This window comes from Agromyces sp. NPDC058126 (assembly GCF_042884595.1).
Classification (GTDB): Bacteria; Actinomycetota; Actinomycetes; order Actinomycetales; family Microbacteriaceae; genus Agromyces.
Map to the genome: position 1 here is coordinate 167406 of NZ_JBHVTS010000006.1, position 55218 is coordinate 222623.

The 55218-nt window shown below is 73.6% G+C and carries 54 protein-coding genes (2 of these 54 running past the window's edge); 22 read left to right on the forward strand and 32 right to left on the reverse strand.

Features of this window, described 5'->3' with window-relative positions:
- Together ACFVTR_RS17560 and ACFVTR_RS17565 are read right to left on the reverse strand one after the other, a co-directional pair.
- A protein-coding gene (locus ACFVTR_RS17560) for a helix-turn-helix domain-containing protein (protein ID WP_387039401.1) crosses the window boundary here: on the reverse strand, positions 1 to 272 show its 5' end (the start). Its footprint begins 307 nt before the window's first position; the window shows 272 of its 579 coding nt (coding positions 1–272); its start codon is at positions 270 to 272; the stop codon falls past the left edge of the window.
- A gap of 42 nt (positions 273 to 314) precedes the next feature.
- Positions 315 to 860 carry a YbhB/YbcL family Raf kinase inhibitor-like protein gene (locus tag ACFVTR_RS17565; protein WP_387039403.1) on the reverse strand — a complete coding sequence of 182 codons (546 nt, stop codon included), beginning with the start codon at positions 858 to 860 and terminating at the stop codon, positions 315 to 317.
- A gap of 81 nt (positions 861 to 941) precedes the next feature.
- Between ACFVTR_RS17565 and ACFVTR_RS17570 the strand changes: the two genes are divergently transcribed.
- Positions 942 to 1844 carry a rhodanese-related sulfurtransferase gene (locus ACFVTR_RS17570; RefSeq protein WP_387039405.1) on the forward strand — a complete coding sequence of 301 codons (903 nt, stop codon included), beginning with the start codon at positions 942 to 944 and terminating at the stop codon, positions 1842 to 1844.
- Positions 1845 to 1850: 6 nt separating this feature from the next.
- Here ACFVTR_RS17570 and ACFVTR_RS17575 read toward each other — a convergent pair whose 3' ends face one another.
- The gene (locus tag ACFVTR_RS17575; RefSeq protein ID WP_387039407.1) at positions 1851 to 2417 is read right to left on the reverse strand and encodes a TetR/AcrR family transcriptional regulator; all 567 of its coding nucleotides are present in this window, start codon (positions 2415 to 2417) and stop codon (positions 1851 to 1853) included.
- A 107-nt stretch (positions 2418 to 2524) separates the two neighbouring features.
- Here ACFVTR_RS17575 and ACFVTR_RS17580 point away from each other — a divergent pair, with 107 nt between their 5' ends.
- Entirely contained in the window at positions 2525 to 3781 is a 1257-nt protein-coding gene (locus tag ACFVTR_RS17580) for an FAD-dependent monooxygenase (RefSeq protein WP_387039409.1), read from the forward strand.
- Positions 3782 to 3800: 19 nt separating this feature from the next.
- On the opposite strand, the gene ACFVTR_RS17585 is transcribed toward ACFVTR_RS17580, so the two are convergent.
- Together ACFVTR_RS17585 and ACFVTR_RS17590 are read right to left on the reverse strand one after the other, a co-directional pair.
- Positions 3801 to 4313 (reverse strand): hypothetical protein, encoded by a 513-nt coding sequence (locus tag ACFVTR_RS17585; RefSeq protein WP_387039411.1) that lies wholly within the window; start codon positions 4311 to 4313, stop codon positions 3801 to 3803.
- Positions 4310 to 5185: an LssY C-terminal domain-containing protein gene (locus ACFVTR_RS17590; RefSeq protein ID WP_387039413.1), complete on the reverse strand. Its 876-nt coding sequence runs from the start codon at positions 5183 to 5185 to the stop codon at positions 4310 to 4312. The genes ACFVTR_RS17585 and ACFVTR_RS17590 overlap by 4 nt, the downstream gene beginning before the upstream one ends.
- A gap of 142 nt (positions 5186 to 5327) precedes the next feature.
- Here ACFVTR_RS17590 and ACFVTR_RS17595 point away from each other — a divergent pair, with 142 nt between their 5' ends.
- From ACFVTR_RS17595 to ACFVTR_RS17615, 5 genes are read left to right on the forward strand one after another with little or no spacing between them, the layout of a single operon-like run.
- A complete protein-coding gene (locus ACFVTR_RS17595; protein ID WP_387039415.1) occupies positions 5328 to 6320 on the forward strand; it encodes a siderophore ABC transporter substrate-binding protein in 993 nt (330 codons plus the stop codon).
- 6 nt (positions 6321 to 6326) lie between these two features.
- Positions 6327 to 7337, forward strand: a complete 1011-nt coding sequence (locus ACFVTR_RS17600; protein WP_387039417.1) for an ABC transporter permease — start codon at positions 6327 to 6329, stop codon at positions 7335 to 7337.
- On the forward strand, positions 7330 to 8346 hold the full coding sequence (locus ACFVTR_RS17605) for an iron chelate uptake ABC transporter family permease subunit (RefSeq protein WP_387039419.1): 1017 nt from the start codon (positions 7330 to 7332) through the stop codon (positions 8344 to 8346). The genes ACFVTR_RS17600 and ACFVTR_RS17605 overlap by 8 nt, the downstream gene beginning before the upstream one ends.
- Before the next feature lie 26 nt (positions 8347 to 8372).
- Positions 8373 to 9209, forward strand: a complete 837-nt coding sequence (locus tag ACFVTR_RS17610) for an ABC transporter ATP-binding protein (protein WP_387039512.1) — start codon at positions 8373 to 8375, stop codon at positions 9207 to 9209.
- Positions 9206 to 9979: a siderophore-interacting protein gene (locus tag ACFVTR_RS17615; protein ID WP_387039420.1), complete on the forward strand. Its 774-nt coding sequence runs from the start codon at positions 9206 to 9208 to the stop codon at positions 9977 to 9979. Before ACFVTR_RS17610 ends, ACFVTR_RS17615 begins: the two co-directional genes overlap by 4 nt.
- 26 nt (positions 9980 to 10005) lie before the next feature.
- Here the strand turns inward: ACFVTR_RS17615 and ACFVTR_RS17620 are convergent, their stop codons facing one another.
- Complete coding sequence (locus tag ACFVTR_RS17620) at positions 10006 to 10206, reverse strand: hypothetical protein (protein ID WP_387039422.1); 201 nt, start codon at positions 10204 to 10206, stop codon at positions 10006 to 10008.
- Positions 10207 to 10324: 118 nt separating this feature from the next.
- Positions 10325 to 10762, reverse strand: a complete 438-nt coding sequence (locus ACFVTR_RS17625) for an ASCH domain-containing protein (RefSeq protein WP_387039424.1) — start codon at positions 10760 to 10762, stop codon at positions 10325 to 10327.
- Positions 10763 to 10823: 61 nt separating this feature from the next.
- On the opposite strand from ACFVTR_RS17625, the gene ACFVTR_RS17630 reads away from it, so the two are divergent.
- The 4 genes from ACFVTR_RS17630 (at position 10824) to ACFVTR_RS17645 (ending at position 14785) form a co-directional block, all read left to right on the forward strand.
- A complete protein-coding gene (locus ACFVTR_RS17630) occupies positions 10824 to 11594 on the forward strand; it encodes an isocitrate lyase/phosphoenolpyruvate mutase family protein (RefSeq protein ID WP_387039426.1) in 771 nt (256 codons plus the stop codon).
- A 168-nt stretch (positions 11595 to 11762) separates the two neighbouring features.
- A complete protein-coding gene (locus tag ACFVTR_RS17635; protein ID WP_387039427.1) occupies positions 11763 to 12791 on the forward strand; it encodes an ABC transporter ATP-binding protein in 1029 nt (342 codons plus the stop codon).
- Positions 12788 to 13615: an ABC transporter permease gene (locus tag ACFVTR_RS17640; RefSeq protein ID WP_387039429.1), complete on the forward strand. Its 828-nt coding sequence runs from the start codon at positions 12788 to 12790 to the stop codon at positions 13613 to 13615. The genes ACFVTR_RS17635 and ACFVTR_RS17640 overlap by 4 nt, the downstream gene beginning before the upstream one ends.
- Positions 13616 to 14785, forward strand: a complete 1170-nt coding sequence (locus ACFVTR_RS17645; RefSeq protein ID WP_387039431.1) for a winged helix DNA-binding domain-containing protein — start codon at positions 13616 to 13618, stop codon at positions 14783 to 14785.
- 6 nt (positions 14786 to 14791) lie between these two features.
- Here the strand turns inward: ACFVTR_RS17645 and ACFVTR_RS17650 are convergent, their stop codons facing one another.
- From ACFVTR_RS17650 to hemB, 11 genes are all read right to left on the reverse strand, one after another.
- Positions 14792 to 15379, reverse strand: coding sequence for a hypothetical protein (locus tag ACFVTR_RS17650; RefSeq protein ID WP_387039433.1), 588 nt, complete (start codon positions 15377 to 15379; stop codon positions 14792 to 14794).
- Complete coding sequence (locus tag ACFVTR_RS17655; RefSeq protein ID WP_387039434.1) at positions 15376 to 16218, reverse strand: PP2C family protein-serine/threonine phosphatase; 843 nt, start codon at positions 16216 to 16218, stop codon at positions 15376 to 15378. Before ACFVTR_RS17655 ends, ACFVTR_RS17650 begins: the two co-directional genes overlap by 4 nt.
- Positions 16218 to 17684 carry a DUF5684 domain-containing protein gene (locus ACFVTR_RS17660; RefSeq protein WP_387039436.1) on the reverse strand — a complete coding sequence of 489 codons (1467 nt, stop codon included), beginning with the start codon at positions 17682 to 17684 and terminating at the stop codon, positions 16218 to 16220. The genes ACFVTR_RS17655 and ACFVTR_RS17660 overlap by 1 nt, the downstream gene beginning before the upstream one ends.
- Positions 17681 to 20206: a transglutaminase domain-containing protein gene (locus ACFVTR_RS17665; RefSeq protein ID WP_387039438.1), complete on the reverse strand. Its 2526-nt coding sequence runs from the start codon at positions 20204 to 20206 to the stop codon at positions 17681 to 17683. Before ACFVTR_RS17665 ends, ACFVTR_RS17660 begins: the two co-directional genes overlap by 4 nt.
- Entirely contained in the window at positions 20203 to 21591 is a 1389-nt protein-coding gene (locus tag ACFVTR_RS17670; RefSeq protein ID WP_387039441.1) for a DUF58 domain-containing protein, read from the reverse strand. Before ACFVTR_RS17670 ends, ACFVTR_RS17665 begins: the two co-directional genes overlap by 4 nt.
- Positions 21588 to 22553: an AAA family ATPase gene (locus ACFVTR_RS17675; protein WP_376942343.1), complete on the reverse strand. Its 966-nt coding sequence runs from the start codon at positions 22551 to 22553 to the stop codon at positions 21588 to 21590. The genes ACFVTR_RS17670 and ACFVTR_RS17675 overlap by 4 nt, the downstream gene beginning before the upstream one ends.
- 70 nt (positions 22554 to 22623) lie before the next feature.
- Positions 22624 to 28605 carry an Ig-like domain-containing protein gene (locus ACFVTR_RS17680; protein ID WP_387039443.1) on the reverse strand — a complete coding sequence of 1994 codons (5982 nt, stop codon included), beginning with the start codon at positions 28603 to 28605 and terminating at the stop codon, positions 22624 to 22626.
- Positions 28605 to 29744, reverse strand: coding sequence for a serine/threonine-protein kinase (locus ACFVTR_RS17685; protein WP_387039445.1), 1140 nt, complete (start codon positions 29742 to 29744; stop codon positions 28605 to 28607). The genes ACFVTR_RS17680 and ACFVTR_RS17685 overlap by 1 nt, the downstream gene beginning before the upstream one ends.
- Before the next feature lie 191 nt (positions 29745 to 29935).
- Positions 29936 to 30316 carry a hypothetical protein gene (locus ACFVTR_RS17690; protein ID WP_387039447.1) on the reverse strand — a complete coding sequence of 127 codons (381 nt, stop codon included), beginning with the start codon at positions 30314 to 30316 and terminating at the stop codon, positions 29936 to 29938.
- Positions 30317 to 30361: 45 nt separating this feature from the next.
- Positions 30362 to 31693 carry a glutamate-1-semialdehyde 2,1-aminomutase gene (gene hemL / locus ACFVTR_RS17695; protein WP_387039449.1) on the reverse strand — a complete coding sequence of 444 codons (1332 nt, stop codon included), beginning with the start codon at positions 31691 to 31693 and terminating at the stop codon, positions 30362 to 30364.
- A complete protein-coding gene (hemB, locus tag ACFVTR_RS17700; RefSeq protein WP_387039451.1) occupies positions 31690 to 32688 on the reverse strand; it encodes a porphobilinogen synthase in 999 nt (332 codons plus the stop codon). The genes hemL and hemB overlap by 4 nt, the downstream gene beginning before the upstream one ends.
- Before the next feature lie 87 nt (positions 32689 to 32775).
- On the opposite strand from hemB, the gene ACFVTR_RS17705 reads away from it, so the two are divergent.
- The gene (locus ACFVTR_RS17705; protein WP_387039453.1) at positions 32776 to 33744 is read left to right on the forward strand and encodes a phosphotransferase family protein; all 969 of its coding nucleotides are present in this window, start codon (positions 32776 to 32778) and stop codon (positions 33742 to 33744) included.
- A gap of 13 nt (positions 33745 to 33757) precedes the next feature.
- Here the strand turns inward: ACFVTR_RS17705 and ACFVTR_RS17710 are convergent, their stop codons facing one another.
- From ACFVTR_RS17710 to hemQ, 4 genes are read right to left on the reverse strand one after another with little or no spacing between them, the layout of a single operon-like run.
- On the reverse strand, positions 33758 to 34558 hold the full coding sequence (locus tag ACFVTR_RS17710) for a uroporphyrinogen-III synthase (protein WP_387039514.1): 801 nt from the start codon (positions 34556 to 34558) through the stop codon (positions 33758 to 33760).
- A 14-nt stretch (positions 34559 to 34572) separates the two neighbouring features.
- Positions 34573 to 35523: a hydroxymethylbilane synthase gene (gene hemC / locus ACFVTR_RS17715; RefSeq protein WP_376942357.1), complete on the reverse strand. Its 951-nt coding sequence runs from the start codon at positions 35521 to 35523 to the stop codon at positions 34573 to 34575.
- Positions 35520 to 36608 carry a ferrochelatase gene (locus tag ACFVTR_RS17720; protein WP_387039455.1) on the reverse strand — a complete coding sequence of 363 codons (1089 nt, stop codon included), beginning with the start codon at positions 36606 to 36608 and terminating at the stop codon, positions 35520 to 35522. The genes hemC and ACFVTR_RS17720 overlap by 4 nt, the downstream gene beginning before the upstream one ends.
- Positions 36608 to 37360, reverse strand: a complete 753-nt coding sequence (gene hemQ / locus ACFVTR_RS17725) for a hydrogen peroxide-dependent heme synthase (RefSeq protein WP_376942361.1) — start codon at positions 37358 to 37360, stop codon at positions 36608 to 36610. Before hemQ ends, ACFVTR_RS17720 begins: the two co-directional genes overlap by 1 nt.
- Positions 37361 to 37475: 115 nt before the next feature.
- On the opposite strand from hemQ, the gene ACFVTR_RS17730 reads away from it, so the two are divergent.
- Complete coding sequence (locus ACFVTR_RS17730) at positions 37476 to 37919, forward strand: pyrimidine dimer DNA glycosylase/endonuclease V (protein ID WP_387039456.1); 444 nt, start codon at positions 37476 to 37478, stop codon at positions 37917 to 37919.
- A 21-nt stretch (positions 37920 to 37940) separates the two neighbouring features.
- Here ACFVTR_RS17730 and ACFVTR_RS17735 read toward each other — a convergent pair whose 3' ends face one another.
- Positions 37941 to 38501 carry a MarR family winged helix-turn-helix transcriptional regulator gene (locus tag ACFVTR_RS17735; RefSeq protein ID WP_387039458.1) on the reverse strand — a complete coding sequence of 187 codons (561 nt, stop codon included), beginning with the start codon at positions 38499 to 38501 and terminating at the stop codon, positions 37941 to 37943.
- Between the two features lie 100 nt (positions 38502 to 38601).
- Here ACFVTR_RS17735 and idi point away from each other — a divergent pair, with 100 nt between their 5' ends.
- Genes idi through ACFVTR_RS17770 form a run of 7 tightly spaced genes read left to right on the forward strand, consistent with a single transcriptional unit; the run spans position 38602 to position 44261 of the window.
- Entirely contained in the window at positions 38602 to 39174 is a 573-nt protein-coding gene (gene idi, locus ACFVTR_RS17740; RefSeq protein ID WP_387039459.1) for an isopentenyl-diphosphate Delta-isomerase, read from the forward strand.
- On the forward strand, positions 39171 to 40232 hold the full coding sequence (locus tag ACFVTR_RS17745; RefSeq protein ID WP_387039461.1) for a polyprenyl synthetase family protein: 1062 nt from the start codon (positions 39171 to 39173) through the stop codon (positions 40230 to 40232). Before idi ends, ACFVTR_RS17745 begins: the two co-directional genes overlap by 4 nt.
- Positions 40229 to 41140, forward strand: a complete 912-nt coding sequence (locus ACFVTR_RS17750) for a phytoene/squalene synthase family protein (protein ID WP_387039463.1) — start codon at positions 40229 to 40231, stop codon at positions 41138 to 41140. The genes ACFVTR_RS17745 and ACFVTR_RS17750 overlap by 4 nt, the downstream gene beginning before the upstream one ends.
- Positions 41137 to 42702, forward strand: coding sequence for a phytoene desaturase family protein (gene crtI / locus ACFVTR_RS17755; protein ID WP_387039465.1), 1566 nt, complete (start codon positions 41137 to 41139; stop codon positions 42700 to 42702). Before ACFVTR_RS17750 ends, crtI begins: the two co-directional genes overlap by 4 nt.
- On the forward strand, positions 42699 to 43079 hold the full coding sequence (locus ACFVTR_RS17760) for a lycopene cyclase domain-containing protein (protein WP_387039467.1): 381 nt from the start codon (positions 42699 to 42701) through the stop codon (positions 43077 to 43079). Before crtI ends, ACFVTR_RS17760 begins: the two co-directional genes overlap by 4 nt.
- On the forward strand, positions 43076 to 43387 hold the full coding sequence (locus ACFVTR_RS17765; RefSeq protein ID WP_376942377.1) for a lycopene cyclase domain-containing protein: 312 nt from the start codon (positions 43076 to 43078) through the stop codon (positions 43385 to 43387). The genes ACFVTR_RS17760 and ACFVTR_RS17765 overlap by 4 nt, the downstream gene beginning before the upstream one ends.
- Positions 43377 to 44261 (forward strand): prenyltransferase, encoded by an 885-nt coding sequence (locus ACFVTR_RS17770; protein ID WP_387039469.1) that lies wholly within the window; start codon positions 43377 to 43379, stop codon positions 44259 to 44261. Before ACFVTR_RS17765 ends, ACFVTR_RS17770 begins: the two co-directional genes overlap by 11 nt.
- A gap of 6 nt (positions 44262 to 44267) precedes the next feature.
- Here ACFVTR_RS17770 and ACFVTR_RS17775 read toward each other — a convergent pair whose 3' ends face one another.
- The 7 genes from ACFVTR_RS17775 to ACFVTR_RS17805 form a co-directional block, all read right to left on the reverse strand.
- Positions 44268 to 44972 (reverse strand): GntR family transcriptional regulator, encoded by a 705-nt coding sequence (locus ACFVTR_RS17775; protein WP_387039471.1) that lies wholly within the window; start codon positions 44970 to 44972, stop codon positions 44268 to 44270.
- Positions 44973 to 44998: 26 nt separating this feature from the next.
- Entirely contained in the window at positions 44999 to 45307 is a 309-nt protein-coding gene (locus ACFVTR_RS17780; protein ID WP_387039472.1) for a hypothetical protein, read from the reverse strand.
- Entirely contained in the window at positions 45291 to 45698 is a 408-nt protein-coding gene (locus ACFVTR_RS17785; protein WP_157425514.1) for a phage holin family protein, read from the reverse strand. Before ACFVTR_RS17785 ends, ACFVTR_RS17780 begins: the two co-directional genes overlap by 17 nt.
- Positions 45699 to 45737: 39 nt before the next feature.
- Positions 45738 to 46202: a hypothetical protein gene (locus ACFVTR_RS17790; protein ID WP_387039474.1), complete on the reverse strand. Its 465-nt coding sequence runs from the start codon at positions 46200 to 46202 to the stop codon at positions 45738 to 45740.
- A 103-nt stretch (positions 46203 to 46305) separates the two neighbouring features.
- Entirely contained in the window at positions 46306 to 47814 is a 1509-nt protein-coding gene (hemG, locus tag ACFVTR_RS17795) for a protoporphyrinogen oxidase (RefSeq protein WP_387039476.1), read from the reverse strand.
- Positions 47811 to 48956, reverse strand: a complete 1146-nt coding sequence (gene hemE, locus ACFVTR_RS17800; protein WP_387039478.1) for a uroporphyrinogen decarboxylase — start codon at positions 48954 to 48956, stop codon at positions 47811 to 47813. The genes hemG and hemE overlap by 4 nt, the downstream gene beginning before the upstream one ends.
- Positions 48957 to 49046: 90 nt before the next feature.
- On the reverse strand, positions 49047 to 50375 hold the full coding sequence (locus ACFVTR_RS17805) for a MinD/ParA family protein (protein WP_387039480.1): 1329 nt from the start codon (positions 50373 to 50375) through the stop codon (positions 49047 to 49049).
- A 350-nt stretch (positions 50376 to 50725) separates the two neighbouring features.
- Here ACFVTR_RS17805 and ACFVTR_RS17810 point away from each other — a divergent pair, with 350 nt between their 5' ends.
- Positions 50726 to 51490 (forward strand): hypothetical protein, encoded by a 765-nt coding sequence (locus ACFVTR_RS17810; protein WP_387039481.1) that lies wholly within the window; start codon positions 50726 to 50728, stop codon positions 51488 to 51490.
- A 94-nt stretch (positions 51491 to 51584) separates the two neighbouring features.
- A complete protein-coding gene (locus ACFVTR_RS17815) occupies positions 51585 to 52937 on the forward strand; it encodes a glutamyl-tRNA reductase (protein WP_387039483.1) in 1353 nt (450 codons plus the stop codon).
- Between the two features lie 10 nt (positions 52938 to 52947).
- Here the strand turns inward: ACFVTR_RS17815 and ACFVTR_RS17820 are convergent, their stop codons facing one another.
- Both ACFVTR_RS17820 and ACFVTR_RS17825 read right to left on the reverse strand, forming a co-directional pair.
- Positions 52948 to 54870, reverse strand: coding sequence for a S41 family peptidase (locus ACFVTR_RS17820; RefSeq protein WP_387039485.1), 1923 nt, complete (start codon positions 54868 to 54870; stop codon positions 52948 to 52950).
- A gap of 212 nt (positions 54871 to 55082) precedes the next feature.
- Positions 55083 to 55218, reverse strand: the final stretch of a protein-coding gene (locus ACFVTR_RS17825; protein WP_387039487.1) for a sugar phosphate isomerase/epimerase family protein. The gene runs 647 nt beyond the window's last position; the window shows 136 of its 783 coding nt (coding positions 648–783); its start codon lies beyond the right edge, outside the window — the gene reads right to left on this strand; it ends in the stop codon at positions 55083 to 55085.

The following is a 55218-nucleotide window of genomic DNA, read 5'->3' on the forward strand; positions in this document are numbered from 1 at the left end:
TTCACGCGCGGACCGGTGCCCGCGCGGACGAGCTGCACATCGGGCTCCTCGAACAGCGACCCCACCGAGATCGACAGCACCGCGCACAGGGTGATCAGCGACGCCACGCTCGGCGAGGTGATGTCGCGCTCGACCCGCGAGAGGAACCCCTTCGTGAGGCCCGTGATCGTCGCGACCTCCTCGATCGTGAGGTTCTGCGCCTGCCGCGCCGCGCGCAGGCGCGAACCGATCGCGACGCGGCGCGGATTGGGCTCGAGCGGCATGGGGCGCATGATGTCACACGCTACCCGATGGGCCGCACGCAGCCCGGGAGACTACGCGTCGGCCGGGTTCACCGCCGTGCCGGTGAGCACCGCGCGGCCGATGCCGTGGAAGAAGCACTGGATCGCGAGGTTCGCGGGCGTCGCCTCGGGGTCGATCGACAGCCGCGGCACGTCGAGGGCGTGCACGACGAACATGTACCGGTGCACGCCGGTGCCGGGCGGGGGTGCCGAACCCGCGTAGCGCCGCTCGCCGTCCTCGTTGGGCAGCACGAGCGCGCCCGCGGGCAGCTTCAGCGCGCCCGGTTCGCCGGCGTCGGGCTCGAGGCTCGTGACCGAGGCCGGCAGGTTCGCGACGGCCCAGTGCCACCAGCCCGAGCCGGTCGGCGCGTCGGGGTCGAGGCAGGTGAGCGCGAAGCTCTGCGTGCCGGCCGGGAACCCCGACCAGGACAGCTGCGGCGAACGGTCGCCGGCGCCGTGGCCGGCGGCGCGCAATGGCAGCGGCAGCTCGGCGCCGTCGTCGAAGTCGGCGCTCTCGAGGGTGAACTGGGCCATCGGCTTCAATGCCTGCAGTGCGGCGTAGGGGTCGTGATCGAACATCGGCGTTCCTCTCGACGGATGCCTCCAGCCTAGGCCGGGCGCACACGGCGAGCGCGGAGCATCCACTCGTAGACTCTCGTGGTGCCGATCGCCAAGATCCTCCTCTACTACGCCTTCACGCCGCTCGCCGACCCCGACGCGGTGCGGCTCTGGCAGCGCGACCTCGCCTCCTCGCTCGGCCTGCGCGGGCGGATCCTCATCTCGAAGGACGGACTGAACGGCACGCTCGGCGGCGAGCTCCGCGCCCTCAAGCGGTACGTGCGCGCGACGCGCGACTACCCGGCGTTCAAGCACATCGACTTCAAGTGGAGCGAGGGCACCGGCCTCGACGCGTCGGGGGCGAGCCTCGACTTCCCGAAGCTCAGTGTCAAGGTGCGCGACGAGATCGTCTCGTTCGGGGCGCCCGAGGAGCTCGCGGTCGACGGCGAGGGCGTCGTCGGCGGCGGCACGAAGCTCACCCCCGAGGCGCTGCACGAGCTCGTCGCCGAGCGCGGCGACGACGTCGCCTTCTTCGACGGGCGCAACGCGCTCGAGGCCGCGATCGGGCGCTTCGCCGGCGCCGTGGTGCCCGACGTCGAGACGACGCGCGACTTCGTGAAGCTGCTCGACTCTGGCGAGTACGACGACCTCAAGGGCCGCCCGGTGGTGACCTACTGCACCGGCGGCATCCGCTGCGAGGTGCTCTCGAGCCTCATGGTGAGCCGCGGGTTCGGCGAGGTGTACCAGCTCGACGGCGGTATCGTGCGCTACGGCGAGCGGTTCGGCGACGACGGACTCTGGGCGGGTTCGCTCTACGTCTTCGACGGGCGCGGCTCGATCGACTTCTCCGACCACGCCGCCGTCATCGGCGAGTGCGCCCGCTGCGGCGGCGCGACGAATCGCACCGCCAACTGCACGGATGCCTCGTGCGACGCCGAGTTCGTGCTCTGCACGTCGTGCGACTCCGCCCGGTGCCCCGCGCACGCGGCGGAGCTCGCGGGCTGACCCCGGCTACTCCCCCGCGATCGCCGCGACCGCGAGGGCGAGCTCGTCGCCCGTCGGCACGAGCTCAGGATCGACGAGCCAGAGGATCCCGAGGCTCTGCGTGAGCGCGAAGTCGAGCTTCGCGATCGCCTCGACCTGCGCGTCGTCGAGCTCGGGGCGGGCGGCGCGGAGGTGCTCGGCGATGCCCCGGCCGGCCTCGTTCGTGGCCGCGGCGAGATCGTGCGCCCCGCCGGGGCCGCGCAGCACGCGCACCGTGTTCTCGAGGCTCGCGAGCAGGGCTTCGCGGTTGTCGGCGAACACCTCGGGCATGCGGTTGAAGAGCGCCGCGAACCCCTCGAGCAGCGGAAGTGCCGTCGTCTCGCGGATGACGGCCTCCATGCGGTCGCCGATGCCCGAGCCGAGCGACTCGGTGAGCGCCTCGGTGATGAGCTGCTCCTTCGACCCGAAGTGGTAGCCGATCGCCGCGAGGCTGACGCCGGCCTCCGCCGCGATGTCGCGCGCTGTGGCCTTGGCGACGCCGCGCTCGAGGATCACCTTCCGCGCCCCCGCAAGGAGGTCTTCACGATTGCCCATGCCGCCATCGTACCCAACGATTCAGACATTTGTATTAGACAAACGTCTGAATCGAGTGTAGAACATTCGTATAAGACGTTTGTCTCAATCCATGAAGGAGCACGACGATGAGCACGACCTCCGCACCCCACGTCCTGATCTCCGGCGCCGGCATCGCCGGGCTGGCCCTCGCGCTGCAGCTCGTCCGCAACGGCGTCCGAGCGACCGTCGTCGAGCGCGCCGACGCTCCCCGCCCCGGCGGCCAGGCCGTCGACCTGCGCGGTGCGAGCCGCGACGTCGCCGAGCGCATGGGCCTCATGCCCGGCATCGACGCCCGACGCGTGCACGAGATCGGCATGTCGTACGTCGACGGCCGGGGCCGCGTGTTCGGCCGCATGTCGATGGAGGACTTCGACGGCGAAGGCGCCGTCGCCGAGATCGAGATCGCCCGCGGCGATCTCGCCGAGGTGCTGCTGGAGGCGCTCGAGGAGGCGGCCGCCGCGGCACCCGGACTCGTCGAGCTGCGTTACGGCGACCGGATCACCGCGCTCGAGCAGCACGCCGACCGGGTCGACGTCGAATTCGAGCATGCGTCGCCCGCCTCGTTCGATCTCGTCGTGGGCGCCGACGGCGTGCACTCGGCGACCCGCCGCCTCGCCTTCGGGCCCGAGGAGCAGGTCGCGACCCCCCTCGGCGGCTACGCCGCGTTCTTCACGCTCCCGACCCCGGGCGACCTCGAGCCCGGCTGGTTCTCGCTCCGCTTCGTGCCGGGCGTCGCGTTCGGCCTGCGTCCCGACCGCGACCCGGCGACGTCGAAGGCGATCCTGACGCTGCGCGGCGACCACGACCCGAGCCTGCGCGGCGACCGCGCCGCGCAGGAGGCGCTCGTGCGCCGCGCGCTCGAGGGCGCCGGATGGCACGCCGACACGATCGTCGCGGCGATGGCCGAGGCATCCGACTTCTACTTCGACGAACTGGTGCGCATCGACCTCGACGCGCCGGTGAACGGCCGGGTCGTGCTGCTCGGCGACGCCGCCTCGTGCGGCTCGCCGCTGACCGGCATGGGCACGGCGACGGCGCTCGTCGGTGCGTACCTGCTCGGCGAGCACCTCGCCGCCGGGCACGATGACGTGCCCGCCGCGCTGGCACGCTACTCGCGCGACATCGCACCCTTCGTCGAGGCGGGCAAGAAGATCCCGGGCGGCGGCATCGATCGGATGGTGCCGGCGAACCGGTTCGCCGCGGCGATGGCGCGGGCGGCGACCGGGGTGATGCTGTCGAAGCCGTTCCTGCCGCTCGTGCGGCGCATGTTCGCGGCGGGGACGCCCGAGCTCGCGCTGCCGACCGTGCGACCGTCGACCCGGCGCGCGCCCGCCGAGGTATGAACTCGCGTCGCCCCCGCCCTCACCCCCGAGGGCGGCGGGCGTAGGCCCGTGCGTTGCGGCTCGAGAGGGCGAGCAGCACGAGGATGTCGAGGGCGAGCGTGACGAGCGTCGTGCGCAGCGTGATCTCCGCGTCGCCGCCGAAGTAGTCGACGGCCGACCAGGTGATGCTGACGGTCGCGAACAGCATCACCGTGATGCGCGCCCAGTTGCTGCCGCGGTAGACGAGCACCGCGAAGACGAGCTCGACCGCGAGCACGACGCCGCCGCCCACGAGGATCACGGCGAGCCCGACGTCCGACACGGACTGCGCGTCGACGTCGCCGTCGAGCACGACGCCGAAGTCGCCCTCGAGCACCTGGCGCCACTGCACGGCGAGCGCGATCAGCCAGACGACGCCCGCGAGGACGCGCAGCACGACGAGCACGGCGCCGAAGGCGGTCGCCGCCGGGCGGCGCATCGAGGCCGACCCGGGGTCGAGCGGGCGGGCGAGGTCGCCGGGCGACTCGTAGGCCGGGCGCTTGCCGCTGCTCACGAGACCTCCTCCGAGCGGGCCGGCTCGATCGCCGCGAGGGGGACCTCGCGCACGTCGAGCACCGGCAGCCCCCCGTCGGTGCTGATCGAGTCGCCGCCGCCGTTGCGCGAGTGGTAGCCGGTGGAGAAGTCGGCGAGCACGTCGACCGTGGCCCGCGGGTTCGCACCGAGCACGGTCATGACGATGTGGTCGCGTTCGACGTCGATGTCGGCGTCGATCTTGTGGGTGACCTGCAGTGTGAAGAGCGAGAACCCGACGGCGCGGTCGAAGGTGCCCGCGGCGAGCCAGCCGACCCGGCGTCCGCCGGGCAGGAGCCAGCCGTCGGGGGTGCGCCAGAACCGTACGTGGTGGCGCTTGGCGGGGTTGCCCTCGACCTCCTGCTGATAGGCGAAGTCCTGCTGGCGACCGAAGAGGAAGAGCGGGCTGACCGGGGCCTCGTCGTAGCTCTTCCCGGTGAGGGTCGAGGCGACGATCCGCCAGCTCGTGCCCGCGGTCACGTCGTCGGCGCGGGTCCACCCGGCCGCGCGCATGGCCGCGTGCAGCTGCGCCTCGTCGCCGTCGAGGGCGAGGTTGACGGGGTCGCCGAGCAGCCCGTCGCTCGTGCGGGCGCGTCCGATGAAGTAGTCGGGCACGTAGATCGTCGTGAGGATGCGGTGCAGGCGCGGCAGCACGAGGTAGGCGAGCACGAGCCAGAATGCGACGAAGAAGAGCAGTCCGAACCATCCCCAGTCGAAGCTCTGCTCGAGGATCAGCCAGGCCAGCCACACCGCCGCGACCCCGGCGTAGATGAAGAAGAAGCCGTCGAGCAGCGCGTTCGCCGAGAATCGGCGCGGCCGTCGCCTCGCGGATGCCCCCTCCGACGTCTCCCCCATGCCGGAATGCTACCCGGGGCCGGACGAGGAACACTCAGTTGGCCTTTCCGGAAAGCTTAAGGTTAGCCTTACCTTGCTTAGGGTTCCCTAAGTCGCCGCAGCGTCGCGGCACGTCCACCCTCACGGAAAGCGAGAGTTCACCATGCCCAGACGCCGTTCGGCGCCGACCATCACCGTCGGTCTCCTCACGATCGCCGCCCTCGGCCTCACCGGCTGCGCGAGCACCGCGGAGGCCGAGCCCGAGACCCCTGCCGCGAGCGGCACGGTCACGATCGTCGACAACCACGGCGAGGTCGAGGTGCCGGTGAACCCCGAGCGGGTCGTCGCACTCGACAACCACGTCTTCGAGACGCTCTCGGCCTGGGACATCCCGCTCGCGGCCGCGCCGAAGCAGATCATGGGCACCGACATCTGGCCCGAGTACACGGGCGACGAGGCGGTGCTCGACGTGGGCGCCCACTTCGAGCCGAACCTCGAGTCGATCGTCGCGGCGCAGCCCGACCTCGTCATCGGCGGCTACCGCTTCGCCGAGTCGTACGACCAGATCGTGAAGCAGAACCCCGATGCCGCGGTCATCGAGATCGCCCCGCGCGAGGGCGAGGACCCGAGCTCCGAGCTCACCCGCGAGATCGAGATCCTCGGTCAGATCTTCGACCGCGAGGACGAGGCCGCCGAGCTCATCGCCGCGTTCGACGAGGCGACCGCCGCGGCGGAGGACGCCTACGACGGCGAATCGACCGTCGCGACCCTGCTCACCTCGGGCGGCGAGATCTCGTACATCGCCCCCGTGACCGGCCGCAGCCTCGGCGTGCTCTACCCGACCGCGGGCCTCACCCCCGCGATCGAGCAGGCCGCCGAGGACACCTCGCACGGCGACGACATCAGCGTCGAGGCGATCGCCGCGGCGAACCCCGACTGGATCATCGTGATGGACCGCGAGGGCGCCATGACCGACGCCGAGGGCTACGTGCCCGCGATGGAGCTCATCGAGGGCTCCGAGGCGCTCGCGAACGTCACCGCCGTCAAGGAGGGGCAGGTCCTCTACGTCGACCCCGCCTTCTACCTCACCGAGGACCTCCAGTCGTACACGGCACTCTACGAGCAGCTCGCGAAGGCGTTCGGCGCCGCCGCGTAGTCCCACGTGTCGCAGCAGTCCGTGGCATCCGCCACCAGGCCCGAGGCGCGCACCCGACCGGGTGCGCGCCTCGGGCGCGCGCGCCGCGCCGCGCTCCCCCTGGCGATCCTCGCCACCCTCGGCCTCCTGACCCTCTCGCTCTTCGTCGGCGTCTACGACGTCGTCGGGGCCGAGGACGGTGCCGAGATGTTCGCCATCACCCGCGTGCCGCGCACGATCGCCCTCATGCTCGCGGGCTGCGCGATCGCCGTCAGCGGGCTGGTCATGCAGATGCTCACGCAGAACCGCTTCGTCGACGCGACGACGGCGGGCACGACCGAGTGGGCCGCACTCGGCCTGCTGCTCACGGTGCTGCTCGTGCCCGGCGCGAACCTCGAGGTGCAGATGGTCGCCGCGAGCCTCGCCGCCTTCGTCGGCACCCTCGCCTTCCTCGCGATCCTCCGGCGCGTCGCGATCCGCACCACACTCGTGGTGCCGCTCATCGGCATCATGCTCGGCGCCGTCGTGAGCGCGTTCACCACCTACCTCGCGGCCTCGACGAACTCGCTGCAGATGCTCGGCACCTGGTTCATGGGCAGCTTCACGAGCGTCGTTCGCGGACGCTACGAGGTGCTCTGGGTCGTCGCGCTCGTGACCCTCCTGATCTTCCTCGTCGCCGACCGCCTCACCGTCGCGGGCCTCGGCCGGGACGTCGCCACGACCGTCGGCGTGCGCTACGACGCCGTGCTCGTCGTCGGCACCTCGCTCGTCGCGATCGCGACGGGCGTGACGACCGTCGTCGTCGGGTTCCTGCCCTTCCTCGGGCTCGTCGTGCCGAACGTCGTCTCGATGATCCGCGGCGACGACCTGCGCGGCAACCTGCCATGGGTGTGCGTGGGCGGCGTCGCCCTCGTCACCGTGTGCGACCTCATCGGGCGCACGATCCGCATGCCGTTCGAGATCCCCGTGTCGATGGTGCTCGGCATCGTCGGCAGCGCGGTGTTCATCGCCCTCCTCCTGCGGAGGCCGCGTGGCTGAGATCCTGAGCCGAACGGCCCGGATGCCCCGTGCCGCGTCCCGCACGAGGCATCCCCGCCATCTCGGGGCGGTCATCGCGGGCGCCGTAGCGCTCGCGTTCGCGGCCGGCATCCTGCTCGTCGACAACCCCGTGCCGATCGGGCAGCCCGGATACTGGATCATCGTCGAGTCGCGCGCGGTCGCCGTCGCGACGATCGCACTCGTCGCCGTCTGCCAGGCGATGGCGACGGTGCTGTTCCACACGGCGACGGGCAACCGCATCCTGACCCCGTCGATCCTCGGGTTCGACGCGCTCTACACGCTCATGCAGACCGCGCTCGTGTTCGTGTTCGGCATGGCCGCGACGCAGGTCGAGGGGCCCGCGAAGATCCTCGTGCAGAGTCTCGCGATGATGCTCTTCGCGACCCTGCTCTACGGCTGGCTGTTCTCGGGCCGGCGGCAGAACCTGCACGTCCTGCTCCTCGTCGGCGTCGTGCTCGGCGTCGGGTTCGGCTCGGTCTCGACGTTCCTGCAGCGCCTGCTCACGCCGAGCGAGTTCGACGTGCTCGCCTCGCGGCTGCACGGTTCGATCGGCAACGCGAACCCCGAGGTGCTGCCGTGGGCGGCGCTCGTCGTCGCGGCGATCGCGATCGCGGTCTGGCGACGGCGCCACGTGCTCGACGTGCTCGCGCTCGGGCGCGACGCCGCCGTGAACCTCGGCATCGGGTACCGCCGCGAGGTCGTCGGCCTCCTGGTCGTCGTCGCCGCGCTCATCGCGATCTCGACGACGATGATCGGGCCGATGACCTTCTTCGGGTTCCTCGTGGCGACGCTGACCTACCAGTTCGTGCGCTCGGACCGCCACGGCGTGGTGCTGCCGCTCGCCGTGCTCATCGGGCTCGCCGCGCTCACGGGCGCGTACTTCGTGCTGCAGCACGTGTTCTACGCCGCCGGGCTCGTCACCGTCGTGATCGAGTTCGTCGGCGGGCTCGCCTTCCTCATCGTCATCCTGCGAAAGGGGCTCAGATGAGCACCGCTCCCACGACCACCGCGCCCATGATCGCCCTCGACGCCGTCGCCAAGGGCTACGGCGGCACCCGCGCCCTCGGCCCGATCGACCTCGAGATCGCCCGCGGCGGCATCACCGCGCTCGTCGGCCCGAACGGCGCCGGCAAGTCGACGATGCTCACGATCATCGGGCGCCTGCTCCGCGCCGACGCGGGCGTCGTGCGGGTCGGCGGGCTCGACGTCGCGACGGCGAAGCCGCGCGAGCTCGCGAAGGTCGTGTCGATCCTCAAGCAGGAGAACCACTTCGTCGCCCGTCTCACCGTGCGCCAGCTCGTCTCGTTCGGGCGGTTCCCCCACTCGCAGGGGCGGCTCGCGGCATCCGATCACGAGGCGATCGACGAGGCGATCGCCTTCCTCGACCTCGCCCACCTCGAGCACCGCTTCCTCGACGAGCTGTCGGGCGGGCAGCGGCAGCGCGCCTTCGTCGCGATGGTGCTCGCGCAGGACACCGACGTCGTGCTGCTCGACGAACCGCTCGCGAGCCTCGACATGCGGCACGCGGCCTCCATGATGCGGCAGCTGCGCGACGCGGCCGACGTGCTCGGCAAGACCGTCGTGCTCGTGGTGCACGACGTGAACTTCGCCTCTGCGTACGCCGACCGCATCGTCGCTCTCGCGGGCGGCGAGATCGTCGCGTCGGGCACGCCGGAGGAGATCATGCGCGGCGAGGTGCTCTCGCGCGTGTTCGACACCCCCGTCGACGTCGTCGAGCACGCGGGGCAGCGCCTCGCGGTGTACTACCGGCCCGAGCCGGCGCACCCCAGATCCGAACCCGCCCGATCCGAACCCACCCGATCCGAACCGACCAGAAGTGAGACCCGATGACCGCCTTCACGCTCGCACGCCGCTCGAACGAGCTCGTCTTCCGCCCTGCGAGGCTCGCCTCGCGCCGCTTCCTCTCCGCCGACTACGTGCGCGTACGCCTCGAGGGCGAGGCGCTCATCGGCTTCGACTCCCCGGGCGCCGACGACCACATCCGCGTGTTTTTCCCCGAGGGTGACGCCGCCTCGCTCGAGGTCGACGAGCTGCGCGCCGCACCGAGCCGCGAGTACACGCCGCTCCTCTGGGACGCCGTGGCGGGCACCCTCGACCTCGAGTTCCTCGTGCACGGCGACGAGGGCATCGCGGGGCGCTGGGCGGCGGACGCCGCGATCGGCGCGTCGGTGGGCGTCGGCGGTCCGCGCGGCTCGCTCGTCATCGAGGGCGAGCCCGAGGGGTGGCTGCTCGCGGGCGACGAGACCTCGCTCCCGGCGATCCGTCGCCTGGCCCGGCGGATGCCTCGCGACGCGCGCGGACTCGTCGTGCTCGAGGCGAGCGGGGCGGGCGCGGACTACGAGCTCGAGGCACCCGAGGGGGTGCGGGTCGAATGGATCGCGCGGGGCGCGGGCTCGCCCTCCTCGGCGCTCATCGCCCGGCTCGACGCGCTGACCGCCGACGACCGCCCCTCGGGCGACGTCTTCGCGTTCGTCGCCGCCGAGCAGGCCGTCGTGAAGCCCGGCCGGGCGCTCCTCGAGCGCTGGGGGCTCGACGCCGAGCGCGCGGTCGTCAAGGGGTACTGGCGTCGCGGCGACGCCGAGTACCACGCGCCCCACTGACGGCGGCGGCCGGTCTCATCCCGGCCTCACCTCGAGCCGGCGAGCGCCAGCCGCTCCGCGGTGTCGGCCGTCATGGTGCCGGCCGGCACGGCCTGCGAGGCCTCGATCGTCGTGCCGACGACCGGCTCGCCCGCCCCGGCCTGCTCCGCCGACGGTCCGTCGGGACCGGCGAACCCGAGTGCGATGAACCCTGCGACGATGACGACCGCCACGATGACCCGATCCATGCCGTCCCCTTCCGCTCCATCCGAGCGTGACGGCTCTCCGGGCCCGCGGCATCCGGATCGACCCCTCAGATTCGGGCGGCGCCCCCTCAGATCCGCTGCGAGGACGACGAGGGACGGGTCAGCTCGCGGGCAGCTCGACGACGCGGAAGCGCTCGAGCACGACGAGGGTGTCGTCGTCGAGCGTCGCGCGGGCACCGGTGCTCGCGGTGTGCTCCGCCCCGGTCCAGAACCGCTCGTGCACCTCGCGCCACTCGTCGACGCTCGTGAGGCCCTCGCCCTCGTCGAGGGCGTGCTGGAGGTCGACGTCGGCCAGGCGTGCCGTGCGGACCTCGGTGGTCTCGACGATCGCGATCGCCCGCTCGTCCGAGTCGATCAGGCGGTAGTGCTGCCCGGCGCGGGGCAGCTCCTCCCCCGGGTGGTCGTAGTCCGCGAGCAGCGAGGTGGTCGACGTCTTCAGCCCGGCCAGGATCGCGGCGTTCAACTGCTCGCGAAGCGGCCCTGGGTAACCGAACTCGGTGACCTGCAGACGTGACGCGCGTTCGAGGAAATCGGACATGACCTCCAATGCTACGGTCCGATCGTGGGTCGACCGCTCCGGCTGGTTCTAGGGTGAGGGCATGACCCTCGTCGAGAACGCCGCCGAACTCCGCCGCCTCCACACCGCCCCCGAGCTCCTCCAGGTCGTCAACGTGTGGGACGTCGTGAGCGCCCGCGCCGTCTCCGCGCTGCCCCAGACCCGCGCCCTCGCCACGGCCGGCCACTCGATCGCCGCCTCGTTCGGCTACGCCGACGGCGAGATCCCGGTCGACCTCATGCTCGACATGGCCGGCCGCATCGCGCGTGCGGTCGACGTGCCCGTGAGCGCCGACCTCGACGACGGCTACGGCGACGCCGGCGAGACCGTGCGTCGTGCGATCGGCGAGGGCATCGTCGGGGCGAACATCGAAGACCGGCTGAAGCCGCTCGCCGAGTCGGTCGCGGTCGTCGAGGCGGCCGTCGCAGCCGCCTCCGCCGAGGGCGTGCCGTTCGCCCTCAACGCCCGCACCGATGCGTGGCTGCGCGGCCACGACCGCCCCCGCGAGGTGTGGATCGCCGACGTGATCGAGCGCGGCCGCGCGTTCCTCGACGCCGGTGCGACGAGCGTGTTCGTGCCGGGCGTGTTCGGCGAGGCCGAGGTCGAAGAGCTCGTCGCCGGCATCGGCGAGCAGAAGCTCGCGCTCATCGGGCTGCCAGGCATTCCCGCGCCCGGCCGGCTCGAGGCGCTCGGCGTCGCGCGCCTCTCGTACGGCCCGACGACCCAGCGCGTCGCGCTCGGCGCCCTGCAGGACCTCGCAGCCGACCTCTACGCGGGCGGCGTGCTGCCCGCCGACATCCGCCCGCTGAACTGACCGGCCGCGGATTCCCCGCGCTGATCTGCGAATCCCCCACGAGACGGATGCCCCGCGCACCCCGTTCTCGCTAGGGTGAGCATGTTCGCGGCCTCGGTCGCGGACACGGGTCGTGCGGGGGCGCGGCCCACCTGCGGCTCACGACGGCCCCCGACGTGAGGAGCGCGCATGGCCGACGGCATCCCCATCGAGATCACGGGGCTCAGCAAGCACTTCGGCGCGGTCACCGCCGTCGACGACCTCAGCTTCACGGTCGAACCGGGGAGGGTCACCGGTTTCCTCGGGCCGAACGGCGCCGGCAAGACGACGACGCTGCGAGTGCTGCTCGGACTCGTCCGCGCGTCGAGCGGCACGGCGACGTTCGGCGGTACGCCGTATCACGCGCTGGCGCGCCCGCTCGAGACGGTCGGCGCGGCCCTCGACGCCAACTTCCACCCGGGCCGCACCGCGCGCAACCACCTGAGGGTGTACGCCACCGCGGCCGGCCTCTCCTCGGCACGGGTGCCGGTCGTGCTCGAGCAGGTCGGCCTCGCCGAGTTCGCCGACCGCCGGGTCGGCGGGTACTCGCTCGGCATGCGCCAGCGCCTCGCCCTCGCGTACACGCTGATCGGCGACCCGGGCGTCTTCGTGCTCGACGAGCCGATCAATGGCCTCGACCCCGAGGGCATCAGGTGGATCCGCGTGTTCCTCCAGACGCTCGCCCGCGAGGGGCGGACGGTGCTGGTCTCCTCGCATCTGCTCAGCGAGGTGCAGCAGTCGGTCGACGAGGTCGTCATCATCTCGCGCGGGCGCCTCGTGAAGCGCGGCACGCTCGCGAGCCTCGAGCTCGACGCGGCCCCGCGCACGATCGTCGACTCGCCCGACCGGGCGGCGCTCGCCAGCGCCCTCGACTCGGCCGGTCTCGAGTACGACGCCGGCCGCAGCGGCTTCATCGTCGACGAGCCCGACCCCGGGCGGGTCGGACACGCGGCGTTCGTCGGCGGCGTCGAGCTCAGCGCACTGCACCGGCTGAAGTCGGGGCTCGAGGACTCGTTCCTCTCGCTCGTCGGCGAGGCGCCGGACGAGGCGCCCGAGGTCGACGCACCGCACGCCGACGCACCACCCGCCCCGCCCGTCGATGCCCCACCTGCCGACAGGCCGCCCGTCGACGACGCCCCGGCCGACGACGCCCCGGCCGGCGAGGAGGGTGCACGATGAGCTTCTTCCGCGCACTCGGCGCCGAGTTCCAGAAACTCCTCACCACCCGCATGTGGTGGCTGCTCGCGATCCTGCTGGCCGCCTACGTCGCGTTCATGGCAGGCGGACTCGGCGCCCTGTTCAGCTGGCTCGGCGCGAACCCCGAAGCCGCGGCGCAGTCGGGCGGCGCACCACTGCCGGCCGACGTCGAGCTCGCACCGCTGCTCTACAGCTTCGCCTCGAGCATCGGCTACGTGTTCCCGCTGCTCCTCGGCGCGCTCGCGGTGACGAGCGAGTTCCGGCACAAGACCCTCACGCCGACGTTCCTCGCCGAACCGCACCGCACCGTGGTGCTGTCGGCGAAGCTCGTCTCGCAGTTCGTCGCGGGCGCCGTGCTCGGCGCGATCGGCTACGCCGTGTCGGTCGGATCGGCCGCGGCCGCCCTCTCGGGCTTCGGCCTCGACACCGGCCTCGACTCGAGCGACACCTGGGCGCTCATCGGCCGGGGCATCCTCGCGATGGCGCTCTGGGGCGGCATCGGCGTCGGGCTCGGCGTGCTCGTGACGAACCAGGTCGCCGCGGTCGTGATCGTCATCGCGTTCACCCAGTTCCTCGAGCCGATCCTGCGGTTCGCGGCGTCGCTCAACGACGTCACGGCGACGGTGGGCCGGTACCTGCCGGGTGCGGCGAGCGACGCACTCGTCGGTGCCTCGTTCTACACGGTCGCCGCGTTCGGCGCCGCCGAGACCCTCGACTGGTGGCAGGGCGGACTCGTGCTGCTCGGGATCGCCCTCGTGACGACCGCGATCGGCGGGGCGACCACCTGGCGGAGGGACGTGTCGTAGGTGGACGCCGCCGAACTGCGGTCGCGTCGGCTGTTCGCGCAGGGCCTGCGCGGCGCGCTTCAGGGCGGCACGGATGCCACGGGGCCGACGCCGCCCGCGACGCCCGACGAGGTCGTGGCCCGGGCCCTCGCGGTGCAGGCGCAGGAGTACCTGCCCGCCCAGTGGGGCCTCGCGCAGCGCCTGCCCGCGCCGACGCGCCCCGTCGCGCCCGCCGTCGCCGCCGGCATCGACGACGGGACGATCCTCCGCACCCACGTGCTGCGACCCACCTGGCACTTCGTGGTGCCCGCCGACGCGCGGTGGCTGCTCGAGCTCTCGGCGCCGCGGGTGCGGCAGCAGATGGCGGGGACGATCCGCAAGGCCGGGTGGGACGGCGAGCCGGGCCGCCGGGCCGTCGACGTCGTCGCGCGCGAGCTCGCGGAGGGTCACCGGACCCGCGACGAGCTCGGTGCGGCGCTCGTCGGCGCCGGTCTCCCGAGGGAGGGGCTGATGTTCGTGCTCCTCGTCGCCGAGCTCGAGCTCATCGCGATCTCGGGTGCGAGCGTCGGGAAGCAGCGCAGCTACGCGGCCTTCGACGAACGCGTGCCCTCAGCCCCGCCGCGGCCGAGGGAGGAGGCGCTCGCCGAACTCGTGGAACGCGCGCTGCTCACGCGGGGGCCGGCGACGACCCGCGATCTCGCGACCTGGTCGGGATTCACGTTGCGCGACGTCCGAGCGGCGCTCGTCGAGGCATCCGACCGCACCGAGGGGCGCATCGTGCAGCTGGACGACGACGAACCCGAGCTCTGGCACGACGCGGCCGTCGCCGCCGCCTGGTCGGCGCGCGACCCGGAACGCGCGGCCGCCGACGACGACCTCGCGCGCGTGGACCTGCTGCAGGGCTACGACGAGTACGTGATGGGCTACGCGATGCCCCGCGCCTACCTGCAGCCGCCCGGCATCGCCACGCCGATCATCCCCGAGTTCCCGTTGCACGCGATGCTCATCGGCGGCACCATGGTCGGCCGGTGGGCCCCCGTCGTGCAGGGCGCGCGCGCCACGATCAGGGTCGTGCCGTGGCGGGAGTTCTCCTCCGCGGAACGCCGCTCGCTCGACCAACGGCTCGTCGAGGTCGCCGAGTTCCTCGACCTCCCATCGGAGGTCGTCGTCGAGCCGGTCGCCCCGGTCTGAGGCGGGTCAGCCGAACAGCTCGCCGAGCACCGTCACGGCCAGTGCCACGAGCCCGCCGACGCTGAGGACGCACGCCCCGGCGAACACGGCGATCGAGGTGATCGCCGTGCGGCGCGAGCGACGCGCGACCGAGGGCAGCACCGTCGTCGTATCGCGGGTCGCCGGCGGCCCCGCGGCGAATCGAGGGGGGCGCGGCAGCGGGGATGCCTCGGGCGCACGCGCCGGGTAGCGGTCGATCACTCCCGGCCCGGCGCCGGGCTCCGCGGTGCGCAGCACCTCCTCGGAGACGGGTGCGGGCGCCGGCCGGCGCCGGTCGCGACGCCGCGGCGGGTTCATGACGGGCGCACCCTGGTGCGTGAGCCTCGTCTCCGCCGAGTCGCCCCGATCGACCACGACCGTGGCCTCGTCGGATGCGGCGGTGCGGGGCACGACCACGGTCGCATCGGCTTCGGCAGCGTCGGCGGTATCGCGCACGACCGTGCGGTCGACGACCACCGTCTCCTCGTCGAGCCGGGAGACGACCACGGTGGCGTCGTCGTGGAGGTCGGCGAACTCGAGGTCGTCGAGCATCGAGCCGCCCCGGTCCTCGTTCACTCTCGCCTCCGCACGGGGATCGTCGTCTCGTCGTCGACCTCGGGCGGTCCGGCCCCGTCGGGCGTCCTGCGGGGAACGCCGGTCGTGGCATCCGCGTGCTCGTCGAGACCGCCGGAGAGGACGTCGACGACCACGACCGTGATGTTGTCGCGACCGCCCGCCTGGCGCGCGCGCTGCACGAGCGCCGCGGCCGCCGACTCGGGGCGGCCGCTCATCGTCAGGGTCGCCCGGATGCCCTCGTCGCTCACCTCGGAGGTGAGGCCGTCGCTGCAGATGAGCAGCCGCTCGCCGTTCACCACGGGCAGCAGCCAGCTGTCGGCGGTGCTGTCGGGCGCGCCGATCGCCCGCGTGATGACGTTGCGGCGCTCGAAGGTCGCGAGATCCTCGGGGCGCATCGCGCCGCCGTCGACGAGCTCCTGGCCGAGCGAGTGGTCGACGGTGAGCTGCTCGAGCTCGGTGCCGTGGTGCCGGTAGACGCGCGAGTCGCCGACGTTGAAGACGAGCCAGGCGGGCTCGCCCTCGTCGTCGACGAGCGCGACCCCGGCGACCGTGCTGCCCGCGCCCCGATCGGTCTCGGCGGCGACCGCGGCGACCCGGGCACTCGCCCCGGCGAGCGACTCGCGCACGCCGACGACCGTCGCGACGGGCGCGCCGACGACGTGCTCGCGGAACGCCTCGACGACCGCCGCGCTGGCCCGGTCGCCCGCCTCGTAGCCGCCCATGCCGTCGGCGACGAGGTACACCGGCCACTCGGCGAGGGCGGCGTCCTCGTTCGTACGACGGACGAGCCCGACGTCGCTTGCGGCGGCGGCGGCGAGCTTCACGCGGTGTTCCGGCATCAGCGAGGCGCCTCCTGCTGCCCGTCTCGTTGGAGTGCGACGGCGAGCGTGCCGAGCACGAGTCGGCCGGCGACCGGCGTGGGCACGCCCGGATCGATCAGCCGGTCGACGCCGCCGGCGTCGGGAACCATGACGCCGTTCGTCGAGTCGAGGTCGGTGACGTTCCACTGCTCGCCGTCGAGGCGCAGCACCGCGTGCGTCTTCGAGAGCGTGCGGCTGACGTCGGGGACGACGAGCCGCTGCTCGCCGGTGAGCGCGGCGCGCGGGTTGCGGCCGAGCACGACGACCGGCGCGTCGAGCTCGAGCACGCTCCCGTCTTCGAGGGCGAGCCGCCAGCGCACGAGCGGACGGCGCTGCACGACGACGGTGCGGTCGAACGGGTCGTCGTCGCCCTCGCCGGTGACGATGGTCGGGGCGTCGGCCGGTTCGAACGGGTCGAACGCATCGACGGGGCGGGGGGCGGCGGGCGGGGCCGGCGTCGCGGGCGCGGGAACCTCGAGCGGCGCGGCGAGGGCGGCGTACGCGGCGGCCGCGCCACCGGGCTGCGGCGGGGCCGCCTCGGCGGCGGGCTCGGGCGCCTGCGCGGGCGGAGGCACCGCGGCCGCGGGCGCCTGCGGGAGCGGCGGGAGCGGTTCGATCCGCCCGGGGATCCGCGGGGCCACGACCTCGTGGTCGACGACGGGCGCCACCGGGGGCTGCGAGCTCGGCGGGGCGAAGAGCGACGCGACGGAGTCCGCCGGCGCAGCGGCGGACGGCGCAGCGGGAGCGGGGGCCGGAACGGGAGCCGGCGCGCCGCCAGGGACGTCGTTCAGCGGAGACGCCCACGCCTGCGCCGCGGCCGACATGTGCGCGGGCGGGGCCGGGGCTGCGGCAACGGCAGCCGCGGGCGGCGTCACGACCGACGGTGCGACCGGTGCCGCGACCGGTGCCGCGGGCACGAACGGCGCGACGAGCGGCGCGGGCTGCAGCGGAGCCGCCTGCGGTGCCGCGGCCTGCGGAGCCGCGGCGAGCGGTCCGCCGGGAACCCCGGGCGCCACCGGCGGGATCTCGCCGGTGCCCGCCGCGCGCATCGGCATGCGGCCGAGCTCGGGGTCGGGCGAGGGGCCGGTCGCGAGCACGGTCGCCCAGACCGGCGGAAGCAGCACGCCGAGCACCGTGGTGCCGACGCCGCGCCAGCTCTGGGTGCTGATGCGGTGCAGTGCGAACACCTTGAACACGAGGCCGACGATCTGCACGACCGGCACGTACATCAGGAGGGCGAGCCACGGCTGCTGACGGCCGACCTTGAAGAGCTGCATCTCGTTGTACACCGGCACCCACGCCGACCACGCCGGCTGGCCGAAGCGCACGAACACCTTCGCGAGCATCGCCGCGTACCAGACGTACAGTCCGATGCCGATGAGGAGTGAGAATCCGACCGCCATGAACGTGGCGGCCACGAGCTGCTGTGCGTCGGCTGGGGTCATCGTGCGGGCTCCTCGAGTGATGCGCGAGCTGGGCGGAGGGGGCGGGTCAGGGAAGCGAACGAGAGTGCCGCCGCCAGTCGGCGACGGGCGCGGGCACGGGCACGCAGCTCGGCGCGCTCGGCGTCGACGATCGCCCACGCCGCTTCGGCGTCGGTGTCGCTCGGCGGGTCACCCGCGAACACCGCACGGTCGACCCTCGCAGCGAGTTCGACGGCGGCACGGCGGCCGGAGGCCCGTGCGGCGGCCGCGCGATCCGCGCCCACCGGCGCAGGCACCCCGTGATCGGCGTACAGGTCGACGAGTTCGTCCCATGCTCCGACGATACGCACTTCGGCCACCGGATCGTGCCGACGGCGGCGCGAGCGCGCACCCTTCGCCACGACGAGCACGAGGAACGGCAGGAGCACGAGCAGCAGGGCCGCGGCGCCGAGGCTGGTCCACTTGAGGATCGCGAGCAGCGAGGCGAGGCCGAGATCGACGTCCTCGGGCGACGTCGCCGACGTCTCGCTCGACTCGCTCCGCGCCGCGGGCGGGTCGACGGTCGCCGTGTCGGTTCGGTCGGGCGTCGTCGGGTGCTCGGGAAGCTGCTCGCCCTCCTTGATCAGGCTCGGGGCGACCTCGTGCTGGGGTGTCGCGTCGATCGGCGTCCACGCGCCGTGCTCGCCCGCGACCTCGGCCCACACCGCCAGCGCGCCGCCCGTGCAGACCTCCGTGCAGGCGGGAGTGCCCGGCACCTCCTCGGTTCCCGCGAGGCGGAACCCGAGCACGACGCGCGACTCGTAGCCGAGCGCGCGCGCCAGCAGCGCGACGGCGGTCGCGAACTGCTCGTCGTCGCCGACGGCGGCGACGAGGGCGGCGTCGGATGCCTCGGGCCCCGCGAGTCGCTGCTGGTCGACGAGCTGGGTGAAGAGCGCCTCGATGCGTGCCGCGGAGTGCCCCGAGTAGCTCGGCAGGAAGGTGTAGCCGGCGTCGAGCCGGGCGATCCACTCGGCGGCGTCGGGCCCGTCGACCGCCGCGTGGCTGAGGTAACCGCGGCCGCGCAGGCGGTCGACGAGCTCGGTCAAGCCGGCGGCGGTGCCCGGCTGCTCCTGCATCTCGATCCATTCGGCGAGCGCGGGGTACTCCTCGAGGTCGAGGCGGGGCGCCCCGCCAGGCTCGCCGAGCGGGGCGGGCGCGTCGGGCGCCGCGACGAGCGAGTAGGCGTCACCCGGCCGCAGGCCGCGCTCGACCGCCGAGGCCGACGCCGGGACATCCGGCACCGCCGCGATGTCGATGGAGGTGGCCCCGTCGTCGGCGCGGTGGAAGCCGTCGGCCAGTGCGGCCCGTCGCGGCCCGTCGAACTCGGGGGCCGCGCGGAGACCCTGCGGTGCGGGCACCCAGACGCCGGAGTACCCGTCGTCGACGGTGAGCCCGAAGACGACGTCGCCGGGCAGCTGCACGGCCGCGCGGGGAAGCCGACTGAAGCGTCCCTCCTCCGCGTCACCGCGCGAGGCCGCGACGTGGAAGGTCTCGCCGTCGTACGTGTCGAGGGTCGCGAGGCGGAGGCGCTCGATGCCGGCGGTGTCGCCCTCGATCGCCAGCCAGGGCTCGTCGATCCGGTCGGCACCGAACGCCGCACGGTAGCTCGCGAGGGGCGTCGCCGTCTGCCGGAGCACGACGGCGGGCTCGACCCGGTCGCGCAGCGCCGAGCGATCCGCGAGCTGGGCGGCGGCGGGGGTGACGACCGCGCCGACGACGAGTGCGATCGCGACGAGCACCGCGGCGAGCCCGCGGCGGCGCACTGCGGGCCAGCCCGACAGCCCGGCGCGCTGCACGGTGCCGGCGGTCGCCCGCCGCAGCGCGATCGCGCGGATGGACCGCGAACGCAGCAGCAGCCAGACGAGTGCGGCCGCGAGCCCGCCGACCGCGACCGCGAGCTCGCGCGGGGCCGGCACCACGACGGGGCCGACGACGAGCGACTCGCTCAGCGAGCTCGAGCCGAACGCGAGGCCGAAGCCCGACATCGCGAAGCCGACGACGACCGCGAACGGGGAACGGCGCCGGTCGGGCACCACGAGGAGCGCGGCGACGAGCGTGCCCACGAGCATCACGACGAAGAACGGCACGAGCACCGCCTGGTACTCCCCCAGCGGGAGGGAGAGCGTCAAGAGCTGCTTCCAGCCGACGATCACGCCGACGAAGCCGTCTCGGATGCCGCGCACCCACGTCGGCACGTCGCCGATCGCGCTCGGCACGGCGACGGGTACCACGAGCAATGCGTACACGACGGCGGTCGCCCCGACGACGAACAGCACCGCGAGCGTCCCGCGCAGTCGCAGCAGCCGGGTGGCGAGCGCGAGCCCGAGGCCGGCGAGGACGCCGACGGCGGCGACCAGGATCATGCGCGGGGCAGCGTGCACCGGCCAGGCCGCGACGGTCGCGAGCGCCGCGGCGACGACGACGTACCCGATGCCGAGCGCCGAGCGCAGCGGATCGAGCTCGGGCGCGGGCGCCTCGGCGCGGCCGCGGGCGGACGCCTTCATCGCAGCGCTCCTCTCGCGAGGAGCTGGCCGAGGTCGCCGAGCTCGCCGAGCGTGAGGACGGTGAGCTCCTTCGAGCGCCGGGCGCCGGGCTCGGCGCCCGGCTCGCACCGCACCGCGACGACCGCGATGCCGGGAGGCAGCGTCACGGCCGCGCGGCGGAGGCGCTGCAGCGGCACGAGCGAGCCGGTGACGAGGTAGGCGATCGAGAGGTCGCCGAACGAGCGCGCCACGAGCGCGGCGACCGACTCGAGTCGGATCACTCCGGCGCCCGCGCCGGTGGCGGACGCCCCCTCGAGGCCCGACATGCCGTCGAGGAGCACCCGGGAGGTCACGGTCGGCAGCGCCCGCATCGACTGCACCGCCCCGCGGTCGGCGGTGTCGAGCTCGGCGCTCACCCCGACGAGCACGTCGCGCCCCTCGCGCACGCCCTGCACACCGAGCGAGGCGGCGGCACTCACCGCCTGCTCGAACTCGTCGTCGCTCGAGTAGCCGTCGAGGTCGAGGTCGAGGAGCACGGCGATCCGCGCGTGGCGCGACTCCTCGTACTGGCGCACCATGAGGCGCCCGGTCCTTGCGGTCGACTTCCAGTGCACGTGCCGCTGCGAGTCGCCCACGACGTACTCGCGCACCGCGTGGAACGAGAGGTCGGCATCGACGAGCCGACTCGACGGCGCACCCTCGAGGTCGCGGATGAGCCCGGCGCTCGACGGCGGGAGCGCGACGGTGACGGGGTGCACGTGGACCCGCTGCACCTCGGGCCAGCTCATCTCGCGACGCAGGACCCGCAGGGGGTCGCCGCGGGAGATCGTCATCGGCCCGACGTCGATGATGCCGCGACGCTGCGCGGCGATGAGCAGCTCCTCGCGGTGGTGCGCGCCGGCACGGAGAAGCGGGACGTGGGCTTCGACGAGGCCGTGCCCCACGGGGATGTCGACGACGCCCGGCAGCGACGGCCGGGCGCCGTCGTTCACGAGGTCGAGCGTGCCGCGGATCTCGGACCCGGCGATCACGCGGTCGCGATCGAGCTCGAGCCGCACGCGGTAGTCGTGCGCCCCGAGGAGGAACGGCACGCACACGAGGAGGAGCGCGCCCGCCGTCGCGGCGACCACCCACCCCTCGAACCAGCCGAACGCCGCGCCGCCGGCGGCGCCGGCGACCACGAGGCCGACGAGGAGCATCCCCGCCGGCGAGACCGTCTCCCGCACCCACGCGACCGCGCGCGCGAACCCGCCGCCCAGCGCCCGCGCGCGGCGGTGCAGCCGGGCTGCGCCCTCGGCGACCGGGCCGCGGCGCGTGCGAGCGAGCCGCGTGACCGTGGCGCCACGGGTCGAGGTGACCGTGTCGGTGGTCGCGGGCTTGCGGAGGAGGTCGGTCGGTCCGGTCACGCCACCCCGTTCTCCCGGGGCGCGGGCACGTCGAGGAGGATCTGGTTGACGATCGCGACGGCCGTGACCCCGTCGAACTCGGCCTCGGGCTCGAGCACGAGCCGGTGGGCGAGCGCCGCGACGGCGAGCTCTCGCACGTCGTCGGGCGTCGCGTAGGTACGGCCCGCGGCCGCCGCCCAGGTCATCGCGAGGCGGGAGAGCGCGATCGCCCCGCGCACGCTCACGCCGAGCCGCACCTCGGTGGCGCGGCGGGTCGCGTCGACGAGGCGCATGACGTAGTCGGAGACGAGCGGGTTCACGTACACGCCGCGCGACAGCTCGGTCATCGCGACGATGGTGTCGGTGCCGACGATGCCCTCGAGCTTCGGCTTGGGAGCGCCGACGGCCTGCAGGATCCGCATGGTCGAGGCCTCGTCGGGGTAGCCGATCGAGGTCTTCACGGTGAAACGGTCGAGCTGCGCCTCGGGCAGACGATACGTGCCGCCCTGCTCGATGGGGTTCTGCGTCGCGATCACGAGGAAGGGGTTGCCGACGGGGCGGGTGACGCCGTCGGTCGTGACGTTGCCCTCCTCCATCACCTCGAGCAGCGCGGACTGGGTCTTCGGGCTGGCGCGGTTGATCTCGTCGGCGAGCACGATGTTCGCGAAGACCGGCCCCGCGTGGAACTCGAAGCGTCCGGCCTTCTGGTCGAAGACCGTGATGCCGGTGACGTCGCCGGGCAGCAGGTCGGGGGTGAACTGGATGCGCGAGCTCGTGCCGTGGATCGTCTGCGCGATGGCGCGCGCGAGCGCGGTCTTGCCCGTGCCCGGGGCGTCCTCGAGCAGCACGTGGCCGCCGCTGATCGCGGTCGCCAGCACGAGCTCGACGACGTGCCGCTTGCCGAGCACGGCCTGCTCGACGTTGTCGGCGATGAGCGAGAACGTCTCGGCGAACCAGGCGGATTGCTCAGGGGCGATCGTCACGGGGCGGTTCCTCTCTAATGGGGCTGGATGTCACGGGCTGGATGTCTCGGGCGGGGTCACGGCGCGGGGCTCATGGCGCCGGCGGCTCGCCGGCAGCGGGCGAGCACGGCACCCCGGTGCGGGTGATCGGCTTCAACGCCGCGAACGCGTCGACGAAGGACACGGTGAACGAGACGTTCCCCGCGGTGTCGGGTGCGGACACCGCCGAGAGCCGCATCGACCCGGCGGCGGCCGGCGAGACGGTGACGCCGCGATCGTCGTCGGGCTTCTTCGGCACGACGACGCAGCTGTCGGCGAAGTCGACCGCGACCGTCGTCGGCGCGGCCGTCGGGGTGACCGGGATCTCGTTCGAGCAGTAGGAGCGACCCCAGAAGTCGTGGCACTGGCGAGCGGTGACTCCCGACGGCGCGGCATCCGATGAGAGCGCGAAGTCCTGCCGCCACTCGCCGTACAGCCAGTACTCGACGTGGAAGTCCTCGGCGGCCTGCAGCGTCGGGCCCTGCACGAGGTCGTAGCGGAAGGAGTTGCCGCCGCCCGCCGCATCGACGGCGACCGTGTAGGCGGCGCTGCCGGTCGGTGCGTCGACGTCGGTGTACACGCGCACCTCGGCGACGCCCGAGCTCGTCGCGCCGTAGCCGTTCGACCCGCACGCCTTGACGAGGTAGCGCTTGTGCTCGTCGAGCCCCGAGATCGTCGACGAGGTGCTCACGGTCGCCCCGCGCGCGTCGTAGGCGAGCGCGCCCGACGAGTCGGCCCAGCACTGGGGCTCGCCGCCGTCGCGCCAGGCGAAGTACACGAACTCGGTGTCGCGAGCACTGTGGTTGCCGGCGAGCGAGACCCCGCTGATGAGGATCGACGAGTTCGTCAGCGCCGTCGCGGAGATGCCGTTCGGGCTGAGGAACGGCGCTCCCGCGGCGGTCACCGACTTCGACTGCGCCCCGCCCTCGTTGCCGCCGCGACCCGTGGGCGGTTCGAAGACGCTGATCGGCACCACGGTGAGCAGCTGCGGTCCGGGCGCGAGCGCGAGGTCGACCGTGGTGGTCGCACCCCGGCGGTCGATGACCTGCCCGGTCTCCTCGACGCGGAAGGCCCGTGCGTCGGGCGGGGCGGTGATGCCGAGCTCGACGACCCCGACGCCCGAACTCGTCGTGCCCTCTCGGTACACCGGCGTCGCGGTGACCTCGGTGACCCTCGGTGCCTCGTACGACCAGGTCGTCACGGCGTTCGTCGGCGAGGAGGTGCCGACGCTGTTGACCGCACGTGCGGCGTAGTCGTGCCGTTCGCCCGGCGTGAGCCCGACGACGGTGCACCACCAGACGCCGGGTGCGCCCGGGGCGCAGTCGGCCGGCACGACGCGACCGCCCTCGAGGATCTCGAGTCCGGTGACCGCCGGGTGGGCGCGCAGCGCCTCGCCGAGCGAGACCTCGAGGGTCACGCTCGTCGCGGTGAAGTCGGCGGTCGAGATCGAGGCGGGTGGCTGCGGGAGCCCGAGGAGGTCGACCGTCAGGCGTCCCTCACCGGGGCGGCCCTGGGCGTCGGCGACGACGTACGGCACGACGCATTCGCCGCCGAAGGCGTTCTGGCCGGCCGGCCAGGTGACGACGACCGAGCGGTCGTCGACCGCGCGCACGGTGGCGACCTGGCAGCTGTTCGCGCCGGCACCGAGGCCCTCGAGCTTCAGCCCGGCGCCGGTCTTGCCCGCGAACGGGTCGTACTCGCCCGCCACGCCGATCACGGTGATCGTGCAGGAGGCGCCGTCGCCGACCGAGCACTGCTTCGTGAACACGGCGCCGCGCGGCGCGTCGGCCGGGGCCTGACCGACCACGAGCGTGATGGCCGACGAGACCCCGCCGAACGCACTGATCCCGACGGTTGCGGTCTCGCGGGTGCCGGGGCGGGCGTCGGCGCGCGCCTCGAAGCTGACGCGGTCGCCCGAGCGCACGACGGTGAACGCGCTGCCCGAGTAGTCGACCGTGTAGTCGAGCTTCGACCGGTCGCCCTCGCGTCCGCCCTCCCAGGTCGTCATCTCGTCGTAGAGCTGCACGGACTCGGTCGCGCCGGGCGCCACCGTCCGGCTCACCGCGGAGAGGATCGCCTGCGGGTCCTTCGGCACGATCGCGATCGGGACCCCGACCCACGACCAGGTCTTCTGCCCGTCCAGGCGCACGGGGATGAGGCAGCGGTCGCTCCACGGGGCATCCGCGCCGGCCGAGTACGTCGCACGACCGCCCGAGGCGGGCGTGCAGCTCGCCGCCGCGCGCTGCACCGTGTAGGCGCCGTCGGCGCCGACCTCGACGCGCTCGCCCTTCGGCAGGTCGAGGAGCTCGCGCACCTCGAACTCGAGCTGCGCCTCCTCCTTGACCTCGAGCTGGTCGACGTCGGTGCGCAGCTGCACGCGGAGGTCGTCGGACGCCGGGATGACGAGGAACCCGAACGCCTCGGTCTCGCGTCCCGAGCGGTCCTCGCCGTGCAGGCGGAACGGCACGAGCGCGCCGCCGTCGGGAAGGGGGCCGCTGATGCGGTGCCCGTCGACCCGGTAGTCGCCCGGCTCGTCGCCCCAGAGTTCGAGCTCGAGCCCGCCGAGTTCGCCCGAGGCCCACACGACGTGGCCGGCGACGACGTCGAGCCCCCCGTCCGAGAGCTCGGCCCGCGAGCTCGCGGTGACGACGGTGTCGGTCACGATCGGCGCATCGGGCGATTCGCCCTCGATCACGTTCACGACGACGAGACCCTCGGCCGTGCTCGAGCTGCGCTGCGACTTCACCGTGTAGCGATACGAGTTGGCCCCCACCACGTCACCCGGGTGCAGCACGATCCGGCCGTCGTCGAGCGAGGTCGCGTCGTCGACGAGCGCGGCGAGCCGCCGGTGCTCGGCGCTGCCCTCTGGCGCGTTCGGCACGAGCTTCACGAGTTCGAGCCGGCCCTGCGCCGGGTCGAGGTCGTTGCCGGCCGGTTCGACCGTCACGGGGGCGTCGGCCGACTGCTGCACGCGCACGTAGTCGCTGAAGGTGACCGGCGCGGCGTCGGTGACGGCGGCCGCGAGCACGCCGACGCGCACCCGCGCGGTGCCCTCGGCGCCCGAGGCGTCGCGCACGGTGTACTCGAACGCGGGCTGGACGTCGCCCGTCGCGTTCTCGGGCGCGGTGTAGACGATCGCATCGCCCTCCGCCGAGATCGTCGCGATACCGAGTCCGGCCTTCGGCTGCGTGACCGACGCGAGCACGGTGCGGTCGCCGTCGGGATCCATGCCGGTCGCGGCGACGGGGATGCGCACGCTCTGGCCGCTGAGCACCCGCGCGACCAGCGGGTGCGGCTCGGGCGCGCGGTTCGCGCCCTCGGGCAGCACCGTCACCGTGACGGTCGAGTGGTCGAGTCGCTCGGGGGCCTGCTCGAGCCCCACGGCGTAGCCGAGCTCGTAGGTGCCGGGCACGGTCGGCGCGAGGTAGCGCACCTCGTCGCCCGACGCGAAGGCGAGCTCGCCCTCGGCACCCGACGAGGTCACCTCGGGGTGCACGACGAGGCGCTCGGCCCGGGGGCTCACGTCGTTGGCCGTCACCGGGATGGAACTGAGCTCGCCGGCGCGCATGGTGACGGTGTCGGGCATCGCGATGGGGCTGAGCCCGGCCGAGGGGGCGACGAGGAAGACGTTGAGGTCGCCCACCGCGGTCGCACCGGCGCCGTCGGCGATGCTCACCTTCGCGCGGCCGACGAGGCCGGGTCGGCCGTCGCGCGTCACGCCCGTCGCACGCACCTGCGACTGCGCGACCACGCCGACGCCGAGCTCGGGCGTCATCGCGACCGCATCGGTGACCACGAGCACGCGCCCGCTCGTGTTCTGCGCCGCGCCGAGCACGTCGACCATGGCGTCCTCGCCGACGCGCACGAACGCCGTCATCGGGGCGAGGGCGAGCGGCGCACCCGGCGCCGCCACCGTCACCCGGATCGTCGCCGTCTGCTCGGCGCGCGTCACCACGTCCTGCACGGTGAAGGTCGCGAGGTAGGCGCCGGGCTCGGCGGCCGAGAGCTCGACCTCGCCCGCCGCCGCGTTCGGCACGACCGCGAGCCCGCCGCTCGCCGCGGCCGCCGTCGGCACGGCGTCGAGCAGGCGGACCGAACCGGACCCGCCGCTGACGTGCTCGACGATCTCGACGATCGCCGTCTCCCCGGCGCCCGCGGTGACGGCGACCGGGGTGACGGCGAGCGAGGCGCTCGAGGTCACCCTGAGGTCGAGCGTCGCCTCGGCCTCGGCGCCGTGCACGTCGGCGACCGTCACGCGCACCTGCACCTTCTCGGCGGCGGCGTTCGGGTCGGTGTGCCTGACCGCGACGCGGCCGTCGGACATCGGTACGACCGAGACCGGAGCGCTCGGGTCGACCGGCTGCGCGTCGGCGAGCACGAAGGCGTCGCCGTCGGGGTCGACCCATCCGGGCAGCACGGGCACGAGCGCCGTGCCGCCGGGCATGAGCTGCGGCTCGGGCCAGCGCTGCGCGCAGTCGGCGACGCCGCACCAGACCGGCGGGCCGTTGACGTCGTCGGGCACGACGGTGAGCGTGACCGTGACCGGCGCCGAGGTCGCCTGCCCGTCGGTCACGGCATAGCTGAACGTCGTCGATCCCGAGCTCGCCCGCACGCGGACCGCCGGCGTCTGGTCGTTCGAGGTCAGCGCGAGCTCGCCGAAGCCGGCGTCGGCGAGGCCGCCCGAGATCGACGCCGGGTCGACGGTGAGCACGTCCTTCGCGTTCGGGTCGTGGTCGTTCAGCAGCACGGGGAGTTCGACCTGCTGCCCGGCCCGCACGCCGAAGCTGTCGGCGACCGCCACGGGCGGCTCCTGCCGGGCCAGGTCCTCGACCTCGCGCGTGCCGACGCGGTCCTCGACCTCGTCGTCGAGTTCCCACTGCTCGATCGGCACCATGCGCCCGTCTGGCACCGTCCAGACGAGCCCCGAGGTGGTCTCGTTGAGCACCGCCCGGTCGCCGTTGCCCCGCAGCACGGGCGTGATCGCCTGCGGCCCCTCGGCGTCGCGTTCCCCGTCGGGCGTCTCGAGCGGCACCGCCTCGCCCGCCGCGCTCGTCCAGATCGTGCCGCCGTCGACGCCGAGCCAGGCGGCCGCGAGTTCTCCGCCCACGACGATCGGCGCGGCGGGGGTGCCGCTCTCGTCGACGACGCGCTCGGCGTCGCCGCCGTCGAACGGCAGTTCGACGAGTCCGGCCGAGTCGGCGATGCGCACGGATGCCCCGGAGGACGAGCCCTGCTGCAGGCGCGCGTCGGCCGCCACGTCGACCGGCACGGCTTCGTCACGACCCGGCACCCACGCGCGCGACTCGGCCGCGTCGAGCATGACCCAGCGTTCGCCGATCACGGTGAGCTCGAGGCGCGCGTCCGCGGCGGGCGGGTCGGCGATCGCGGCGGCGCGGCCGACGAACTCGCCGGTGGCGACGTCGAACAGCCGCACCGCCTCCTCGCGCGCGGAGTACATGGCCAGCAGGCCGTCGGGCGAGATCCCGACGGCGGCGGCGGCGTAGGTCTTCTCCTCGTCGTCGTCCGCGCGCTCCTCGGCGTACGGGTCGACGGGGAACGCGTCGTCGCCGTCGACGCGCCCGGCGTGCACCGTGCCGGTGTCGGTGCGGTAGGCGATCCAGTCCCCGGCGCTCGCGACGTCGCGCGTGCCCACCGGCGTCGGCATCGACCCGCCGCCGTCCTCGGCGACGAGGTCGACCGGGTCGGCCGGGTCGATGCCCCACCGCTGGCGGAAGCCCTGGCTGTAGAGGGAGGTCGTCGAGCCCGACTGCACCACCCCGCTCGGGTCCTCGACGTCGCGCACGAGGTCGATCTCGGCGAGGTCGGTGTTGACCCGGGCGTACTGGCCGCTGTCGCGGGTCACCCACACCGAGGTCTCGAGCCGCGGCACCTCCTGCGCCTCGTAGCCGTTGGCCGTGACCGCGAGGGTGACGACCGTCGCGACGGCGGCGACGCCCGCGACCGAGGCGATGATCGCACCGCGGCGCCCCTTCGGGCGGCGACCCGGTGCGCGCTCCGCGCCCCGCGCCGCCATCAGATCACTCCCGCGACCGCGAGCCCGACGGCGGCGATCGCCAGCACCGCGACGGCGGCGCCCGCGCCGATCAGCACGGGCTTCAGCAGGCCGCCGCGCGCGCGGGCGGGCGCGAGCCCGCCGTCGTCGACCACGGGGCCGGCGGGCCTCGCCGCGGCGACCGCCGCCGCACGGCCCGCACGGCGCGAGTCGGCGTTCACGGTGGTCACGACCGGGCCCCGCGCCGTGGCATCCGCGAAGCCGAGCGGTGCTGCCGCCGCCCACTCGGGCGAGGCGACCTCGAGACCGGTCGGGGCGATGCCGAGCTCGTACTGCGCCCAGCGCAGCGCCTCGCCGAACTCGGCCATCGACGCGTAGCGGCGGGCGGGATCGCGTTGCATCGCCGTCGAGAGCACGGTGTCGATGCGCGCGGGAACGCCCCGCGGGGCGAGCGGGGTGTACTTCGCGCCGAGCACGCGACGCGAGAGCTGGTCGACGCTGTTGCGGCTGCGTTCGGCGAGCTCGAAGGGCGAGTGGCCGGCGAGCAACGTGTAGAGGGTCGCACCGAGGCCCCACACCTCGGTGGCGACGGTGCCGGTGGTGCGTTCGCCGAGCACCTCGGGCGCGCTCCACGGGATGGACATCGCGAAGGTGTCGCTCGTGTCGCCGTCGCCGATCGTGCCGGCGATGCCGAAGTCGGCGAGGACGGGTGCGCCGAGCGAGTTGACGAGCAGGTTGGAGGGCTTGATGTCGCGGTGCAGCAGGCCCGAGCGGTGCGCGGTCTCGAGGGCGCCGGCCATGCGCACCCCGATGTCGAGCACCTCGCCCACGGGCACCGGTCCGCGCTTCGCCCGGGCGCCGAGCGACTCGGGGCAGTACTCCATGACCAGGTAGGGCCGACCGTCCGCAGAGATCGACGCCTGGTGGATCGTCACGATCGACGGGTGCGCGCTGAGCCGCGCCATCGCGTCGGCCTCGGCCGTGAACGCCCGCCGCGCCTCGGCGTCGACCACGTCGACGAGCAGCACCTTCACCGCGGTGACGCGTCGCGGCAGGTCCTGTTCGTAGAGGAACACGTCGGCGAAGCCTCCGGTGCCGAGCGGGCGCACATAGCTGTAGCCGGAGAGCACGGGCGGTGGGGAGGGCAGACGCTTCGCCACGAGCGGGGGCCTCCTGCCGGCTTTCGGGTCACCGGCGCGCCGGGAGCTGTTCGGGTCGCGGATGCCTCACCGGCCCCCCGGCGGGGATCGCAGGGCCCCGGCGGCGGCGCGGCCGTGCCACGGCGTCCGGGGGACATCCTAAGCGAGGCGGATGTCGCCGCCGAATCGCCTGCGGAGCGATGCGCCGAGCGCTACTCGCCCGCGGCGTCGCCCGATTCGTCGAGGGGGGTCAGCCGCAGCCGGTCGATGAGCTCGGCGGCGTGGTTGGTGCTCAGGATGATGCGGGCGAACTCGCCGTCGGCGAGCTCGAGCACGACCGCCTGCCGCTTGCCCTTGACGATGACGAAGTCGCTGCCGCCGTGGTACTTCCAGACGCCGACGGCCACGACGAGCGGCACCTCGGTGCCGCGACGCCGGATGCCGCGGATCCAGATCCACGGGTCGTCGGTGATCGTCGCCGATCGGATGTCGTCGCGCCGAACCACGAGGTCGTCGGCGCGGAGCGCGAGCGACTTCTCGGCCGCGGTGAGGTGGACCTCGACCCGGTCGCTGTGCACTCGGAGCTTCGCCATGCTCCCATCCTGCCCCATCCGGCCGTCACCGACCGGGTCGTGCGGCTATCCGACGGGTGCGGTCGCCGCGGCGGCCGCCTTCGCAGCGGCCGGCAGCGCGTCGACGATGCGCCCGATCGCGGCGTCGTCGTGCGCGGCGGTGACGAACCAGGCCTCGAAGACCGACGGCGGCAGCGAGACGCCCTGGTCGAGCATCGAGTGGAAGAACGGGGCGTACCGCCACGACTCCTGCCGCAGCACGGTCGCGTAGTCGCGCACCTCGACGCCCGCGACGGCCTCGCCGAAGACGAAGCTGAAGAGGTTGCCGGCGCGCTGCACCCGGTGGGCGACGCCCTCCGCGGCGAGCGCGGCCGAGGTCGCCTCGCTGATCGTCGCGGCCGCGGCGTCGAGCTTCGCGTACACCTCGGCGTCGGCGGCCCGGAGGGTCGCGATGCCCGCGGCGACGGCGACCGGGTTCCCCGAGAGGGTGCCGGCCTGGTAGACGGGGCCGAGGGGCGCGAGCTGCTGCATGACCTCGGCGCGGCCGCCGAGGGCGGCGACGGGCATGCCGCCGCCGATGACCTTGCCGAAGGTCATCAGGTCGGGGGTGTACGCGGATGCCTCGTCGCGGGCCTCGATCCCCCACCAGCCCGCCTCGGAGACGCGGAACCCGGTGAGCACCTCGTCGCTGATGACGAGCGCGCCGTGCGCGTGGGCGAGCTCGACGAGCGCACGGTTGAACCCGAGCGCGGGCGGCACGACGCCCATGTTCGCGGCGGCCGCCTCGACGATGACGGCGGCGATGCGGTCGCCGTGCTCGGCGAACACCGCGGCGAGCGCGTCGAGGTCGTTGTAGGGCACGACGAGCGTGAGCGCGGCGATGTCGGCCGGCACGCCGGCGGAGCCCGGCAGGGCGAAGGTCGCGAGGCCGGAGCCGGCCTCGGCGAGCAGGCCGTCGGAGTGGCCGTGGTAATGGCCGGCGAACTTCACGAGCAGCTCGCGGCCGGTGAAGCCGCGGGCGAGGCGGATGGCGCTCATCGTCGCCTCGGTGCCGGTCGAGACGAGGCGGAGCTGCTCGACGGGCGCGACGCGCGCCTCGACGAGTTCGGCCAGCTCGGTCTCGGCGGGCGTCGACGAGCCGAACGAGAGGCCGCGGCTCGCGGCATCCTGCACCGCCGCGACGACGCGTGCGTCGGCGTGGCCGAGGATCGCGGGACCCCACCCGGCCACGAGGTCGACGTAGTCGCGGCCCTCGGCGTCGGTGACGTGCGCGCCCTTCGCGGAGACGAGGAAGCGGGGCGTGCCGCCGACCGAGCGGAACGCGCGCACCGGCGAGTTCACCCCGCCGGGGATCGCGGCCTGCGCGCGGGCGAAGAGTTCGGCGTTCGTGGCGTTCATGCGGTCTCTCCGTTGCGGATCCATTCGGCCAGTTCGACGGCCCAGTAGGTGAGCACGACGTCGGCACCGGCCCGCTTGATCGAGCGCACCGACTCGATGACGGCGCGCTTGCGGTCGATCCAGCCGTGCGCTGCGGCGGCCTCGATCATCGCGTACTCGCCCGAGACCTGGTACGCCCAGACCGGCACCTCGCTCGCGGCGGCGACGTCGGCGAGCACGTCGAGGTAGCTGCCCGCGGGCTTCACCATGACGACGTCGGCGCCCTCGTCGATGTCGATCATCGCCTCGCGGAGGCCCTCGCGGCGGTTGCCGGGGTCGAGCTGGTAGGTGCGGCGGTCACCCTCGAGCGTCGATTCGACGGCGTCGCGGAACGGCCCGTAGAACGCGCTCGCGTACTTGGCCGAATAGGCGAGGAGGGCGACGTCCTGGTGGCCGGCGTCGTCGAGCGCGTCGCGCACGGCGGCGACCTGGCCGTCCATCATGCCGCTGAGGCCGAGCAGCTCGGAGCCGGCGCGCGCCTGGGCGAGCGCCATCGCGGTGTACCGCTCGAGCGTGGCGTCGTTGTCGACGCGGCCGCGCTCGTCGAGCACGCCGCAGTGCCCGTGGTCGGTGAACTCGTCGAGGCAGAGGTCGGTCTGCACGACCAGGCGGCCCGCGGATGCCTCGGCCGCGACCCGGGTCGCGAGGTTGAGGATGCCGTCGGGGTCGGTCGCGCCCGAGCCCCGTGCATCGCGCACGGCGGGGACGCCGAAGAGCATCACGCCGCCGACGCCCACGGCCACGGCGTCCTCGATCGCCTGCGGCAGGCTCTCGAGCGAGTGCTGCACGACACCCGGCATCGAGGCGATCGGCAGGGGCGCCGCAGCCCCCTCGCGCACGAAGATCGGCAGCACGAGATCGGCGGGGTCGAGGCGGGTCTCGGAGACGAGGCGGCGCAGGGCCGGGGTCTCGCGAAGTCGGCGCGGGCGGACGCGGGGCGCAGGCGTGGAACTCACCGAACCAGCCTACGCGTGCCGGGCTGAACGGTCGCCGGACGGCGACGACGTCGCGCCCCAGCCGCACGGGGTCGATATGGTGTGCCGATGACCGACGCCCGCCCGCTCCTCACCCGTGTCGCCGAGCGCTGGGCCGCGGAGCGCGGTGCAACCGTGCGCCTCCTCGAACCCCTCTCGGGCGGGTTCGCGAACGCCGTCGCCCGGGTGACGCTCGACGACGGCCGCACCGCCGTCGTGAAGCTCGCTCCCCCGCCCGTCGCGGGCCTGACGCACGAGCGCGAGCTCCTGCGCACCGAGGCCTACGCGCTCACGGCGCTGGCCGGGGCCGACGCCCCGCAGCCCGAGCTGCTCGGCGAGGTCGAGCTCGAGGGCCGCGAGGCGATCGTGCTCTCCGAGCTGGACGGAGCACCCCCGAGCGACGGGATCGACCCGGCGGAGTTCGGCCGGCTGCTCGCGACGCTGCATCGCGCGGGTGCCGGCACCGGCGCCGACGGGGGCCCGCCCGTGTTCGGCTACCCCTTCCGCGCGGAGCTGCAGGCGCCGACCGCCCGCGCCGCCTACCTCGCGCAGCTCGACGCCGTGCTCGCCGACGGGCGCCGCTTCGGCGTCGGGCTGCCCGTCGACGCCGAGGTGCTGCGCGGGCGCCTGCACGAGGCATCCGACGCCTTCGACGAAGTGGTGACGCCGACGCTCGTGCACTTCGACCTGTGGGACGGCAACCTGCTCGCCCGCGACGGGCGGATCACCGGGGTCATCGACCACGAGCGCGCCATGTGGGCGGACCCGACCGCCGACCTGCCGTCGCGCTACCTCATGCGGGCGGTGCCGGCGGCGGTCGACGCCGACGAGGAATTCCGCACGGCGTACGCGGCCGCGAGCGGGAACGAGCCGATGCCCGGTACGGCAGCCAGGACGCGCACGCGGCTGTGGGCCGCCTACCTCGCGCTCGTCATGACGGTCGAGGCGGCGCCGAGGGCGTACTCGGGCGCCTGGTTCGACGAGCACGACCGGGCGGTGCGGCAATGGCTCGTCGAGACGGTCGACGAGCTCGGATGACCGGTGCGGCGCGCTAGGCGAGCGCCGTCGCGGCCTCGACGACCGCGTCGATGAGCGACTCGGCCGAGCGCTCGCGCGCGACGACGTCGACGCGGAGGCCGACGGTCGCGGCGTCCCGCTTCGTCTGCGGGCCGATGGCGGCGACGAGCGTCGACTCGGGCAGCGGACCGAGCTGGTCCTGCACCTGTTCCGCGACACTGCCCGAGGTGATGAGCACGGCGTTCACGAGGCCGGCGCGCACGTCGGCGGCGACCTTCTCGGTGACGGGCACGCCCACCGTGCGGTAGGCGACGACGGCCTCGACGTGGTGGCCCATGCGCTCGAGGCCGATCGAGAGCACCTGCTTCGCGATCGCCGAGCGCAGTGCGAGCACCCGCAGACCCGCGGCGCCCTCGGTGGCGGCCTCCCACTCCTCGAGCATGCCGCGCGCCGAGTTGTCTTCAGCCGGCACGATGTCGGCGTGGTACCCCGCGGCGACGAGCGCGGCAGCGGTGGTCTCGCCGACCGCTGCGACCTTCGTCGTCTCGGGGATCACGGCACCGTACGAGGAGAGCACGTCGACCGTCGTCGCGCTGGTGACGGTCAGCCAGTCGAACCCGCCCGCGGCGAGCTTCGCGAGCGCGGCCTCGAGCGCCGGCTGGTCGTCGGCGGGTGCGAAGTTGATGAGCGGCGCGATGATCGGCGATGCGCCGCGCGAGCGCAGCGCAGCGGCGACGCCGTCGCCCCAGGGCCCGCCACGGGGCACGAGCACGCGCCAGCCGGCGAGCGGCTTGGCGCCGGCGGCCGACGAGGGCAGCCTGATGGCGCCCGTCATCGGTTCGAATTCAGTCACGGCTGCTCCTCAGGGGGAACGAGGTCTGCGGCGCCGTTGCCGAGGAGTTCGTCGACGGCGCGGTCTGCGACGTCGCGTGCCGCATCCGCCAGATCGGCGGCCGAGCGGCTTTCGGGGGTGGCCGCGTGCGAACTGGTGAGTCGCCGCGTCCCGTCGGCACTGTACACGCTCGCCGTCAGGAACAGAAGTTCGTCCTCGAGGAACGCGGTCGCTCCGACCGGGGCGGCGCAGCCGGCCTCGAGTCCGGCGAGCACGAGGCGCTCGGCCAGGACGGTGGCCCGGGTGACGGCGTGGTCGATCGCCTCGAGGGCCCGTTCGAGGTCGCGGTCGCCGCGCTCGCGACGCACCTCGATCGCGAGGGCGCCCTGGCCCGGCGCGGTCGGCCAGTCGGCGAGCGAGAGGTGGTCGGTCGCGGCATCCAGCCGCCCGAGACGGCCGAGCCCGGCGGCGGCGAGCAGCACCGCGTCGAGTTCGCCCGACTCGACCTTGCCGAGCCGGGTGTCGATGTTGCCGCGGAGATCGACCGCGACGACGTCGGGGCGCGCGGCGCCGAGCTGTGCGATGCGTCGCGGCGAACCGGTGCCGACGCGGGCGCCCTCGGGCAGCGTCGCGAGGGTGAGCCCGTCGCGCGCGCACAGCACGTCGCGGGCGTCGACCCGCTTCGGCACGGCACCGAGGCGGAGCCCCTCGTGCTCGGCCGTCGGCAGGTCCTTGAGGGAGTGCACGACGAGGTCGCACTCGCCCGCGAGCAGCGCCTCGCGGAGCGCGGCGGCGAAGACGCCGGTGCCGCCGATCGAGGCGAGGGAGGCGCGCGAGGTGTCGCCCTGGGTGGTGATCGGCACGAGCTCGATCTCGGCCCCGGCGGCCTTCGCGATCCGCTCGGAGATCTGGCGCGTCTGCGCCATCGCGAGTGCGCTGCCGCGAGTGCCGACCCGGATGACGGTCATCGCGACGTCGCCTCCGCCGATTCGGCCGCCGGCTCGACGACCGCGCCGCCCGCGATGCGCGCGTGGTCGGGCCACGGGCCGAGCGCGGTGAGGTGCGGACGCTCGGCGTCGGGCACGTCGTTCACGCGCTCGAGCACGAGGTCGACGAGACCGGCGACGTAGGCCGGGTGCACGCCCGGCGTCGGCACGCGCCGCGCCTTCAGGCCGTGCTCGCCCGCCGTCTCGATCGCCTCGTTGTCGAGGTCCCACATGACCTCCATGTGGTCGGAGACGAAGCCGAACGGCACGATGACGATCGCGTCGGTCTGCCCGGCCGCCGCCAGCTCTTCGATGGCGTCGTTGATGTCGGGCTCGAGCCACGGGGTGCGCGGGTCGCCCGAACGCGACTGGTAGACGAGCGAGCGCGGCGAGTCGGGCGCGGCCTGCTCGCTGACGACGGCGGCGACGGCCAGGTGCTGGGCGACGTACGCGCCGCCCTCGTCGGTGCCGACCCGGTCTTCGAAGCCGACGCCCGAGGCCTTCGCCGCGGTGTTCGGGATCGAGTGGGTGACGTACATGATGTGGGTGCGCTCGGGCGCGACGCCCTCGGCACGCAGCGAGGCCGTGGCCTCCGAGACGCCCTCGACGAAGGGCTGCACGAAGCCGGGGTGGTCGAAGTACTCGCGCACCCGGTCGATCGCCACGTCGGTGCCGGCCGTCGACTTCTCGAAGTCCTCGCGATACTGGCCGACGCCCGAGTAGCTCGTGTAGGCGCTCGTGACGAGCCCGAGCAGGCGTGTGTGACCCGCCGCCGACGCCTCGGCGACGACGTCGCCGAAGTACGGCGCCCAGTTGCGGTTGCCCCAGTAGACGGGCAGGTCGATGCCGCGCGTCGCGAGCTCGGCCTCGAGGGCGGCCTTCAGCTGCCGGTTCTGCTCGTTGATCGGGCTCACCCCGCCGAAGTGGCGGTAGTGGTGGGCGACCTCTTCGAGGCGCTCGTCGGGGATGCCCCGCCCGGCGGTGACGTTGCGGAGGAACGGGATCACGTCGTCCTGGCCCTCGGGGCCGCCGAACGACGACAGCAGGATCGCGTCGTAGTGCGCCATTACTGCAGGACCTCCACGAGTTCGGCGGTCGTGATGCGTCGACCGGTGTAGAACGGCACCTCTTCGCGCACGTGCATGCGCGCGTCGGTGGCGCGGAGCTCGCGCATCATGTCGACGAGCTCGGTGAGCTCGTCGGATTCGATCGGCAGCAGCCACTCGTAGTCGCCGAGGGCGAAGGCGCTGACGGTGTTCGCGATCGCGCCGCGGAAGGAGGCGCCCTTGCGACCGTGCTCGGCGAGCATGCGGCTGCGCTCGGCGGGGTCGAGCAGGTACCAGTCGTAGCTGCGCACGAAGGGGTAGACCGTCATCCAGGTCTTGGGCTCGAGGCCGCGGAGGAAGCCGGGCACGTGCGCCTTGTTGAACTCGGCGTCGCGGTGCACGCCCATCGCGTTCCACGTCGGCAGGAGCGCCTTCAGGAGGCGGGCGCGACGCAGCTCGCGGAGCGCCCACTGGAGGCCCTCGGCGGTCGGGCCGTGCAGCCACAGCATGACGTCGGCGTCGGCGCGGAGGCCCGAGACGTCGTAGATGCCGCGGAGGGTCACGCCCTCGTTCTCGACGAGCGAGATCACGCCGTCGAGCTCTTCGACGACGCGGCGCACGTCGTGCCCGTCGAAGTCGTCGGGGCGGGCGGGGTCGCGACGGAGCACCGCGAAGACCGTGTAGCCCTCTGGTGACTGCTGGCCGTCGGCCCCTGCAGCATCGGAATTGTTCTGGAACGCGTCGGCTGCCGCTTCGGCAGCGGGGGAAGACATGCCTCCAGTCTCCCCCTTTCCGAGCGAACGGCCAAAAGCGATGCGGATGCCCCGCGCCCGCGCCGCTCGTTCGACGGGCCCCGGGTCGCGGGCGGCTCGGCATAGGCTGCCAGCCATGCGGATCTGGTCGGTGCATCCCCGGTACCTCGACCGGCAGGGCCTCACCGCCTGCTGGCGCGAGACGCTGCTCGCGCAGGCGGTGCTCGAGGGCGCGACCCGCGGGTACACGAACCATCCGCAGCTCGAGCGGTTCCGCGAGCTGCCCGACCCGCTCGGCGCGATCGGCGACTATCTCGCCGGCGTCGCCGCCGAGGCCGGCGAGCGCGGGTACCGCTTCGACGGGAGCAAGGTGCATCGACGCAGCGCCGCACCCGTCGCGATCGAGGTCGCGACGGAGCAGCTGGCCCTCGAATGGCGCCATCTCATGGCGAAGCTCGAGGTGCGCAGTCCCGAGCTCGCGCTGCGCTGGGGCGGAGTCGATGCACCCGAGCCGCACCCGCTGTTCGCGGTGGTCGAGGGGCCCGTCGCCTCGTGGGAGCGGGCGCGTCCGGACGCGTGAGCCGATCGGAGCCCGCGGGGCTCAGTCCTCGTGCTCGAGCTCGAGCTCGGTCGCACTGAGCGCGTCGAGGAAGCGGATGACGACCTCGCGCTCGGCGGGCGCGAGCGCGGCGGCCGCCGCGAACCGTCGTGCGTGCAGGCGCCCGACCGACTCGCGGGCGACCGCCCGGGTCTCGTCGGTGACGGCGATGGCGATCGCCCGGCGGTCGCTCGGGTGCGGAGCGCGGGTGATGTGGTCGCCGCGTTCGAGGCGGTCGAGGAGCTTGGTCGTCGAGGCGCTCGAGATGCCGAGGTACTCGCTGAGCGCGCCGGGCGTCGCGATCTCGCCCTGGTTGCGCGCGGCGATGAGGAAGCGCAGGGCCCGCATGTCGGTCTCGTTGAGCTTCATGTAGCGGCTCGAGGCCTCGCTCATGCGCCGCGCGGCATCGTGCCAGTCGCGCAGGCTCTGCATGACCCGCACGATCTGGTCGATCTCGGCGTCGTCGAGGCCCGTGCGGTCGACGAGTTCTCCGGCGGCGTCGAAGACCCTGGGGTCGTGCATCGCCGCTCGGACGTCGTGGCCCGATTCCCCCGCTGCTGCCATGGAGAGATTCTAGCGAACTCGGCATTATTCTCGCTAAGCTAATTACTAGCCGAAGCAGATAAAGGTCGCGGCGACGCGATCATCGAGGGATGGAGCGAGCATGGGTCCCGACGACATCGAAGAGGTCGTGCTGCTCGACGCGCACGATCGCCCGGTCGGCCGCGCGCCGAAGTCGAGCGTGCACGGACTCGACACCGCGAGGCACCTCGCCTTCTCGTGCCACGTCTTCAACGGCCGGGGCGAGCTGCTCGTGACGCGGCGGGCCCTCGCGAAGCAGGCCTGGCCCGGGGTCTGGACGAACTCGTTCTGCGGTCACCCCGCCCCCGCCGAGACGCTGCTGCACGCGGTCCGCCGCCGCGGCGAGTTCGAACTCGGGCTCGAGCTCGAGCGCATCGACCTCGTCCTCCCGACCTTCCACTATCGGGCGACCGACGCCTCGGGGATCGTCGAGAACGAGCTCTGCCCCGTCTACACCGCGACCACCGCCTCGACCCCCGAGCCCCACCCCGGCGAGGTGATGGACCACCGCTGGGTCGAGCTCGAGCAGCTCGCCCTCGCCATCGAGCACGCGCCCTGGGCGTTCAGCCCGTGGTTCGTGCTGCAGTCGAGGCTGCTGCCGTTCCTCGGCGGCTCCCGCGCCGACCGCTCAGCCCGGGAGGCGATCGCCTCATGATCGGCACGACGCTCGATCGCCCGGTCGCCGAGCGCGCCGCGGTCGACAAGTACCTCGACCAGTGGTTCACCGAGCGGCTCGACCGCGCGACGGGGCACGGCAGCGACTACGTGCTCCTGTGGCAGGCGGCCCGTGACGGCGCCGCCGGGGGCAAGCGCATCCGGCCCGCGCTCGTGCTCGAGGCCCACGCCGCCTTCGCCGGTGCGAGCTCCGTCGAGGCGGTGCGACTGGCCGCCGCGTTCGAGCTGCTGCACACCGCGTTCCTCATGCACGACGACGTCATCGACCACGACCTCGTGCGCCGCGGCGAGCCGAACGTCGCCGGGCGCTTCGCGCTCGAGGGCCTCGCCCGCGGGCTCTCGAGCACCCGGGCGAACGAGCTCGGCGAGGCCTCGGCGATCCTCGCGGGCGATCTGCTGCTGAGCGGCGCCCACCGCGTGGTGGCGGGCCTCGACGCCCCGGTCGGGGTGCGCGAGCTGCTGCTCGGCATCCTCGACGAGTGCGTCTTCCTCGCGGCCGCCGGCGAGCACGCCGACGTGGGCCAGTCGGGCGGCGCGCCCGGCGAGGGCGACATCCTCGCGATGATCGAGCACAAGACCGCCTCGTACTCGTTCAGCGCCCCGCTGCAGGCGGGCGCGGTGCTCGGCGGCGCCCCCGCCGAGTCCGTGCTCGAGCTCGGCGCGATCGGCCGCCACCTCGGGGTGGCCTTCCAGCTGCGCGACGACGTGCTCGGGGTCTTCGGCGCCGCCGCCGTCACCGGCAAGTCGGTGATCGGCGACCTCCGCGAGGGCAAGGAGACCCTGCTCATCGCCTACGCCCGCGAGCACGCCACGTGGGGCTCGGTCGCGGCCGACTTCGGCCGCCCCGAACTCGACGAGGCGGGCGCGGCCCGCCTGCGCGGGGTGATCGAGTCGAGCGGGGCGCGGGACCGGGTCGAGCGGCTCATCGACGAGCGCTGCGCCGACGCGGTCGCCGCCGTCGACCGGGCCCGGCTGCCGCGCCGGCTGACGTCGTCGCTCACCGCGACGGCGCGACGATGCGTGGAGCGTGCGCGATGAGCGCCGCAGCGCCGACCGGCCTCGCCCTCTACGACCGCACGGCACGACAGAGCGCCGCGCAGGTCATCTCGCGCTACTCGACCTCCTTCGGCCTCGCGAGCCGGCTGTGCTCGCCCGCGATCCGCACCCACCTGGCCGACCTCTACGCCCTCGTGCGCATCGCCGACGAGATCGTCGACGGCCCCGCCGCCGAGGCCGGACTCTCTCCGGTCGAGCGCCGCGAGCTGCTCGACGCGCTCGAGGCCGAGACCGAGCTCGCAATGGCCCGCGGCTACAGCTCGAACCTCGTGGTGCACGCGTTCGCGCAGACGGCGCGGGCCACGGGGTTCGGCACCGAGCTGACCCGGCCGTTCTTCGCCTCGATGCGCCGAGACCTCGACCCCGTGGCCTTCGACGAGGCCGAACTGCGCGACTACGTCCACGGCTCGGCCGAGGTCGTCGGGCTCATGTGCCTGCGCGCGTTCAGCGAGGAGCTGCCCGTCGACGCGGGCCGCGACGCGCGCTGGCAGCGCGGCGCCCGTCACCTCGGCGCCGCGTTCCAGAAGGTCAACTTCCTGCGCGACCTCGCCGACGACGTCGGCGCGCTCGACCGCCGGTACTTCCCCGGCATCGACCCACGGCACTTCGGCGAGGCCGAGAAGCACCGCCTCCTCGACGACATCGATCGCGACCTCGCGATCGCGGGCGAGGTCGTCGGCGAACTGCCGGGCGGATGCCGCCGGGCCGTCGCCGCGGCGCACGCGCTCTTCTCCGCCCTCGCCGAGCGCCTCCGGCGCACCCCTGCCGACGAGCTGCTGACCACCCGCGTGAGCGTGCCGACGACCCGCAAGCTGCTGTTGCTCGTCCGTGCCGCGGCCTCACGACCGCATCCAGCCGAGACGGCGCCGACTGAAGGGGTGCCGGCATGATGCGGGTCGCCGTGATCGGCGCCGGCATCGCGGGGCTCGCGACGGCGGCGCTCCTGGCCCGCGACGGCCACGAGGTCACCGTCTACGAGCAGGGCGCAGAGATCGGCGGTCGTGCGGGGCGTTGGGATGCCTCGGGCTTCCGCTTCGACACCGGGCCGTCGTGGTACCTCATGCCCGAGGTGTTCGAGCACTTCTACCGGCTCATGGGCACGACGACCGCCGCCGAGCTCGAGCTCGTCCGCCTCGACCCGGGGTACCGGGTGTTCTTCGAGGGCCGGCCCGAGCCCGTCGACCTCGGCTCCGACCGGGCGCGCTCGGTCGCGACCTTCGAGGCGATCGAGCCGGGCGCCGGGGAGGCGCTGGAGCGCCACCTCGACTCGGCGGGCGAGACCGCGCGGCTCGCGGTCGACCACTTCCTGTACACCGACTTCTCCTCGCCCGGCGCGCTCGTCTCGGCGCCCGTGCTCCGCCGGCTCGGTCGGCTGACGCGTCTCCTGCTGCAACCGCTCGACCGATTCGTCGCCGCGAGGTTCCGCGACGAACGGCTCCGCCAGGTGCTGGGGTATCCGGCGGTGTTCCTCGGCACCTCGCCGCAGGCGGCGCCGAGCATGTACCACCTGATGAGCCACTTCGACCTCGACGACGGTGTGCGCTACCCGATGGGCGGGTTCCGCGAACTCATCGACGGCGTCGCGCGGCTCGCCCGACGGGAGGGGGCGCGCATCGTGACGAAGACGCGGGTGACCGGCATCGTCGTCGAGTCGGGGGCGGCCAGGGGCATCCGCCACCTCGACGCGTCGGGAGCCGAGCGAACGGCCGAGGCCGACCTCGTCGTCTCGGCCGCCGACCTGCACCACACCGAGCAGGCCCTGCTTCCGCCCGAGCACCGGAGCCGGTCGGAGGCCTCGTGGCGACGCGCCGACCCGGGGCCCGGTGCGGTGCTCGTCATGCTCGGCGTGCGCGGGCGGCTCCCCCGGCTGACGCACCACAACCTGCTCTTCACCGAGGACTGGGCGGGCAACTTCGCGAGCATCTTCGGCCGTTCGCCGTCGGTGCCCGACCCGGCCTCGCTCTACGTCTGCATGCCGAGCGCGAGCGACCCGACGGTCGCTCCCGAGGGCGACGAGAACCTCTTCGTGCTCGTGCCGGTGCCCGCCGACCCCGGCCTCGGCCACGGCGGAACCGGCGGCGCCGGCGACCCCGTGGTCGAGCTCGTCGCCGATGCCGCGATCGCGCAGATCGCCGCGTGGACGGGCGAGGCCGACCTCGCGGAGCGCATCGTCGTGCGCCGCACGGTCGGCCCGGCCGACTTCGCCGACGACTTCAACTCGTGGCGGGGCTCGGTGCTCGGACCCGCGCACGTGCTGCGGCAGAGCGCGTTCCTCCGCGGCCGCACCGCCTCCCCGACGGTCGAGGGGCTGTACTTCGCGGGCGCGACGACGGTGCCCGGCATCGGCCTGCCGATGTGCCTCATCAGCGCCGAGCTCGTGCTGAAGGCGGTCCGCGGCGAGCGCGGCGCCGGCCCGTTGCCCGAGCCGTCGGTGCGGAGCGTGCCGGCATGAGCTTCCTGTACCTCGCGATCCTGGCGGGCGGGCTCGCCTGCATGGTGCTGCTCGACGTGCGGTTCCGGCTCGTGTTCGCCGCGCCCGGTCGGGCTTGGCGCGCCGCCCTGATCGTCGCACTGGGGCTCGCGTTCTTCCTCCTCTGGGATCTCGCCGGCATCGGCCTCGGCGTCTTCCACCGGGGTGAGAACCCGGTGAGCACCGGTGTGCTGCTCGCGCCCGAGCTGCCGCTCGAGGAGCTCGTCTTCCTCGCCTTCCTCTGCTACCTCACGCTGGTGCTCTACACGGGCGCACTGCGGGCGATCGCGCCGCGGGGGCGGGAACGGGAGCGAGGGCGGGAGCGGGAGCCGCGACGGGCACGGGAGGCGCGGCGATGACCTACGCGCTGCTCTCGATCGCCTTCCTCCCGGTCGCGGTGCTCGTCGCGCTGCTCGGGTGGCGCCACGCTCCGCACGGCCATGCCCGCGCCGTGCTCGTGACCGCGATCGCGCTCGTAGCGCTGACTGCGGTGTTCGACACGATCATGATCGCGACCGGGCTCTTCGGCTATGCCGATGCGCACATCTGGGGGGTGCGCGTCGGGCTCGCCCCGATCGAGGACTTCGCCTACCCGCTCGCGGGCGTGCTCCTGCTCAGCGGCCTCTGGAGCCTCCTCGCCCCCGCGGAGCCCGACCATGCCGACTGACACGCGGCGCGGCGTCGTCCCCGAACTCCTCACCGCCTCCCGCCCGCTGAGCTGGGTGAACACCGCCTTCCCCTTCGCCGCCGCGTACCTGCTGACGACCCGCGACGTCGACGTCGCGCTCGTGATCGGCGCGCTCTTCTTCCTCGTGCCGTACAACCTCGCCATGTATGGCGTCAACGACGTGTTCGACTACGCCAGCGACGCCGCGAACCCGCGCAAGGGCGGCGTCGAGGGCGCGCTGCTCGAGCCCGGTCGGCACCGGCTCACGATCGGCGCCGCGATCGCCCTGTGCGCACCGTTCGTGCTCGCCCTCGTCCTCCTCGGCAGTCCGGCCTCCTGGGTGGTGCTCGCCGTCAGCCTCTTCGCCGTCGCCGCCTACTCGGTGCCGGGGCTCCGCTTCAAGGAGGTGCCGTTCCTCGACTCGGCGACCTCGAGTGTGCACTTCGTGAGCCCGGCCGTCTACGGGCTCGTGCTCGCGGGCGCGACGTTCACGCCGCAGCTCCTCGCGCTGCTCGCGGCGTTCTTCGCCTGGGGCGTCGCGAGCCACGCCTTCGGCGCCGTGCAGGACATCGTGCCCGACCGGGCCGGGGGCATCGCCTCCATCGCCACGGTGCTCGGCGCACGCCGCACGGTGCGCTTCGCGAGCGCGGCGTGGACGGTCGCCGGGCTGCTCATGCTCGCGACGGACTGGCCCGGCCCGCTCGCGGCGCTCCTCGTGGTGCCCTATCTCGCGGCCGCCGCGCCGTACTCCGCCCTGGGCGACGCCGACTCGGGCCGGGCGAACGCCGGCTGGCGTCGCTTCCTCGCGATCAACTACGTCGTCGGGTTCCTCGTCACGATGCTGCTCATCTGGTACGCCGCGATCACGGCGTAGGTCCGCTCAGCTCTCGAGCAGCAGCTCGGTCGAGTGGGCGAGGTGCTCGCGCATGGCCTCGGCGCCGCGCGACTGCACGTCGCCCAGCAGTCCGCGATGCTCGGCGATAAGCCCTTCGAGCGTGTAGTGGGGCCGCACGTGCAGCAGGAAGAGCAACAGCTCGCTGCCGAGCGCGTCGTGCGCCTCGACGATGCGCGGGCTCGACGAGGCGGCCACGATCGCACGATGGAAGTCGGCGTGCAGTCGCTCCACCTCGAGCCAGTCGATCCCGTCGTCCGCGTCCGCGTCCGCACCCGCCCCCGGGTCGACGGCGGGCGGACGAGCGCCCGGGGCCGCCCCGGCGATCTCCTCGAGCCGTTCGAGCACCGCGACGGCCGGGGCGAGCGCGGCCTCGGGCCACACGGCACCGTGGCGTTCACCGGCGATCCGCACCGCCTCGCCCTCGAGCGCCGCCCGCAGCTGCTGCAGCGCGACGATCTCGTCGGGGTCGAAGCTCACGACGCGCACCCCGCGGTACGCCTCCGCCACGGCGAGCCGCTCGGCGACGAGCCGCTGGAACGCCGAGCGCACGGTGTGCCGCGACACCCCGAACCGTTCGGCCGCGGCCTCCTCGCGGAGCGGCGAGCCGAGCGCGACCGTGCCGCTCAGGATCTCGGCGCGCAGCGCCTCTGCGACCCGTTCGACGGCGGTGTCTGCGGAGTGCGGCGGCACCGAGGCATCCTCTCGTCTCGTGCCGCTCAGTCGCCGAGCTTCGATCGCACGATGAGCCAGACGAGGCTGCCGACCGCGGCCGCGACGCCGACCGCGGCCGCGATCGCGACGCCCGGCTGCTCGTCGTAGAACGCCTTGAGCGACACCTTGGCCCGGTCGACGCGGAGGCCGACCTGCTTGGGCACGTTCAGTTTGTCTTCGAGGGCGTTGAGCGTGCCGGCGAACTCGGCGCGCGCCCTCGCCGACGCGGCGCGGGCCTCGACGCGGGTGAGGTTGCGTTCGCGCGCGGCCGTCTCGCGCTTCGAGGGGCGCTGGGCGTCAGTAGCGGCGGTCATAGTCACCCGTTCCCTTCAGGGCGTCGAGGTCGGCCTTCAGGCTCTCGACCGATTCGAGGGGCTCGGAGCCCCGCTTGAAGTTCACGATGCCGATCCACACGAGCACGGCGATGATCAGCAGCAGCACGCCCGAGACCACGAGCGCGGCCGCCCACGCCGGCATGACCAGCGCGAGCGCGAAGATCGCGGCCGCGAGCAGGGTGAAGATCAGGAACGGCAGGACGACCAGGGCGACGACGAAGAAGCCCGAGCCGATGCCGAAGTGCTTGACCTTGTAGCTGACCTCGGCCTTGATCTGGTCGATCTCGGCACGCACGAGGTTGGAGATCGTGTCGGGCAGTTCGCCGATCAGTGTGAAGAGCGAGCGTTCGTCGTTGGTCGGTGCGGCCATCGCGCGGTCACCTCGATTCTGTGAGTCGGATGCCGCGGGCTAGGCGCCGCGCGACGTGCTGCCCCGCTTCGGGGCGGCCTTGGTCGGCTTCGCGGCGGTCGGCTTCGACGGCTTCGCGGCGCTCTCGGCCGCATCGGCGGCGGAGTCGATCGCCTCGCTCAACGTGTCGGCCACGTCGTCCACCGCGGACTTCGTCGCACTGGCGCCCTTCGAGACGCCCTGTTTGGCCTTCGCCGCGACGTCCGAGACGTCCTGCTTCGTGGCTCCTGAGCCGCGGGTCGCGTTGCCGATGAACGTCTTCACGCCGTCGAGCACGCTGTCGGAGAGGTCGCCGACCTTGTCGGCGGCGAAGCCCTTGACGCTGTCGACGCCCTGCTGCACGGCCGGAGTGTTCCAGACCCCCTCGGCGGCGCGCTTGATCTGCTCGTACCGTTCACGGCCCGCCCGGGTGCCGAGCACGTACCCGACTCCCAGTCCGACGACGAAGAGGATCTTGCCCTTCATGTGCACCCCCGACTTTCCGCACTGCGGCGCATGCAGCGACCTCTCCAGCGTAGACCCCGCGCGGAGCCGCGCAAGGGGGTTGCGACGAAATATTCCGTTTCGGCTATGCAGTGCCGTCGGGCGCCACGCGGCGGTGCCTGACCCGTGCGGCGGCCGCCTTCGCATGCGGGACGACCGAGGCGAGCCCCGTGCCCGAGACCCAGGAGCCGGTGACCTCGATGCCCGGTTCGGCGGCGATCGCGTCGTCGAGCGCGCGCACCCGATCGAGCTGCCCGAGGGCGGCGTGCGAGACGGCGTCGCGCCATTCGGTGCGGCCGGCGGCACGGAGCATCCCCGCGTCGAGCGGCACGCCGAGCAGGGCGCTCGCGTCGGCGAGCGCGAGCGCCGCGACCTCCTCGTCGCCGCGCCCCTCGAGCGGGTTCGCCTGGCCGGCACGCCCGTACGAGAGGCGCACGACCTGGCGACCGCCCGCGGCCTCGGCGAGCCACGACCACTTCGCGGTCGAGTGGGTGAGCGCCTTCGCGGCGACCCCGGGCGTGTCCGCGGCGACCAGCACCCCGGTTCCGCGGGGCGCGGCGTCGAGCGCGGGCGCGTCGAGCACGAGGGTCACGAGTTCGATGGATGCCCCCTGCGGCCAGTCCGTCGTCGACTCCCACCCCTCGACGGCGGCCTCGAGGAGGCCGAGCGAGGTGTGCGCCGCGGCGGCGAGCACGACGTCGGGGGCGCTGAGCTCGACGGGCTCAGACTGCGGGGCATCGGCGACGACGGCGGCGTCGGGGTCGGCCTCGATCGCCCGCTCGCCGGTCACTCGCCAACCCGTGCCGTCGCGCTCGAGGCCGGTCGCCTCGATACCGGTGAGGACGGTGACGCCGAAGCGCTCGAGCTCGCGGGCGAGCGCGTCGACGAGCGTGTGCATGCCGCCGCGGAGGCCGCGGACGGCGCCGCCCGCCTTGCGCTGCTCGACCAGTTGGCCGACGCCGCCCGAGAGCGAGCCGGTGCGGGTCATCGCCTCGTTGAGCCCGGGGGCGACGAGGTCGAGGTCGAGGAGGTCGGGGTCGGCCGAGTACACGCCCGACGAGATCGGGGTCACGAGCCGGTCGAGCACGGCATGGCCCATGCGCGAGCGCACGAGCTCGCCGAGGCTGTGCGCCCGGCCGATGCGGAGGATCGGCTTGATCCGGTCGAGGTAGGCGCGGGTCGCGCCGCTCCAGCCGATGATGCGGCGCACGTCGTCGCCGAGCGGGTTCGCGGGGATGCCGAGCACGCCCGTCTTCGGCAGCGGCGCGGCGTCGAGGCCGTCGCCGTCGCCCCAGACCAGCCAGGCGCCGGCGCGGTTCGGGTCGACCACCTCGTCGTCGAGGCCGAGCGAGGTGAGGAGCTCGGCGACGCCGTCGCCGCGGGTCGCGAACGACTCGGCGCCCGAGTCGAGGGTGAGCCCGTCGAGCTCGATGCGGCCCACGCAGCCGCCGAGCTCGTCGCGTCGTTCGACGATCGTCACGGCGAGGCCGATCTTCGCGCACTCGAGCGCCGCGACCATGCCCGCGACGCCGCCGCCGATCACGACGACGTCGGCCGAGAGGCGCTCGGCAGCGGCTGGCGTCGCGTCGCTCACGCCGCGCCCGCCTCGTGCACGAGCTCGACGACCCGGGTGAGCACGGTCGGGTCGGTCTCGGGCGGCACGCCGTGGCCGAGGTTGAAGACGTGGGCCGGCGCGGCCTCGGCCTGGCGCAGCACCTCGCGCACGGCGGCCTCGAGCACGGGCCACGGCGCCGCGAGCAGCGCGGGGTCGAGATTGCCCTGCAGGGGCACGCCCGGGCCGACCCGTTCGGCCGCCACCGACAGCGGCACCCGGTAGTCGACGCCGACGACGTCGACCCCGACCTCCTTCATCGCGCCGAGCAGCTCGCCGGTGCCGACGCCGAAGTGCACGACCGGCACCGGGCGGGCGGGCTGCGCCTGCCCCGCGGCATCCGTCGTCGTGTACTCGAGGTCGTGCACGTGGCTGAGCGCCTTCGCCGAGGCGGGGGCGACGTGCGTCTCGTAGTCGGCGAGCGAGAGCGCGCCGGCCCACGAGTCGAAGAGCTGCGCGGCGGAGGCCCCCGCGAGCACCTGGGTGCGCAGGAACCGCCCGGTGAGCTCGGCGGTCCACTCCATGAGGGCGCGCCAGGCGCCGGGGTCGGCGTGCATGAGGGTGCGGGCCGCGAGATGGTCCTTCGAGGGACCGCCTTCGGTGAGGTACGCCGCGAGCGTGAAGGGGGCGCCGGCGAAGCCGATGAGCGGGGTCGCGGTGCCCGAGCCGTTGTCGGTCGTCGCCAGTTCGGCGATCGTCAGCGCGACCGCCTCGGCGATCGGGCCGGATGCCTCGTCGAGACGCGCCGGGTCGATCGCCGTCAGCTCGGCGACCGCGGAGGCATTCGCGTACCCCTTGCCGAAGACGGGGCCGCGGCCCGGCTGGATCTCGACGTCGACGCCCACGAGCTTCAGCGGCACGACGATGTCGCTGAAGAAGATGCCCGCGTCGACCTTGTGGCGGCGCACGGGCTGCAGGGTGATCTCGCTCGCCATCGCCGGGTCGAGGCAGGCGTCGAGCATGCGCGTGCCGACGCGGAGGTCGCGGTACTCGGGCAGCGACCGGCCGGCCTGCCGCATGAACCAGACGGGCGTCGTGTCGGCGCGTTCCCCGCGGTAGGCCCGAACGAGTCGCGAGTCGGAGGTGAGGCCTGCGGAGAGCGGGTGCTGCGGGGAGAGGATCACGCCCGACATTGTCTCGCATCGGGCTGGGAGGACTTCCACACGCGCCATCCCGGGCTGCCTCGCCCCGCGGCTCGCGTCGACGCCTCGCGCCTACAGCCGCTCCGCGATCACCGCGGCCGCGGACAGCCACGCATCGCGGGTGCCGTCCGAGAGCGCCTCGAAGTCGATCGGCCCGCCGTCCACCAGGGCCGGATCGAAGGGCACCCGGGTGACCGCGGAGGTGACCTGCGAGAAGTGCGACTCGAGCCGGTCGACGAGCGCGGGGTCGGGGCGGGCCGACGGCGCGGCCAGGATGGTCACGGCCTCGTCGACCTTCTGCCCGAAGCCCTTCTCGCGGAGCCCGTCGAGGAGCCAGGCGGCACTCGCCGCCGTGTCCTCGCGCACCGTCGACACGATGACGAGCTGGTCGGCCGCGGCGACCGCGGCGATCCAGTTCGACGCCCGCATGTTGTTGCCCGTGTCGATGAGGATGATCCGGTAGTACTTGGCGAGCACCTCGTGGAGCCGATCGAACGCGGCCGCGTCGATCGTGGACGACGCGGTGGCATCCTCGTCGGAGGCGAGCACGTCGAAGCGGGCGTCGACCTGCGTGCGGACGTAGGCGTCGAGGCGGGCGAGGCTCGAGGCATCCGCATCGGTGAAGCTCGGCAGGTCGCCCAGCAGGTCGACCGCGGTGCGATGGTGCGGCGCGTGCTGGGCGCGCCACCCGAGCGTCCCGCGGGTCTCGTTGTTGTCCCAGGCGAGGGTCGACCCGCCGCGGAGGGTTCCGAACGTCGCCGCGAGCAGCAGCGTGCTCGTCGTCTTGTGGGCGCCGCCCTTGGGATTCAGGATGACGATCGTGCGCGGCCCGCCGAGGCGTCGCTGCACCGCGCGCTCGCGCTCGAGGCGCGACTGCTCGGCGCGGCTGGGCGCGGGCGAGATCGCACCCCGCGTCGCCCTGCGCACGGCGCCGCGCCAGCCGGTCGTCGCCCGATCGCGACGCGGGCGGCTGCGGCTGTTGAGCAGGTCGTCCACCGTCGGCTTACCGGTGGACGGGGCGGCGGTCGGGGCTGCTGCGGCGCGCGGCGGCGTCGCGGGCACGGGGCTCGCCGGCGGCGCCGTGCCCGCCGGGGCCGCGGAGACGGGGACCGGCGCCGTGGCGATCGGGACCGCCTCGTCGGTTCGGGAATGCCCCGGCGCAGCGTCGGGCATCGTCACCGAGCCGTCGGGGTGGATGACGAGCGGCCAGCTCCGGGCCCCGTCGACGAGGTGCGCCGTCAACGGAGTCCCGGCGGAAGCCGCGCGCAGTCGGATCGCCTCGACGATGCGATCGTTCAGCGCATCCCGGCTGGAGGCGATGACTTGCTCGACTTCTCCGCCGAGATGGACCTCCGCCACCGTGCTCGATCGCACGTAGACGGTCGGCTGGCCGGTATTCACGTTCACATCTCCCCCATGCGCGTCAGCGGGGGACGCGGCGAACGCCGAACAGCACCCGGACACGACCGGATGCTGTGCGATTCCCCCGCAACCGAGCGTAGCCGGTGCGGTCGTGATCCCTCGGAGGGCACGGGGCACCGGGCCCGACGTCGCTTGCGAGCCGAGCTGAAGAACCCTTACCTTCGCGCGCGCGTTCGCGCTAGAGTCGGTTCCGTTGTGCCGTCCCCCCGGGCACGACGACGTGTCGACGTCGACGTCGACGCGCCTCCGCCACCCACGGAGAGAAGCGACGTGTCCCGAATCGTCACCATGCCCATCACGCCCATGCCCGCCTGCCTGTGCGGATGCGGGTGCCTTCCGCCCGGCGCCGGCCGACCGACGAGCGGCGGCCCGAGCGGCGCGCCCCGATGAACAGCGTCGAGCGCCGCACTCCCCCGACGGTCTTCGTCGCCGTGATCACCGCGCTCGTCGTCGGTGCGCTCATCGCCGGCGCGCCGCAGGTCGAGCGACTCGTGCCGCGGCTGCCCGAGGTGTCGGGCAGGGCGGGCACCATCGCCTTCCTCGGCGCCGTCGCCGTGCTCGTGGTCGTGGCGCTCTCGGTCCGCCTCGCGGTGCTCGCCCGGTGCCGCGCCAGGCGCCGCGCGCTCGAGCACAGCTTCGACGGCGCCGTCGAATGCGGGCTGCGCCACCGTGAGCTCGACGCGATGCTCGCCGAACTGCTCGGCCGTCGTGCCGCGCTGTCGCACCGCTTCTCGATCGTCGCCGACGACCTCGGACTCTCGTTCTGGAGCGGCGGCCGCCGGCCCCGTCGCACGGCGCTGTTCGCGTGGCACGAGATCCGCAACATCCGTGCCGATGAGATGATCGCCGGCAGCCGCCCCGTGCCGATCGTCGTCGTCCGGGTCCGCCGCGACGGCGCGAGCATCGCGCTGCCGATCATCCTCGGCACCGAGCGCCCGGGCACCTTCGCCGTCACCGATGCGCCGTTCTACGCGGTCGTCCGCTCGTGGAAGGCCCAGCACCGGGCCGCCCTCGAACGCGAGGGTCTCGAGCTGCCGCCGCTCACGGCGCCGATCCCCGTGATCACCCGCGAGATGCTGGCAGCCGCGCGCTAGCCGCACCGCGTCTCCGGGTGCCGCGGCGCGGGCGCGCACGGACCCCGTGACCGCGTGAGTCATCCTCGCCTTCGACCGCGGGTAGAATCTTCACGTGCTCATCTGCCTGACCGCGAGCCACAAGAACGCCGGGTTCGACACACTCGAGCGTCTGTCGGCGCACGCGGAGTCCGCCGCGCCGCGCATCCTCGACCGTCACGACACGCTCCAGGGCGCGGTCGTCGTCGCGACCTGCAACCGCTTCGAGGCCTACCTCGACCTCGACACCCCCGAGGGGCACTCCCCCGTCCCCGCGGTCCACGAAGCCATCCGCGCCGTGAGCGACGTCGCCGGCCTCGAGCCCGACGAACTGCGCGCGACCTTCGGCTTCGTGCACGGCAACGCCGTCGCGGGCCACCTCTTCTCCGTCGCCTCCGGCCTCGAATCGGTCGTCGTCGGCGAGGGCGAGATCGCCGGCCAGGTGCGCCGCTCGCTCGAGCGGGCCCGCGCCGAGGGCACCACGACGCCCGAGCTCGAGCGCCTGTTCCAGCGCGCCTCCCAGACCTCCCGCCGGGTGAAGAACCAGACGGGCGTCGGCGGCGCCGGCCGCTCGCTCGTGCGCCTCGCCCTCGAGCTCGCGTCGAGCCGCGTCAGCGACTGGTCCGCCGCGCGCGTACTGCTCGTCGGCACCGGCCAGTATGCGGGCGCGACGCTCGCCGCACTCCGCGACCGCGGCGCGAACGACGTCCGCGTCTACTCGCCCTCGGGCCGCGCTGCGAAGTTCGCCGGCACCCACGACATCACCGCGGTCTCGCACGCCGGCTACGCGGTCGCCGCGGCGGCCGCCGACGTCATCATCACCTGCACGACCGCCGACCACCACGTCGTCGACGGAGTGCTGCTCGAGGGCGGCCGAGCGACGCTCGCCGCCTCGCACACCGCGCCGGATGCCTCGTCGTCGGCCGTGCTCGCGGAGTTCCGCGCCTGGTGCCCGGTGCCCGAGGCCGCGCACGACGCGCGCCAGCTCGTCATCGACCTCGGCATGCCGCGCAACGTCGCGACCGACGTCGTCGACGTCGACGGGGTCGAACTCCTCGACCTCGAGACGATCCGCCGCCACGCCCCGCTCGAGGAGCTCGGCGCGACCGACGACGCCCGCGTCATCGTCGACCGCGCGGCACGCAACTTCGGCGCGGTCGGCGAAGAGCTCGACCTCGCCCCCTCGGTCGTCGCACTGCGCTCGCACGTGCAGGGGGTGCTCGACGCCGAGATCGCGCGTGCGCTCTCGCGCAGCACGGGCGACGCCGCGGTCGACGAGCGCGTCGAGGCGGCGCTGCGGCACATGGCCGGCGTGCTCCTGCACACCCCCATGGTGCGCTCGCGCGAGTACGCCCGGGCGGGCGACCAGCGTGCGTGGATCGACGGCCTCGAGGCCGTGTTCGGCGTGCGCGCCGACGAGCTGCACTGACCCGACGGCCTCACACTCCGAGCAGGCGCGCGGCGACCAGCCTCCCGTCGTCGAATCCCTCGAGGCGCAGCTCGCCGCCCGCGCCGACCGACAGCTCGAGCTGGAGCTCGGTGATCCCGTCGGTTGTCTCGGTCGTGGCGACCGGTCGCCCGTCGAGGTAGACATCGACGCTCTCGACGCCGGCCGTGGTGAGCACGAGCGTTCGGGCGCCGCCCGACGGCGGGGCGAGCTCGGCATCCAGCATCCGGGTGGGAAGGCCCGCGAGCAGCGCGCCCGCGGCGTCCATCAGGTCGGCGTTGCCGTCGGTCAGGTCGTGCTCGGTGAGCCGGTGCACGTGGTCGGGCACCACGCCGAGATCCTCGACGGGCTGCCCGAAGCGGTCGCCGACCCGGAGGCAACGGCGCAACGACACCCGGTACTCCGCGCCGGCGGGCAGCGCTCGCAGCGGCCCGCTGACCCAGTCCTCGCGGAGCGCCGCATGGGTCAGCACGTTGGCGCCGCCCGCGCCGGTGTTGTCGTCGACGCCCAGCACGGGCCCGATCGCGTGGTCCTGGAACCCCGCGGCGAAGATGTCGGTGGCGCTGTAGCAGAGCGCGTCCGTGACGAGCACGACGGGTCCGTGGTAGAGCTGGCCGACGCTGTTGACGACCTCGTCGGGGTAGAGCGGCACGGCGCTCGAGAACGGCGCCCCGGTCGTCACCGACTCGTCGATCGACGGCTTCCATGCGCCGTAGTCGGCGACGCTGCCGCAGAGATCGGCGGTGAGGCGGGTGCTGATGAACTGCATCGGCTCGGGCCGGACCCTTCGCGGCGTGAAGAACTGCAGCAGGAACTCCGAGGCGATGATGTAGCCGCCGCCGTTGCCGCGCACGTCGAGGATCAGCCCGTCCTGCGGCAGCACCGAGATCAATCGCGCGACCTCGTTGATGAACGCCTCGATCTGGGCGTCCTGCATGTGGAAGGTGAAGATGCGCAGGTGCCCGAACGTGCCGCTCGACGTCTCGACGGTGCGGGCCTTGAGCTCGGCGGGTCTCGTCGTCGGCACGACCCCTGCCTCCTGCTGCGCGGCAGTCGTCTCGGGCACCTCGGTGTCGCCCCGCGCGACCCGCGCCTCCTCCTCGATCGACGCCGGCGCGAACAGCCGCCGCTTCATGAGCCGGCTCAACTCGGTCTTCAGGTCGAGGCCGACGAGATGCGACACCGGGGCGGCGACCCCGTGGGGCAGCAGCACGCTCGCGTCCCCGCCGGTCACCTCTCCCGCCGATTCGAACACGCGCCAGGGCAGCCGCGTCTCGTGCTCGACCACGCCGACGCGGTACGTGAGGTCCACCCAGTCCTCGTCGGGCGGCAACGACATGCCGATCGGCCGGAGCGTCATGTTCTCCAGGCCGCGGGCGAGGCTCGCCGCCTTGTTGCTGCCGGCCTCGCGCGCCGCATTGCGTTCGACGGCGATCGCCATCGGCGTGCCGTTCCAATGGGTCACCTCCGCGCCGACGGCGAGCGCGGGGTCCCCCGTGAGGTGGTCGAACGTCTTGGTGACGATCCAGTGCGGGCCCTCGGCGTCGAAGCAGCCCTCCACGAGGATGCCGAGGAACGCGAACCCGGCGTAGCGCTCGGGGAGGATGTAGTTGGTGTGCAGGTCACGCAGGCCGAGGACGACGCGCTGCAGCGCCATGTGGAACTCGGGCTCGCTGAGCTCGGGCAGTCGGTGCCGCAGCAGCCGAAGGCTCTGCAGCGGGTCGACCGCGTGCATCGCGCGCTTGAGCGGCAGGTGCACGTAGAGGCCGTCGAGCAGGATCTCCGCCTGGTCGACGAGCGTGCGCCGGTCGGCCGGGGTGAGGGTGCTCGACCCGACGTGGGCGCGGAACTCCGGCATCGTTCGCACGGTGCCCAGCCCGTGATCGGCGCCCAGTTCGGTGGTCGACATCGACATGATGGTCTCCTCCTCCGGAACGCGGCCCCTTCACGTGGGCGCCGTCGACGATCGGAGCCGCGAGGTCGGCGACGACGCGCTCGATCTCCGCGAGGACGGCGACGGAGTGCCCGCGCCGCGCGACGCCACAGAGATGAGAGATCCTCATTCAGAATGTTCCCTCGCCCGCATCGCCGAATCAGTGCCTGCCCGGAGATCGACGGAGCCGCGGTTCAGTACCTGCGGCGGACCTCCCCCATGATCCATCGGTTCGACCGCGCGGGGTCGACGACGGCTCGTCCGTCGCGCCGCGCCGGCGCGTACGGCACCGGGCCGAACTCCGCGAGCAGGGTCGGACGCCGCCCCTCG

What these genes read in the sequence shown, in the direction of transcription:
- ACFVTR_RS17745 (WP_387039461.1), top strand. Translation starts at nt 39,171, where the DNA reads ATGATCGGCACGACGCTCGATCGCCCGGTCGCCGAGCGCGCCGCGGTC.
- ACFVTR_RS17630 (WP_387039426.1), top strand. Translation starts at nt 10,824, where the DNA reads ATGACCCTCGTCGAGAACGCCGCCGAACTCCGCCGCCTCCACACCGCC.
- ACFVTR_RS17660 (WP_387039436.1), bottom strand. Translation starts at nt 17,684, where the DNA reads ATGACCCCAGCCGACGCACAGCAGCTCGTGGCCGCCACGTTCATGGCG.
- hemL (WP_387039449.1), bottom strand. Translation starts at nt 31,693, where the DNA reads ATGAACGCCACGAACGCCGAACTCTTCGCCCGCGCGCAGGCCGCGATC.
- ACFVTR_RS17565 (WP_387039403.1), bottom strand. Translation starts at nt 860, where the DNA reads ATGTTCGATCACGACCCCTACGCCGCACTGCAGGCATTGAAGCCGATG.
- ACFVTR_RS17790 (WP_387039474.1), bottom strand. Translation starts at nt 46,202, where the DNA reads ATGAAGGGCAAGATCCTCTTCGTCGTCGGACTGGGAGTCGGGTACGTG.
- ACFVTR_RS17680 (WP_387039443.1), bottom strand. Translation starts at nt 28,605, where the DNA reads ATGGCGGCGCGGGGCGCGGAGCGCGCACCGGGTCGCCGCCCGAAGGGG.
- ACFVTR_RS17765 (WP_376942377.1), top strand. Translation starts at nt 43,076, where the DNA reads ATGACCTACGCGCTGCTCTCGATCGCCTTCCTCCCGGTCGCGGTGCTC.
- ACFVTR_RS17735 (WP_387039458.1), bottom strand. Translation starts at nt 38,501, where the DNA reads ATGGCAGCAGCGGGGGAATCGGGCCACGACGTCCGAGCGGCGATGCAC.
- ACFVTR_RS17625 (WP_387039424.1), bottom strand. Translation starts at nt 10,762, where the DNA reads ATGTCCGATTTCCTCGAACGCGCGTCACGTCTGCAGGTCACCGAGTTC.
- ACFVTR_RS17730 (WP_387039456.1), top strand. Translation starts at nt 37,476, where the DNA reads ATGCGGATCTGGTCGGTGCATCCCCGGTACCTCGACCGGCAGGGCCTC.
- ACFVTR_RS17760 (WP_387039467.1), top strand. Translation starts at nt 42,699, where the DNA reads ATGAGCTTCCTGTACCTCGCGATCCTGGCGGGCGGGCTCGCCTGCATG.
- ACFVTR_RS17820 (WP_387039485.1), bottom strand. Translation starts at nt 54,870, where the DNA reads ATGTCGATGTCGACCACCGAACTGGGCGCCGATCACGGGCTGGGCACC.
- ACFVTR_RS17705 (WP_387039453.1), top strand. Translation starts at nt 32,776, where the DNA reads ATGACCGACGCCCGCCCGCTCCTCACCCGTGTCGCCGAGCGCTGGGCC.
- ACFVTR_RS17780 (WP_387039472.1), bottom strand. Translation starts at nt 45,307, where the DNA reads ATGACCGCCGCTACTGACGCCCAGCGCCCCTCGAAGCGCGAGACGGCC.
- idi (WP_387039459.1), top strand. Translation starts at nt 38,602, where the DNA reads ATGGGTCCCGACGACATCGAAGAGGTCGTGCTGCTCGACGCGCACGAT.
- crtI (WP_387039465.1), top strand. Translation starts at nt 41,137, where the DNA reads ATGATGCGGGTCGCCGTGATCGGCGCCGGCATCGCGGGGCTCGCGACG.
- ACFVTR_RS17575 (WP_387039407.1), bottom strand. Translation starts at nt 2,417, where the DNA reads ATGGGCAATCGTGAAGACCTCCTTGCGGGGGCGCGGAAGGTGATCCTC.
- ACFVTR_RS17690 (WP_387039447.1), bottom strand. Translation starts at nt 30,316, where the DNA reads ATGGCGAAGCTCCGAGTGCACAGCGACCGGGTCGAGGTCCACCTCACC.
- ACFVTR_RS17770 (WP_387039469.1), top strand. Translation starts at nt 43,377, where the DNA reads ATGCCGACTGACACGCGGCGCGGCGTCGTCCCCGAACTCCTCACCGCC.
- ACFVTR_RS17640 (WP_387039429.1), top strand. Translation starts at nt 12,788, where the DNA reads ATGAGCTTCTTCCGCGCACTCGGCGCCGAGTTCCAGAAACTCCTCACC.
- hemC (WP_376942357.1), bottom strand. Translation starts at nt 35,523, where the DNA reads ATGACCGTCATCCGGGTCGGCACTCGCGGCAGCGCACTCGCGATGGCG.
- ACFVTR_RS17580 (WP_387039409.1), top strand. Translation starts at nt 2,525, where the DNA reads ATGAGCACGACCTCCGCACCCCACGTCCTGATCTCCGGCGCCGGCATC.
- ACFVTR_RS17785 (WP_157425514.1), bottom strand. Translation starts at nt 45,698, where the DNA reads ATGGCCGCACCGACCAACGACGAACGCTCGCTCTTCACACTGATCGGC.
- ACFVTR_RS17665 (WP_387039438.1), bottom strand. Translation starts at nt 20,206, where the DNA reads ATGAAGGCGTCCGCCCGCGGCCGCGCCGAGGCGCCCGCGCCCGAGCTC.
- ACFVTR_RS17595 (WP_387039415.1), top strand. Translation starts at nt 5,328, where the DNA reads ATGCCCAGACGCCGTTCGGCGCCGACCATCACCGTCGGTCTCCTCACG.
- ACFVTR_RS17720 (WP_387039455.1), bottom strand. Translation starts at nt 36,608, where the DNA reads ATGGCGCACTACGACGCGATCCTGCTGTCGTCGTTCGGCGGCCCCGAG.
- ACFVTR_RS17635 (WP_387039427.1), top strand. Translation starts at nt 11,763, where the DNA reads ATGGCCGACGGCATCCCCATCGAGATCACGGGGCTCAGCAAGCACTTC.
- ACFVTR_RS17620 (WP_387039422.1), bottom strand. Translation starts at nt 10,206, where the DNA reads ATGGATCGGGTCATCGTGGCGGTCGTCATCGTCGCAGGGTTCATCGCA.
- ACFVTR_RS17610 (WP_387039512.1), top strand. Translation starts at nt 8,373, where the DNA reads ATGATCGCCCTCGACGCCGTCGCCAAGGGCTACGGCGGCACCCGCGCC.
- ACFVTR_RS17655 (WP_387039434.1), bottom strand. Translation starts at nt 16,218, where the DNA reads ATGCCGGAACACCGCGTGAAGCTCGCCGCCGCCGCCGCAAGCGACGTC.
- ACFVTR_RS17710 (WP_387039514.1), bottom strand. Translation starts at nt 34,558, where the DNA reads ATGACGGGCGCCATCAGGCTGCCCTCGTCGGCCGCCGGCGCCAAGCCG.
- ACFVTR_RS17615 (WP_387039420.1), top strand. Translation starts at nt 9,206, where the DNA reads ATGACCGCCTTCACGCTCGCACGCCGCTCGAACGAGCTCGTCTTCCGC.
- hemQ (WP_376942361.1), bottom strand. Translation starts at nt 37,360, where the DNA reads ATGTCTTCCCCCGCTGCCGAAGCGGCAGCCGACGCGTTCCAGAACAAT.
- ACFVTR_RS17590 (WP_387039413.1), bottom strand. Translation starts at nt 5,185, where the DNA reads ATGGGGGAGACGTCGGAGGGGGCATCCGCGAGGCGACGGCCGCGCCGA.
- ACFVTR_RS17750 (WP_387039463.1), top strand. Translation starts at nt 40,229, where the DNA reads ATGAGCGCCGCAGCGCCGACCGGCCTCGCCCTCTACGACCGCACGGCA.